Here is a 57,671-nt window from a genome sequence, read left to right on the forward strand (position 1 = left end):
TCCTTTATTTGAACTTTAATTCATCTTTTTCATTAAAAGAATAAGAAACTACATAATTCGAAAAATAGTGGTCTATTGCAACAGCTGTTGTAACACCGCCCAAACATTGTCCCTTACGATTTGATGTCCCTTCGGGGTAGGGTGTATCCCGTCTTCCAAATTCAGCTCAGGAATACCTGCAACCCCATCCAACAAAAAAGGAATCAAAGCGATTTGATTTGCTTCGGCCAACTTGGGAAAGGTTTTGCGAAACTCCGTAGTATATTCTGGGCCCATATTGGGTGGAATTTGCATGCCTGCCAGTACAATTTGGGTATCAGCATTCTTTTTTCTTACTAAATCAATCATTGCTTGCAAATTCTTGTGGGTTTCAGATATGGGAATACCGCGAAGTCCATCGTTCGCACCTAGTTCCAACACAAAAACATCGACCTTTTGGTTCAATACCCAATTCAAACGGTTACGTCCGCCAGAAGTGGTCTCCCCACTTAGCCCTGAATTGATTACGGTATAATCGAGACCTAACGAATCCAAACGGTTTTGGATAAGCGCTGGAAAAGCCTCTTCCAGTTCCAAACCGTAACCTGCGGTAAGACTATCCCCAAAGAATAAAATCACTTTTTCGGAGGTTTCTTCGGCAGCGACATTTTCTGTATTACTATTGCCATCTGATACATCTGAGGCTTTTTTGGGGGCATCACGACAGGAAATTAGGTATAAAATCAGAAAAAAATAACGAAACTTTAAGAGGTCTTGCATAGGTTACGGGCCTTAAAATCAAAATCATTTGCCTATTTTCCTAGTTTGAGAAAAAAGGAAGCAAAAGTGTTATGCCAAAGATATTAAACGTTGAGCACCTAGGGAAGACCTATACGAGTGGCTCCAAACAATTAACGGTATTGGATGACATCAATTTCAGTATTGAAGCAGGAGAGACCTTTGCAATCGTAGGACCTTCAGGGAGTGGAAAGACAACTCTATTGGGTCTCTGCGCTGGACTTGATTATCCCGATACCGGTGTAGTGGAACTGAGTGGTGCCAATTTAGCAAATTTGAACGAGGATGAGCGTGCCCGATTGCGCAACGAAAAGGTGGGTTTTATCTTTCAGAATTTTCAGTTGCTCCCCACCCTGACAGCTCTCGAAAACGTAATTGTCCCTTTGGAGCTTCAGGGAGCAAAAAATCCTGCAATAATCGGTAGGGAACTATTGAGTAAGGTTGGTCTGGGTGGCCGTCTCCAGCATTATCCTTCCCAACTTTCTGGTGGAGAGCAGCAACGCGTGGCTCTGGCCCGTGCTTTTTCAAATAGCCCATCTATTTTATTTGCTGATGAACCTACGGGCAATCTCGACCAAGATACAGGCGACCGTGTCGTCCAACTATTGTTCGAACTTAATCAGGAGGCGGGCACCACTTTGGTCATTGTCTCCCACGATTTGGAATTGGCACAAAAATGCAATCGTTTATTGCGATTACGAGGTGGGAAAGTGGTATCGAATGAAGTATTGATTGAATCGTGATAAATTCTCCAACAAAGCAATCCGGAGCCGGATGGAAATGGCTTGGCGAGACAGCAAGGCTAGTGGCGGTCGTCTCCTACTGTTTATGGCTTCCATTATTTTGGGCATAGCTGCGGTAGTTTCCATCCAGTCTTTTAGCCAGAACCTGGAAGAAAATATTGCCATTCAATCCAAGACCTTGATGGGTGCCGATTTTGTCATTGATAGTAACCAACCCCCTAATGAAAAGGTATTGGCCATTATCGATTCCCTCGGAGGGGCTGATGGACGTTCCGTAGGGTTTCCTTCAATGGCGGTTTTTCCAAAAAGCGGAGATGCCAAATTGGTTGGAGTACGCGGTATTGAAGGTGGATATCCATTCTACGGCGAACTGGAAACCAAGCCAGAAACTGCAGCGCAGACCTACCAAAAGTCCGGCGGTGCTCTGGTAGATGCAACACTCATGTTGCAACATGGAGTGCAAACAGGTGATTCTATCAAATTAGGCAATACAGTGTTTCCTATTATGGGCACTTTGATTTCCGCTCCCGGAACATCGGGAATAGGGGCTTCTGTGGCTCCACCTGTAATTATTCCCTACGATGCAGTGGAAGGTACAGGACTCATACAAGTGGGAAGTCGAATCGGATATGACTATTATTTTGTCGCCGAACCTGAGCAAGATCTGGCAGCATTGGATGAGAAGGTTGACCCTCAACTCGATGTTGAAAACGCGGACCTCGATACGCACATCAGTACCGCTAAACGGCTTGGCAGAAGTTATGATAATTTCGGGAAGTTTCTTAACCTTATTGCTTTTATAGCGCTGCTGTTGGGTTGTGTAGGCGTTGCCAGTTCAGTACATATCTATATCAAGGAGAAATTACGTTCGGTAGCCCTATTGAAATGCATAGGAGCTACCCGAAGACAAAGTTTTTTAATCTATCTACTACAGATTGCAGGTATGGGTCTACTCGGAGGCATTCTTGGAGTGTTGAGTGGATTGCTCCTACAGCAATCCTTTCCTTTGCTGTTGGAAGGATTCTTGCCGTTTGAAGTTCAGATTTCCCTAGTACCCAATGCGCTTTGGTCAGGACTGATATTGGGTGTATTGTTATCAGTATTATTTGCCTTAATGCCTTTATTGAACACATGGTTTGTTTCACCTTTACAGGTGTTGCGGGTCGAGGAGAGCGGATATCAAAAATCACGAAAAGCCCAGTTGTGGGTAGTATTGGGTATTGTTCTATTTATTTTTTCCTTCTCCTTTTGGTTATTGGGAAGTATTCGCTATGCCCTCTATTTCGTTCTCGGCATCTTGGTGGTCTTTGCGCTTTTGGGAGGTGTAGCCACTTTTTTTATGCGAGCCATCAAGAAATATTTTCCAACGTCTTGGGGGTTTACTTCGCGACAGAGTCTCTTGAATCTCTACCGTCCCAATAACCAGACCACGGTCTTAATTTTGGCCATAGGTGTGGGCACCTTTTTAATAAGTACGCTCTATTTCACCAAAGATATTTTATTGGCTCAGGTTTCCTTGGAAGCTTCGGAGGACACCCCAAATCTTATTTTGATGGATGTCCAAACTGATGAAAAACTTGCTGCGGCCAATAGCATCGAAGCGTCGGGATTTGATGTATTGAACAATATTCCCATCATCACCATGCGGATGAATCAAATCAAAAATCGGCCTGTACGTGAACTTATTCTTGATTCCACTGCGACCCAAAATCGATGGGTTTTGTTCCATGAATTTAGAGTTACCTATCGCGATTCCTTGGTGGCCTCAGAACGAACAGTAGAAGGCACCTGGCCACTTGAACGCAAAGGCAACGGTATGATTCCTATTTCGATGTCTAACAATGTTGCAGCCGATGCCCAGGTCAAAGTTGGAGACACACTTGTGTTTAATGTGCAGGGTGTATTAATGGAAACCAAAGTGGCCCATCTTCGTGAGGTGGATTGGGCTCGAATGCAGATTAACTTTTCGATTCTGTTCCCTTCTGGAGTATTAGAAGAAGCGCCTCAGTTCCATGTGTTGACCACCAAAGCCCCAGATGCGGCCAAATCGGCCGCATTGCAACGTGACCTCGTTCGAAAATTTCCAACAGTGTCCATTATCGATTTACGACAGATACTTCTGGTTATAGAAGAGATTCTGAACAAAATAGCTTGGGCAATCAACTTTATGGCTTTCTTCAGTATTCTTACTGGGATCATTGTGCTCATTGGATCGGTACGAACGAGCAAATACCAAAGGATAAAGGAAAATGTGTTGTTACGCACCTTAGGGGCCAAAAGCAAACAAATTCTTCGCATTACAGCACTTGAATATCTCTATTTAGGGCTATTGGGCGGAAGTATCGGTATTATATTGTCATTATTAGGCAGTCTCTTGTTGGCACGATTTGTTTTTGAAGTTAGCTTTGTGCCTTCCGCAGTTCCTTTTCTAGTTGTTTTACCGAGTATTATGGCTTTGGTACTTTTGATTGGTTTGTTAAACAGTAAAAGTGTGCTGCAAAGTCCTCCATTGGAAGTGCTTAGGAAAGAAGGGGGCTAATTAGAGAAACGATGAAGTAAGGCTCATTTCTGACCTGAGAATCTTGAGGTAAGAAATCTCGTGAAGCATGTAAGTTTTGTTATGGGGTTACTTTTTCATGGTTAATTTAACATCAGAAATGTGAATGTTCAAAAAAAGGTTATAACACCATTTACAAAGGAAGAATATTCGAATAAGAAATGAATTCGTTCCTCACAATAGCGTGATATACATCATATGATCCGTATTACTACATTGTACCTAATTTAGAAAGCATTGAATCGACAAAACGAAAATACCGTACCCTTAAAAAAAGGGAATTATTTAGCTCCTCATTTCAGTATATCAAGCTTCGATGATTTATTAGTCGGTATCACTACATATGATGCTCCAATAGAGACCGGTGTGTGGCATTTTCATGAAATACCCATGATTAGTTTTGTGCTTTATGGTAGCAATACTGAATATCGTAAAGGAGGGTCCATTAGAAGGAATTCCGGTAGCGCAAATTACTACCACGCACATGAATTGCATAAAAACGTTTATGACCAATTTCCTTCAAAACACATAAGTTTGGAATTGGATCTGAACTATTTGAAGAAGCTTGAATATACTGAAGCGGACATACAGTTGGCTGTTGAGAAAAGTCAAGATTCTATTTTTACATTTATTAGATTAATGAATGAGGCACAGACAAATGATGTCCAATCAAAAAACACAGTGGAAATGTTATTCCTATCATTTATGGAAAACGCTCTTGTTTCTAAAGATAATGCCCAATTCCCTCCTTGGATGAGTTTAGTTCGAGAAATATTGAATGATCGTTGGAATGAGAATATTTCCCTTAAAGAATTATCAAACAAAGTACATGTTCATCCGACCACGATCTCAAAACACTTTCGCAAATTTTTTGGATGTACTCTTGGAGAATATACTAGAAAACTTAAAGTGGAGCATTCGATCAACTTCTTACATTCTTCCAATTATTCCCTCACGGAAATAGCATATATCTGTGGGTTTTCCGATCAAAGTCATTTTATCAGGACATTTAAATCAATGACAGGATATTTGCCTAAAAAATACTGCTCTGTATAAGAGGCAAATTTGGTTCTATTTTAATTAAGGATTACATCATTTCTTTGGTATTAATTTTATTAGATAGATGATGAAAAGAATACTTAGAACAATTATTTGTTTAGCAGTTGTTATTACTGGTTGCAAGCAAGCAACAAAAAACAATCACAAACTTGAAACTAAGTATTCGATTCAAAAAGATACCCAGGAATGGGTTGGCTTGATGATCGAAGGTTATCGAAACTTTAATACCGATCGAAGTACTAAAGCGGCCGATCAAATTTTTGAGGCTACTGAACTTATGCCAATTAAAAATTTGGAAAACTATTTGGTGAGTGCCATGGTTTATGCGCCTAAAGGTGAACGAGAAAAAGCATTTCTATCTATTGAAAGAGCTATTGAAGAAGGTTTTAAAAATTCTGACATACTTAGCTCTATTTCTGAATATTCATCATTACATAATGATCCTAGATGGGATGCGTTAATTTCAAAAGTGAACAAGAAACAAGAAGAATATGAAAAAACCATTCAGAACCCTGAACTGTTAGAAATGTTGAAATACCTTTGGGCACAGGATCAGGAAGTACTAGCTCAATATGAAAAAAATGTAGAATCCCTTGATAGTACAGCAACGGACGGGGACTATAGCCGGCTTTTTATACCTGTTGAAAATCGATGGGAAATAAACAAAAATAAACTAGATAGTATTATTAGTATCCATGGTTGGCCTGGAAACAAATTAGTGGGTGAAGAGGGTTCAAAAGTTGCATGGGGCATCCCTCAACATCACCCCGATATTTTCTTCAAAACAAAATGCTTGCTTTTAATAAAGGAAGCCACGGAAAAAGGTGATGTTGATCCGATTCATTACGCACAATTAAAAGACCGGATAGCAAGGGAAACTTGGCAAAAGCAGAAATATGGTACAAGCATGGGTGAAAGTGCTCCTTATCCTATCGAAGATCCTGCCAGTGTCAACAAAAAACGATCTCAGTTAGGGCTTTTAGAACCAATAGAAGTTTATGCAATTTACCATGGATTTGAATACACTCCACCTTCTCAAGAGGCAATCCAATCATCACATGAGAAAGCACAAGTGAATTACAAAAAATTTGAAAATTTTATAGATTTAAAAAAGATTGATTCTGCCAACACTTGTATTGCAAAAGCTATTTCTGCTTATGGAGACATAAATAATGAACAACTTTATGATGCTTCTATGCTGCTTGCCCAATTAAATAACAAACGTTCACAACATATCTGTTTGAGTATCCTAAAAGTTTTGATTTGGCGAAAGTGGGACAAAAGAGTTGAAATTTTAGAACAGGATGAATTTGATCGATTACATAGTCAAAACGAATGGGAAGAAATTAAAAGGCTAGTTAAAATGAGTATATAAAAACCATGTAAAACAACGGCTGTACATCCATCGCTAGATGTTGTTCCCCAGAAAATCTATCGAGAAATTCACCAACTTCACCATGGGGTAATAAATCAACATGGTTCTCCGATGCACGGCTGAATGGCACATTTCATCTCCTTCCTGTACTTTGTACCGCAGCCTTTTCCGAAACTGCTCCAAGCCCACAACAGTATTATAGCCAAAACCGTTGACGGCTATTTTTTGATAGTTCCCTAAAACCAAGGTTTTCTGAGACTTCGCCTTTTCCTTTATCAGTACTATTAACCAGCTGTTTTAAAGGACTAAAAAGCTTTACATAATCTTGGATTTTATTAATATTTACTTTTCAATATTAGACTTAACCCCCTAATTTTTTAAAATTATATTCACCAAATTTGAGTTGCGTTAACCGTTGTACAAACGCCTTAAAAGTGCAATCTGAATCAACTATATTAAATTATCATGCATATCGTTTATAGCCTCAACTACTGTACTACCATACCCTTTGATTATTTCAAATTCTTTATTGTCGACTAGAGAAGCACTATATGATTCGCCAAACTGATTAATTTTTAGAAACTTTAACTGATTTGTATTTAGTTCCATGATTTGTATGTTTTGATTTATCAAATGATTTAGTTCTTAGAATCCTATCCAAGGATTGAACAATAGAGGATACTATTTTTTAAGTTGCAGATTCTAGTGTTTGAATTTGATCGTAAGCTCTTCCGTCTTTCCTCCTCTCAAAACTTGTAACACAAATTCTTTCTTTTTATAGAAATCCGATTCTTTTACAATGGCACTATCCACATTTTCAAAAGCTTCTTTGGTCAATGGAAACCCATTGACCGATAGTATAATGTCTCCTCCCAAAATCAATTGTTCTTCTCCTATGGTACTAGTTTCAAAACCCCCTTTGATTCCCGCAAAGTATGCAGGCGAAAATCGAACTATAGATTCGACAAGCAGACCCCCATTTATAGGAGCATTTAACATCCAAGCCAGTTCTTTATCTAGGATAAGACCACTAATTCCGGTCCATCTTCTATTGCCATTAACGACCAGTTTTTTGGCCAAGTTTGAAGTAGCCGCAAAGCCCAGACCTTGAAAACCTCCGGATTCTGTGATGATGTAACTTGAAATTCCGATTACCTCTCCCTGTAAGTTGAACATAGGTCCACCGGAGTTTCCTTGATTGATGGAGGCATCTGTTTGAAAGTATTCGTTGATGACAAATCCCGAAGTTCTTGTTTTTTGCTTTTGTCTGCCACTAATGTAGCCTGCGGAAAGGGAGTGTTCCAAACCATAAGGGGCACCGAGGATAATAATCTGCTCTCCCACCAAAACCTTGTCCGAGTCACCTATCTCTGCCACTTCATAGTCTTTGGGCATCCATGATAATTTCAACAATGCGATGTCCGCTACGGGTGCCGACCTAATTACTTTAGCAGGGATCTCTTCCCCATTTGTAAATTTAACGGTGACTTTTTCTGCATCATTAACGACATGTGCGGCAGTCAAAATTTCGCCCTTTTTGGAAATTAGGACACCTGAGCCGATACCATCATCGATTACCTTTTGATATTTTTCATTAAGTACTTTGGATTCGGTCAGAATGGTTACAACCGACGTATTTACTTGTTTGTAAAGCGATGCTATATCTTGCCCATTAGCGCTGCCCATTGTAAGAAACAATACGATATAATGGATAGGCTTTTTTGCTGTACTAAATGAGTTCATTTTATTCATTCTATTGTTGTCTTAAAATTTATAAGCTAGCGAGAGCCCTAAGTTGAATGTGATGATCTTGGGTTGGTAATTTGAAGTGATGCTCCTATTATCGACCGTTGTATCGACATCGGAGATTGTGACAAAACCACCGCTAAAAGTAAAAGTCGGCATGAGACAAAAGCTTTTTCCTAAGTCACGCTTAAATCCAATCCCAAATTCGTAACCTAGCCCGAAACCTGTCTCACTAGAGCGATTCACTCCTGTATTGGTATTCTCATCAGTATCCGTTATTGAAAACTCTGGATTGGAAACCAGCATAGGACCCAATCCGATACGTGGATAGAGACTGAATTTTCTTCCAATATTTAATTTGTATTCAATTCCAGCAAGAAGAGAATGGATTTTCCATGCATCGGAATTACCATTCAAAATTATCCCTTGATTCGTTGCTTCCAAGCTTTTAACCAATTCGTGAATATCCGTGTCAAAATTCTGATAACGAAAAGTCAAGGTAAAAATCACCCTTTCGCTTAGAACACTCCCCATATAGAAATCCAACTTGCTTCCGCTTTCTGCAAAACCAGCATCGGAATTAGTGATATCACCAGCCGCAAAATCTCCAATTGGAAAACTTTTCCCATAGGAAATTCCAAAATAATACTTGCTTTCTTGGGCTATAACTAGGGCTGTGGTCATGGAAAAAACAATCAGAAAAATGTATTTGTTCATGCTAAAGTTAGTTTTGAAAACTTGTTACGGTAAAACTTAAATCTGGAACGGGTTTTAAGATTTAGCTCTGCTCCACTCTAGATCTGCGGATATGAAGCGTGCAGTTACCTCAAGAAGAAGTTTGTCACTTTCTACCTGACATTCTACATCCAACAATCTTCCTCTTTTTTTGGAATATATCTTTCCTACCCATTTCCCTTCTTTATACTCCAAGTTGAGTACTTCGATTTCCATGTTTCGCTCTCCCTCCGAATTTATCGGGTTACCTAGGTATACATTACCTTCTTTGTAAATTTCTACTTTTGTTTCCTCTGCTGTAATCCAAACAGCAACTATTTCATCTTGTTGATCTTGCTTATCTTGTGCAAATAGGTTGGTGGATAGGACAAAAAAGGCAATTGTGATAAAGTGATTCATATTTTTTCTCATGATTATATTTTTTGATTACGGGGCGAAACTATTTCGACTATGGGTCAGTAGCAAAAAAGATTTACGAAACGCCTGTATAAATCAACCAAATGGATGTTGAGGGCTACAAAGCCTTTCAATCACCAAAACGAACAATTCGCGTTATGAAATCATCATTTCATTCATTTGATTATGAAATAATAGAGGGTGATGCTAATATTGTGCTTATGAGCAAAGCATTATCCAAAACAGAGCGATTTCTCAAAGTTGGGCCATACATTCTTTGGTTTGGGATGCATATCGTCATCAGCTTGGTATTGAGTTATCAGAGAAGTTTTACGGATACCATATACTATCTGGTCACATATGTTGTTTTTGGCTCTTTGATTATTTGGATTTTTGGATTTAAACTATTTCCTGAATACTTGTCAAGAGAAGGGAACATCAATCGAAGACTGGGGTTGTTGATTACTACCAATATCATTCTGTTTATAATCGGAATTTATGCGCACTCAATCATGGGTGAAGTGCTTGGGTTAGCAAAAATCAGTGACCAATATGCACCCAAATCAGTCAGGATAGCTTTATGGATTTTAATGGTTTTACTGGGGATAATTTATATGGCCAGTATTCGCGTTGCACATGTCTATTATCTGAGTGCAGTTCAGAAGATCGAGCACAAAGCGGAAAAGGCCGAGGCCGAACTGAAATTGTTAAAAAGTCAGATAAGCCCCCACTTTCTGTTCAATACGTTAAATAATATTTACGGTCTTGCCTATCTGAGAGATGAAAGGGCCGCTGAAATGATTTCAAAGCTATCCAAGCTGTTGCGTTATTTACTGTATGACTGTGATCGGCCCAAAGTACTCTTGACCAAAGAAAAGGAACTTATAGAACACTATTTGAGCATACAGTTGCTTAAACATGAAGATTCCCGCAATGTGGATTTCTATCATGCAGGAATTACGGATAACAATAAAATTGCGCCTATGATTCTTATCAATTTTATTGAAAATTGTTTTAAACACTCCGATTGGGAAACCAATCCCCAAGGTTGGATCAAGATCAGTTTGGAAGTGGAAAAAAACGAACTTAGTTTTAGAACAGAAAATACCTTTAAGGAAGAAGCCGGGGAAATTACGATGCATCGTAGAGGAATCGGACTTACGGGTTCACTAAAACTTCTAGAGGCCAATTACCCGCGGAAACACGAAATTGATATAACCAGGGAAAATAACGTGTATCAACTAGACCTAAAGATTACATTATGAAAATGAAATGTCTAATTGTCGATGATGAACATATTGCCCGAAAGATTCTTTCGGATTATGTTGGTAAAGTCCCTGAGTTGGAATTGGTGGCTTCCTGTAGTTCTGCACTGCAAGCGCTCAACCATATTAAAAAGGATAGTATAGATGTTTTGTTTCTCGATATACAAATGCCAGATCTTACAGGTCTTGACTTTCTGAAAATCCTACCAAACAGGCCAGCTACCATACTTACTACTGCATATTCCGAGTATGCAGTTCAGAGTTACGAACTGGATGTTATAGACTATTTATTAAAACCAATAGATTTCGACCGGTTTTATAAAGCGGTCACCAAAGCTATTTCACTCAAAGATTCAAAAGTCGATTATCCCTTAACTACATCACCAGCTCAGCCTACGGACAAACTATTTATTAAAGCAGATAGTAAAATCATCAGCGTCGCATTTCAGGACATTATTGTCATTAATGGTCAAGGTCCCTATGTACAGCTAATTACCGTTCATGATCGTAAAATTATGACGTTGCAGTCAATGAGTAAATTAGAAGAACTGCTTCCTGCCAATTTTCACAGGATACATCGTTCTCACATTGTCAATATCAATCATATAGACAGTATTTATGGTAATATGGTAAGATTAAAAGATCATACGGCCGTAGTGAGTAAAAACAAACGAGACGAATTCCTTAAGCTAATTGATCAGCTCAATTTATTGGGGGACTGATTTTGGGATTACTTAAAAAGATAGGTGTACCATTAAAAGAACGTTTTTCAGGACTCTGCTGATTTTTCCAAACGGTTTTATCTTAGGGGCGTTTAGAGGGACTGTAACATTTTATATCTGAATTGGTCCCAAAAGTTCAAATGATTATAGATATAATAGGAATATAACTACTAGCACCTATATTTCTTAAATTTGATGTATATAGTAACTTGTTATTATATAACATTGTTACAAACAATTAAATTCTCTACCATGATCCTACAAATTATAAAATTGAAATCCAATCTTCCCGAAGATGAATTATTAAAAAGAGCAAAGGAAAGAGAACCTCAATTTCAAGCCATCCCAGGGCTCATTCAAAAATACTATGTAAAGACTGATCAGTCTGGTGAATATGGAGGAATTTATGTTTGGGATTCTCCAGAATCACTGAAATCTTATCGACAATCTGATTTAGCCAAAAGTATTCCGGAAGCATATGAAATTAATGAAGTTCCGAATATTGAAATTATGGATATTCTTTTTCAATTAAGAAAATGAAAAAAATCGGAATTTAATGGCAGAATGCAACGGAATTCGACAATCGGAATGTGAAAATGAGAGCGTGAAAATCGGAATGAAAAAATAAAAACGGTTTGTAACAACGTGTATAATTAATTGCTGCGGATTTTCACTTCGGAAAATCACACGCATTAATTATCTTAGGCAACAGCAGAATGTTTCCAACGAACCATCCCGCAACTAATCATACACAAACCGTTAGATGGTCTTTCGACTAGTTATACTAATTTCTAAGGCTATAGTGCCTGTATGGAATCTAGCTTCTTTTTTGAAAGTTCATAGGTTTTTTTTAGACTTTCACTATTCCTAAAATGTTCTCCATAATTATATGCTTTTTCAATAGACTTTACTGTTTTGTCATAAAGTTTATTGTTGTAGTAAACAATATGTTCAAACTCGGCAAAATAGATGTCATTTTTAGCATTTGCACCATATTTTTTTGCTTTTTCTAAATACTCTAATGCTCCTTCTTTATCTCCTTTCCAGGCAAGCACTGCAGACATAAACTCATAACCTTTAGGAAGATTCGGAATCAATTCGGTACTTTTTTTATAACATTCAAATGCCTCATCCAATTCATCATTATAATAATATGCCATACCTAAGGACCAAATAGCAGCAGCGCTATCAGGATACATATCCACTACTTTTTGAAAATACTTTTTTGCTTTATCATAATCTTCTTCAACTAAAAGAGAATACTCCGCTTGCATTATATCTCGTTCTGATTTTAGATTCGATTTTTTAGATAGTTCAAACGCTTTAGTTACCTTTTCTTTATATTTTTCTGGGTCTTGTTCATAAAACCCTCCCATTAAAACCCCACTTGGATAATTGGGATCTAGCTCCTTGACTTTTGCGGCTTTCTTTTCAAACTCGCTCTTATCCCCATAGAAATAGAAGTTTGCTGACAAATCATTAAAAAGTTGATGTACTTCGGGAACTTTTGAATCTACTGCGAGGGTGAATCCATGTGTATTCAAATCTTTTGGAGCGTATTTTTCAACAAACTCGTCTTCAATTTCTCGATCTGTTTTCTGGGCTTGACAACTCAATAAATTGGCTGCTGTTAACAATACAACCATATACTTTTTACTTCTCATATCTAACATTTTAGTTTTTAATTTTACTCAATAAGTCCTTCATTTTTATTGCATGTGCCTCTGAGACCATTAGTCGCCGTTCATCAGTCCAATTTTCAGGATTAGTCTTTACAAAATCTATTGCTGTTTTAAGGGTTTTAAGTGCTTCTTTATATTGTTTTCTCTTTGTTAATAAATCGATTTTGAGATTATAAAACCACGATACTTTTCTTAAATCTATGGCTCTACTAATCAGCTTTAGCGCAGTTTCCAATTCTGTATTTAAAAAGTAGTAATAGTCGGCGCCTACAGCAAGTAAATCTGGATCCTCGACATTACCTGACAAGTATTCTTCTTTGACCATTTTCATCAGACGCTTATCGGTTTGTGTCTTGATTTCGAAAGTCACACGGGTATTTTCCCAAGAAATATTCAATTCTGCATTGGCGGCTACTAAATCAATATCAATTGTAAATGATTCGTAATACCTGTTAGATATATTTGCTTTCGTTTTAAAACGAATTACATCTTTGGTTTTGTCATAACCTTCCAATCCATAAATAGTTGGATCGCTATTTAGAATTATTGTCCATTCTTGTTTGTCTGGAATGGTGAACAATGAATACTGTCCCGCTGGTAATACTGTATCGTCTATTACTACAGCATCATCAAATTTGATTTTTGTGCCATTACCTGCACCCGTTCGCCATAGTTTTCCATAAGGTATAAGTTCACCAAAAATGGTACGCCCCCTGGCTATGGGGCGTTCGTATGCTATTGAAATTGTTGTAATTCCAACTTTTTGTTCAATACTTCCCTTTGGACTGAGTGACGGGAATTCCGTTTGGGCTACCAACCCGACCGCAGATAGTGTTAGCAATAGTAAAAGATAAACCTTCATAATTCTCAATTTGTTTATTGTTAAAATATTTCGTTATTAATGATGTAAACTAGAAGGTACAGACGCTCAAGAGCCCTGATAATTGAACTTCATTTAGCTTTAGTCTTTGAAATCGTTTTGATTTTTCAGATAACCCTTTGTGTTTTTTTGGATTACTATTATTCTATGTTTGAAATAAATTCAAACGCATGTTTTATATCGGTCGCTTGAAGCAACACTTCTTTTGTGTTTTCATCCTCTCCACCAGAAGAGACCAAACCGACAATTTTTCCTTGATTATCCACTACGGGCGCTCCGCTTAAGCCTCCTAAGCTTTTGGGGCCACTTATTTGTATTAGGTTATGAAAATTTCCTTCAGTAGCATCGAATTTGTATTCATAAGCGCGTTGTGATCCAACTGTATCTTTATAAGTCCACCCGACTGCGTATAAAAGTTCTCCTTTCTTTAGTGGTTTCTTCCTTAAGGATAATGGGGTATGGTTGGTTTTGTTTTCTTTCACCGAGAAAACTAACCAATCTTCATAAGTATCCCAGTTGGTATCCATATAGTTCCAAGTAAGGGAGTCTTTTTTATTTGTATTCAATAACTTGTCGGTAATAATATGTTTTGTGCTATCATTCTTCGGGTGCATTTTCCACTGCTTCAAACCTCCTTCAAAGTCAACAAATTTCATTTCATCGGTCTTGGCTATCATCAAAATATGCTTTGCTGTAATAGCATAGCTTTTACCATCAAATGCCACTAGAAAACCATTTGACGCATTTGAATTATCAAATGATGAATCTTGATAAGAAACACTATTGATAAGGCCAATTGGAGTTTCCTTTAAGCTTTTAGTTGTTGAACAACTTATAACTACCAACGTAATTATTACAACTACTAACGCATTCTTAAATTTTAAAATCTCTGTAAATGTCATTTTGATGTATTGGGTTGCTAATTAAGATATATCAAGTACTTACTTAGTTCTTCTGAAGATTGATTCCTATTTGTTTACTGAAAGAATATTCTCTTTAGTAAACCCATTATTGAACTTAATCTGGGTTAGTGTTTGTGTTATGCTCGGTGATTGAACATATGCACCTTTTGTATCAGGCAAAAAGTAGTTTCGGTTTACTGCTATTTTTTGACCTTCTATAGCCTCATATTCATATTCGGCCAAAATTACAGGTGCGTTAATACCAAGAAAAGGAAGTGAGAAATAAAACCGGTCTATTAGCTGTGTTTCCTGATTTACGTAAAGAATGTAAACATCATTCTTTTCTTTTCCGGTTACTTCAGCGTCATAGGTGATTTCTAGCTTTGTGTAGTCAATACCATTATAAATTTCTTTGCCTAAATATTTTGCAATAGTCCCAGGGTCATTCAATTTATAAGACATAACAAACCAAAAATAATTGGCACGTCTCACGAATTGACCAACCGAAATAGTTTGTTCATTGGCAACAGTTTTCCCATTAAGCGTTATGGTTGTATTTTCACCATCAAAAAGATGTGTCACAATTCCTTCATCATTTGGCATAGTATTTATTTCGTGCCGTGTATAGTGACCAAATGAGATTTCAGCATCAAATATGTAGCGTTCTGTAGAGATATCAGCTTTACCTTGCGGAACGGTATACTCATAATGGTATTCCACATCATTTTTACTGCGCAGATGATTCCATCCACCATGCGCAGCTTCCACAGCGGCGAGTATATCTTTAGGGTTTGTAAAGTCAATTTGAGGGTTCTCAACTTGCTTTTCTGCTACCACTTGCTTATCAGCTTGTTTACAGCCGATTAGGGTTGTTGAAATTAGTAAGGCTATCAAAAAGGACTTTCGCTGTGTCATTGATTACTGATTGTTTTGAAGCTGAAAAATAGAACAATTCAGTTCTCGGTTTTATTGGAGTGGCTATGCACTGCATAAGTGTAGCTGGAAAGTTGACAACTGTAGACGAACTTAAAAAAGCCCTGTCTTCCGTAAAGCCTCTAAAAAATCTTGTTTATAGGTTCTACCAATTGGAAGGATATTACCTTTTACGAAAACTTGATTTCCAGAAACTTTTTCTATCTGATCCAGATTAATGATATAAGAACGGTGCGCTCTGTTAAAGTTAAACTGACGTAGCTTTTCAGACCAATTTTGAAGACTGTCTAACACTAGTACTTCTCTTTCCACAGTGACTACATTTACATAATCTACCTCCGCCTTTAAAAAGAGAATATCTTCTATATTGGTTTTATAAATAGCCTTGTCCGCGTATAGAAAGATTTGATTTTTAGTATCCTTTTCTTGTTCTGTTAATAGCGAACGCACTCTGGAAAGCGACTTATAAAAGCGTTCATAAGAAAAAGGTTTTACCAGATAATCCGTTACCCTTCTTCAAAAGCTTCAATGGCATAATTTGGATAGGCCGTTGTAACGATAACCATTGGAGGGTTTTGCAAAGTTTTTAAAAAAGATAGTCCGTTATGCAAAAGAAAGTCTCCTTTATCGCATTTTCGGGTGTTACCTCAACTAGTTTCATAATTATTCCTTTATTGTTTTTATCATTTTTGCGGTAGGAATAATAGGTATATCCCAAGCCTCTTTAATCTTACCATCAATAATGCACCATACTACAATAGCGTCAATTTCCATTTGATTTCCTTTTAATATCATGGTGTCTTTAACATGTGTAATGACTAATTCATTACCCATAGGGATTATGGATAAGGGATGTACCTTAAAGGAACCACTAGTGCGACCAGCCAATATTTCGAAAAAATCCTTCAGTCCTAAGAGGCCTAAATAGTCTCCTTCTACTTCGGGCAATTCAGGGTTGTAATAATGCCAAACAAAGTCCTCGGAAAAGTCTTCGGCACTTGCTGGTAAGTTGGTAAGATCAAGTCTTTTTAAAACCTCAATATTTGGATGTTCTTTGTTCATGATTCTAATTTTTTGCTAGTTGTTTTTTAGAGCGAATCACTTTTAAGGTCAATGCGCCATAAGTAATTGCCAGTATAACAACAGAGACAACTATTCCTACATAGGGTATTGTGGTAAGCAGACGCATTAAGAGGACAAATCCTAAGGCAATGAATGTAGTACTCCAAAAGCCCCAATTCATATCCTTTTTATACTTTAAATAGTAGGCCAGTAATAATCCAGCAATTAATTGACCGAAAAGCAAACTAAATATAAATATAGCCGCTGTGAATAGACCTAACGGAATGCCAATAATCATGAGCAGCGCCACAATAATTAATAAAGGAATACCTACTAGGTAAACCAATCCAAAGCCAAAACTTTTAAGCCAGTTTTTCTCTAAGCCTTCAACAGTTTTTGAAAAAGCGTGTTTAAAGAGTGCATGAAAAACAAGAATTCCCAGGAGTGCTGTTAAGATATATTTCACCCAGGATAATAATGATTTTGTGCCAAAGGTTGTTAAAGATAGTTGCGTAGCATCTTCCTTGAGATCTTCATTGAATTGTGCTTGCGTATTAACCAGCGCATCATTAAAATCAATTTCGCCCTTGCCATGATAGTACTGAACTTCTTTATAGAATTTAGCGTTAGGTCCGATGATAATTTCATCTGATGTAATTTTTGAAGTCTCTTTTATTGTTCCATTTATAAAAACGTCGGCGCCTTTAATGTCGAGCTTTCCAATCACCTCGCCATTTATTTCAATGCTACCGGCAAAACATTTAAGGTTCCCATGTACTTTAGCATTCTCAGTAAGGATGACTTCCCCACCAAAAATGACTAAATCGTCACCTACTTCAGAGTCAATAGTAGTCCTTCCTACCGCTATACGAACGTCATCTGCTATATAACTGTTGAGAAATAATTCTCCTCCAGCTGCCGTCAGGTCTCCGTTAATACTATCATTAACGATGAGTTTTCCTCCGGCGATGACCAAGTCTCCTTGTACCACAGCATTCACTATGATAGTTTCTCCGGCGCGATAGGCATCATCCTGTTGTACCTTATCAATTAAGATCTCACCTTCATGTTCTGTTTGGCCAAAAGAGACCATAGAGCAAAGTAATATAAACAAAATAGCTATAGTTTTCATTAGTGCTGTTTTTTTAGATTCTAGCACTAAATATACTGACCGTCAATTACTTGAAAAATGACGTGAATCATTAAAGGCTTCTTTTTTCCAGTTGATCTTGGGAATTGAATTCACTTGTTTAACTTATAAGGTGGACAATACACGCTCAAAGGGAGTATTCACAATATTGGAATCGTTACAACACTGTATATGGAGCATTATGATTGAGAATTCAGCCCATTTTTAAAGATTCATAAAACGAGCGTTTGTTAGGACCATATATACATGTAAATAATCCCACCTATCTTTAAACTTTCCCAACGTCCACCGGAAGGCCAACATTAAGAACTTAAATTACTAAGAAAATGTCCCTAGATTCGGGACCTGGTGAGTTTATACAAAAAAACACACACGCACTTAATGAATTGGTCAAATGAATGCAAATCGATTCAATTGATATTGTTTTCAGGAAATTTTTGAGTCCGTTTTTAAACTTTGTTGTACTAATGTTGTACTAAAACTAAAAAAGCCGACTCCTAAAAGTCGGCTTAAGCCTTGCAGTGCGGGCGGAGAGACTCGAACTCTCACACCTCGCGGCACTAGATCCTAAGTCTAGCGTGTCTACCAATTCCACCACGCCCGCAAAAGGAGTGCAAATATAATTCAATTTTCGGATTTGCAAATACTCTCTTTTTAAAAACTTGTTTTTTGTACTTTTAGTGCCCTTTTAAAACTTTACATGGAACAGATCAACGATTACATTAACACTCATAAAGATCGATTTATTTCTGAATTGATTGAACTACTTAAAATACCTTCAATTAGTGCGGATCCCGCTTTTTCCCAAGACGTTTTGGAAACCGCCAGGGCTGTTGAGAAATCCTTTAAAGCTGCTGGATGCGATAAAACAGAAATCTGTGAAACCAAAGGTTATCCTGTTGTTTATGCGGAAAAAATAATAGACCCTAGCCTGCCCACGGTGCTCGTTTACGGACATTATGATGTTCAACCACCGGATCCAATCGAGTTATGGACATCACCTCCATTTGAACCCGTTATCAAAAAAACTGATTTGCACCCCGAAGGTGCGATTTTTGCAAGAGGTGCCTGTGACGATAAGGGGCAAATGTACATGCATGTCAAAGCTGTTGAATTCATGATAAAAAATGATGCTTTACCGTGTAACGTAAAACTCATGATTGAAGGTGAAGAAGAAGTTGGAAGCGATAGTTTGGCGGATTTCCTTACTGAACACAAAGAAAAATTATCAAATGACATTATTCTTATCTCCGACACAGGAATGATAGCAAATGATGTCCCTTCAATAACAACCGGATTAAGAGGATTGAGCTATGTAGAAGTCGAAGTTACAGGCCCCAATCGTGATCTACATTCCGGAATATATGGTGGAGCTGTACCCAATCCCATCAACGTTTTAAACAAAATGATTGCCTCATTACATGATGAAAACAACCATATTACCATTCCTGGTTTTTATGATAGGGTTGAGGAAGTTTCAGCAGCAGAGCGCGCAGAAATGGCAAAAGCACCATTTAATTTGGATGATTATAAAAAGGCTTTGGATATAGACGATGTCCAAGGTGAAAAAGGATTTACAACTTCGGAAAGATATTCCATTCGCCCTACTTTAGATGTTAATGGAATCTGGGGTGGATATACTGGCGAAGGAGCAAAGACTGTGATTGCCAGCAAGGCCTATGCAAAAATATCCATGCGCTTGGTTCCTGATCAGGACCCTGATGAAATCACCGAGTTGTTCACCACACATTTTGAATCTATTGCTCCAAAAGGTGTAAAAGTAAAAGTAACACCACATCATGGCGGACTTCCTTATGTAACCAATATGGATAGCTTAGGGTATCAAGCGGCAGCTAAAGCTTACGAAACTACCTTTGATAAAACACCTGTACCAGAAAGAACAGGTGGAAGTATTCCTATCGTTGCCCTTTTTGAACAAGTTTTAGAAAGTAAGACCATTTTAATGGGCTTTGGGCTGGATAGTGATGCCATTCATTCCCCTAATGAACACTTTGGAGTTTGGAATTATCTGAAGGGTATTGAGACCATTCCATACTTTTATAAATATTATACAGAACTGTCCACATAATAACCTAAAAAAATCCACTCAAATTGAGTGGATTTTTTCAATCAACCAACAATCAAGGCAATTGTGAATACCCATTTCGGGTTTTCCACAAAAAGTATTTCTCGAACAAAACCTTTGAAAAGTCGTAGAATACATTTGGAATCATGATGGCGAAATTACGAGGTTTAAATAGACGGTCACTCACAATAATGACCTCTTTTTTGCCTGCATCCATAACGCAGATTCCTGGAATTTTGCCCCAAGCTTTTTTTCGCAATTTAGACCTACCCTTAACTACCCGAGTGATGTTCTCCGCAACAATCTTTCCAGTTTCATCCGATGGGTATCCGGTTTTTGGCCCCGAAAAAGGCACCTTACCTGGTTTGAAAGGCAAATCTACCTGAACGGCAATCCCAGCCGCCCAAACATTGGGCCAATCAAGATGTCTATAATCTTCACCAACTTGCAAATAACCATTGCTAGTTGGATTGAGTACCGGTGAGTTAACTACAAAATCGACCCCAACAAAAGGAGGCATCAGCATAGTGAAAGAACTGGGCAATACTTCTCCGGATGTCAACGTAACGCTATCTTCAGTTACTTCAACAACACCTACTTCTGTCCTATACTGGATATTGAACATTTTCATGAAAGATTTTAACATGGTTTCACCTCCCGGCATACCATCAATGCCGAAATGACCAAGATACGTTTCAGGAGTAATCCAGTATAAGTCCACTTTTTTTCTGATTTTTTTCTCGCGGAGCCATTTTTCAATGTTAAAGAGAAATTCATAGGCCGCTCCCATACATCCTGCATTTTGGGTGGCTCCAATCACCACGGGCCCAGGATTCTTCATAAACTCTTCCAAGGCTTTTTTGGTTTTCATAGCACTTTTGGGCGTACCAATGTAGTGCGCGTGTTCCTTTACCCCAGGTGCCACCTCATAATCTACCTTTGGCCCTGTTGCAATGACCAAATGATCATAAGTGAAATCACCTTTCATAGTTTTGACGATGTTGTTATCTGGATCAACACTTAAGGCCTCGGTCTGAACAAACTCAACACCCTTCTTCCAAAATATTTCATCCTTTTTGAACGAGATATCCTTAACCTGTCTCCGACCAAAGGGCACCCAAATAAGTGACGGGATAAACAAAAAAAGTGGTGACTTATCAATGACGATAACCTTGTGATTCTTCTTTCCTTTTCGTTTTATTTCCAATGCGGCGGTCATTCCAGCAAAATTTCCACCAATTACTACTGTGGTTGTCATGTCTTCTTGTTTTATGACATTAAGTTACGCCAAACTTCAACCAAAAAAAGTAACCTAAGTTACACTAAATCAATAATTTAAAAGTTTTCAAATATTCATCCGTAAAGTTGTTTTACGTATTGTCAAATCCCACAAAAGAATAAAGTATTGGTCTTTTAATCCAACATGTTTCAGTCTATAAATAAACGTTAAAATGATGATTTTGAAGGTTTTGGTGTAACAAATGCACTCACACCACGTTCTAATAGTCAATCAGAACCAAACGAACACTATCATGTTACAACGCTTTTTTATTTTCTGCTCAGGAGCAGATACCCAGATTTTAGAAACTTGTTCCAACGGGGAACGTAACAAATATGCTGGCATAGGCGCTACTGTTTTCTTTACTGCTGTAATGGCATTTATTGCCAGTGGATATGCTCTTTATACTGTTTTTGATAATGTATTTGCTTCCATTTTCTTTGGATTGATTTGGGGTCTGTTGATTTTCAATTTAGACCGCTATATTGTTTCAACCATAAAAAAACGCGATAATTTCAAAAGTGAATTGCTACAGGCAGCCCCAAGGATTATTCTCGCTATCATTATCGCCATTGTAATTTCCAAACCTCTTGAAATGAAGATTTTTGAAAAGGAAATCAACCAAGTGCTTTTGGAAGAAAAAAATACAATGACATTGGCCAATCAAGAACAGATAGCTTTACAGTACAATCCTAAAATTGAAAGTTTAAACCAGGAAGTCTCAAGATTAAAAAATGAAGTTGCTCTTAAAGAAGCAGAAACCAATGCCCTTTATGATACTTATATCTCCGAAGCAGAAGGCACCGCCGGAACTAAGCTTTTAGGTAAAGGACCCGTCTATAAGGAAAAGCGAGAAAAACATGATGCCTATTTGGCTGAGTTAAGACAATTAAAAGAGGGCAATGCAAAGAAGATAAGCGTAATAGAAACTCAAATTGCAAATCTAGGTTCAGATTATACTACAGCAGTAACGAATTCGCAGCCCATAATAGATGGTTTTGATGGACTTATGGCTCGCATCAATGCATTGGGCAAATTACCTTGGTTACCTTCCTTTTTTATTTTCCTATTGTTTCTAGCTATTGAAACGGCCCCTATCATCGCCAAACTTCTGGCACCAAAAGGCGAATATGATTATAAGTTTGAAGAGCAAGAAAGTGTAGTTGCTACCTGGGTAACCCAAAAAGTAGCGCAACGCAAACTGTTGTTTTCCACTGATGGGGAGCTCAACCAAAAAATTTATGAGGATATCAAAAACGAGGAAGAGTTGTATCGTTACAAAAAAGAAAAAGCCGAAGAATTGCTCAAACTTCAGGCTGACTCATTTCATAAAGTGCAGATAAAGGGGTTGTAGTTAGTTTTGAGACTGAACTTTCTTAATTTGTTCATCCCCAATCTACGTCTCTCAATTTGCCATTGAATCTTAAGTTGAAATCCGTTAACTTCACTTATCGTAGGATAATATAAATCATTCGATAAAACGGATTCATATCCTTTTAGTTGGCGGTAATTTGAGCAATATGAGAACATTTAAACTTGGAATTGGAATATTCTTACTCTTTTTGATCACTTGCTTCAGTTGTTCCAAGAGGAATCAAGAACCGAAAATTTTTGATAAATTATCCTATTATCAACCAGAAGGATTTAAGGACTCTCTAGTTGTCGGAACATTTCAGGTCTTTGAAAATAGTGATGAGCAGAAAGGGAAGAAAATCAACCTTTTTGTGGCCGTAACACCGGCAATTGTCAGAGATAGCCAGATGGAGCCTATATTTATTATAGAAGGTGGACCCGGTGCACCTGCTAGCAATCAGAGCTATTTTTATACAGAAATTGACCAAAGTTACAGACGTTATCATGACATAGTATATGTTGATGCTCGAGGAACAGGTAAGTCGAACCCTCTGCATTGCGATGAAATCCAAACCAATTATTCTCCGCAAGAATATTTTGATCATCCTTTTCCACAGGCAAAACTTGAAGCCTGTATTCAGAAATATCAAGATTCAGTAGATTTTAATTTCTATCAGTCAAAGTATATGGTTGATGATCTAGAGGCTGTTCGTCAATGGTTGGGATATGACAAAATCAATTTAATGGGTACTTCTTTTGGTGGAAAGGTTTCGTTGATGTTTATGGATCGTTATCCAAATTCTATTCATCGTGTGGCCTTACACGCCCCTGATGCCCCTCATTTCGAATACGTTTCGAAACGTGGCAGCTATAGTCAGCGAGCTTTAAATGAACTCTTTAAGTTATGTGAGGCCGACAGTCTGTGCTTCTCAAACTATCCATATTTCAGGAATGAATTCCAAGTGGTTATGGACAGGATTAAGACCACTAAGGTTGTTCAAAGCATACAATGGAATGGGAAAGAACAGAGGGTAGCATTAACATGGCCCCCAATTGCATATAAAATTTCAAAAATGCTTTACAGCGATGACCAGTATATTCAAATACCCTATTTGGTTCATGAGGCCTTTACAGGAAATTATACGCCACTACTTGAAGTGATGGATATTACCAATACCGATACAAATTACTTTTTTGCTGATGGGTTATGGTTCTCCAACATTTGTGCGGAGGATTTACCAGTGGCTTTGCGAAATTACGATGAAAGTGAAAAAGAATCATTCTTAGGTGATTATGTGTTTGCAACAAGAAAATACGCTTGTGATCATTGGCCAGTGCAACATTCAAAATCATCAGACCTTATTGCGGTTGTTTCTGATATTCCCACTCTCCTGATTTCAGGTCACTTTGATCCTACCCTTCCTCCAGAGACAGGTACTGAAATTGTAAAACACCTTTCAAACAGTCAACACATTATCATTCCATATATGGCACATATGCTAGGAGATCTCTCTGATATCGAATGTTACGACCGCTATATTCTTGCCTATTTTGAAGGAAAAGAAGACCAATTAGACACTGAATGTTTTAATGAGATGAAGCCAGGGCCATTTAAACTGCCGCCAACAACGTATAAAATCCATTGAAACGGTTTTATACTAGACCGATAAGTGCCCTTCAATTTTGATTCAAAGCATAGGTTAACTTCTTTTCCTTCGACACTGCACCTTTCCTTCGACAGGTTCAGGATGACAGCTCAGTGCTGGCAAGCTCAGGACGGCAATAGAACGGTGAAATCAGATATTAATTTTGGAGTATGCTTTTAAAGCAACGGTAAGGCTGTCTTTCCAATGCGGAATCTCCAAACCAAAAGTATTTTTGATCTTGGACTTATCCAGAACACTAAACTTTGGGCGTTCAGCGGGCATAGGATACTCCGTGGAAAGAATTGGTTTTAAATCAACGTTGATTTTGTAGTTATCAAAAATAGCCTTGGCAAAATCGTACCAACTAGCAACACCTTCATTGCTATAATTGTAAACTCCGTATTCTATGCTGTGCGCTTTTACGATATGAAGAACTACATTGGCTAAATCCAGAGCATAGGTTGGAGTCCCAACTTGATCATAGACTACAGAAAGTTCATCTCTTTCACTTCCTAACTTTAGCATGGTCTTCATAAAGTTGTGCCCAAATTCTGAGTACAACCAGGATGTTCTAATAATAAAATGCTCTTCAACATTGTTAATAATTGCGCGTTCTCCTTTATACTTGGTATCACCATAGAACCCAATGGGCCTAGCAATATCTTCTTCTAAATATGGGGTGTTCAGGAATCCATCAAAAACAAAATCTGTAGAGATATGGATTAAAACAGTTTTACTTTCATTACAGTTCATGGCCAAATTACGAGCTCCCGTAACATTTACCCTGTACGCCAAATCATTCTCAGCTTCCGCCTTGTCTACATTTGTAAATGCTGCACAATTAATACAATAAGCATAGTCTGAAGAAACAAGCTCCTGTCGTACCTCATCAAAATCCGTGATATCCAATTCTGAAGAGGATTTAAATACAAAATCCAAATCTTTTGTATGTCCATCAGAAACTAGTGATTTAAAGGTACTTCCCAATTGTCCAGATGCGCCGGTAACCAATATTTTCATAGTATGCTTGTAAAATTAATGGGGGACTGCCTCTTTAAAGACAGGTAAAAATTTATCTTTTTCAGAAATGATCAAATCCTCACTTGCTAAAATCCAATCAATATTGAATGTAGGGTCGTTATATATTATCCCTCCTTCTGATGCTGCATTATAAAAATTATCGCATTTATAGGAAAACTTCGCTGTATCGCTTAAAGTTACAAAACCATGGGCACATCCCCTTGGGATAAACATTTGTTTTTTATTGTTTGACGAAAGTAATGTCGACACCACTTGTCCAAAGGTTTTGGACTCAGGTCTTATATCAACAGCTACATCTAAAACTTCTCCATCCAAGACGCGAACCAATTTAGCTTGAGCATGTTCTCCTTTTTGAAAATGCAACCCTCTAAGCACTCCTTTTGAAGAAAAGGATTCGTTGTCTTGTACAAAAAATGGTTTTGCACCAGTTAATACTTCAAATTTTTCTTGGTTGTAGCTTTCAAAAAAATACCCTCTTTTGTCCTCGAACACTTTGGGCTCAATAATAAAACAACCTTCTATTTCCGTTTTATAAACTTCCATACTTTATGTCAAAGCTTCTAATAATCGTTTGCTATAACCACTCTTTAAAAATGGTTCTGTCAATTTTTTAAATTGACTTTTGGTTATGAATCCCATTTTGTAAGCAGAAGATTCAATGGCACCTATTTTAAGGCCTTGTCTTTCTTCTATGACCTGAACAAATTGTGAAGCTTGCATCAATGATTGAAAAGTTCCTGTATCTAACCAAGCCGTACCTCTATCCATAATACTTACTTTAAGCTTACCTCTTTTTAAGTATTCTTGGTTAATGTCTGTTATCTCCAACTCTCCCCTCTTACTTGGTTGAATATTTTTTGCTATTTCTACCACATCATTATCATAAAAATAAATTCCTGGTACCGCGTAATTGGATTTTGGCTTTGTTGGTTTTTCCTCAATCGAGATTACCTTGCCATCTTCATCAAATTCAACCACTCCATATCTCTCTGGGTCGGTAACATGATAGGCATAGATGATTCCTCCATCTGGATTGTTGTTTGATTGTAATAATTCTTCTAATCCCGTTCCATAGAAGATGTTGTCTCCAAGTATCAAGGCTACCTTGTCATCTCCAATAAATTTTTCACCAATGATAAAAGCTTCTGCCAAACCATTGGGGTGTTCTTGTACCGCATATTCAAACTTGCATCCGTATTTTCTGCCGTCGCCCAACAAGCGCTGGAACATGGGCAAATCATGTGGGGTTGAGATAATCAATATTTCCCAGATTCCCGATTCAATCAACGTTGAAAGTGGGTAATAGATCATGGGTTTGTCGTAGACGGGCATCAGTTGCTTACTCACCGCTAAAGTAATGGGGTGCAAGCGTGTTCCCGATCCTCCTGCTAAAATTATTCCTTTCATGTGTCTAATTTTAAGCCAAACTTTTGGTTTTGTTATGGATGAACTTGTTCAAATACCAATCGATGGTTTTGTCAATACCGCTCTCAAAATTCTCATCAGCTTGCCAGCCTAAATCATTTTCAATTTTTGAAGCATCAATCGCATACCTAAAATCGTGCCCTGCCCTATCTTTCACATAGGTAATCAAATCTTTATAGGAACCTTCAGATTTTGGATGTTTTTTATCTAAAATTTCGCAAACAGTTTGTGCGATGTACAAGTTGTTTCTTTCATTCCTTCCACCAATGTTATAGGTCTCCCCCGATACTCCCTTATCATATGCCAGTGCAATTCCCCTACAATGGTCTAAAACGTAAAGCCAGTCACGAATATTGGAACCATCACCATAAATAGGGATTTGTTCTCCCGCCAATGCTTTTCGTATTATGGTAGGAATTAACTTTTCATCATGCTGTTTTGGTCCATAATTGTTGGAACAATTGGTGGTTACCACATTCATACCATAGGTATGATGATAGCTTCGCACAATAAAATCAGATGATGCTTTTGAAGCACTGTATGGACTGTTGGGTGCATAGGGCGTAGTCTCCATAAACAGACCTTCTTTTCCTAATGTGCCATAGACCTCATCTGTTGATACATGGTGGAATCTTGAGTTTTTATAAGCTTCTTTATATACTCCCGGGCCAACCATCCAATACTTTTTGGCTACATCTATCAAATTAAATGTACCCAAGATATTGGTCTGCATAAATGCATCTGGATTGGTAATGGAATTATCAACATGCGATTCCGCAGCAAAATGGATAACCCCTTGAATAGTATACTTCTCAAATATCTTGTCTATGAGTTTTCTATCACAAATGTCTCCTTTGATAAACGTATAGCGCTCATGCTTCTCAACTTCATTCAAGTTTTCTAAATCTCCTGCATAAGTGAGTGCATCAATATTAATCAGGTGAACATCCGTATTTGCTTCTAAAAAATAGGGGACAAAGTTGGATCCTATAAATCCTGCTCCTCCCGTAACTAAAATATTTGTCATGCAGATTATGCTTTCGTATTACTTATTTTGTAAATATAATCCTACTTTTTATGGTCGTTCAATTATTGTTGTGAATGGCTGGTTTTTGTTGGTGGAATACTTTAATATATGTTTTAAAGCAAAACAAACCAATTTATTAAACTCCATATTTTCATTCTGACAGTAAATACTGAATAAACATAAAATCTTTTTCCTACTTTCGTATTAGGCCTTTTTGTTTTAAATGGAAAACCAAGTTACGGAAAAACCTTATATCCTTGCGGTTGATGACGAACAGCTAAATTTAGAGCTGCTTCGATTTATTTTAGAACGAAATAACTACCAATTTGAAGGCACCAGCGATGATGACTATTTTTTTCAACTTCTTGAAAAAAGAAAACCAGACCTTATTCTTCTTGATGTTATTATGCCTCGTATTGAAGGGTTTGAACTCTGTGAGAAAATCAAGAGTTTTAGAAAATACAAAGACATACCAATTATTTTTCTTACCGGTAAGGTAAACGTGAAAGATAAGGTGAAAGGTTTTGAAGTAGGCGGGGTGGATTATGTTACCAAACCATTTAATGAGCAAGAATTGATTGCCAGAATACAGACTCATGTTGAGTTGATTCGAGCTAAAAACCAAATTGAAAAACAGGCCCAAAACCTGAAACAATCCAATGATCTTAAGGACCGAATGTTTTCCATTATCGGACATGATCTGCGTTCTCCTTTGAGTGCTGCTAAATTGAAAATGGATTTCATTATGAGGGGAATCATTGACCCCAAGGATGACAAGTTTTTGGACGAAACAGTTTATGATCTTCTAAAAACAATGGATGAAGCCTTGAATCTACTTCAAAATTTATTGGGTTGGGCAAAATCCGAAAGTGATCAAATTCAAGTGATTCCTGAAAAACTCAATATAAACGAATTGGTAGAACAGACATTTCGCTTATTAAAATTGGGGAGTGATCATAAAAAAATTGAAATGCAGAATAACGTTCCGATCGATGTTTTTGCCTATGCCGATAACAACATGATCAAGACCGTACTACGAAATATACTTTCCAATGCTATAAAATTCACCCCTGTTGAAGGTATCATTAAAATCAATTCTAAGCTTAGAAAAAATAAGCTTGTTATAGAAATCGAGGATAATGGTAATGGTATTCCCAAAGAGGATATCAAAAAAATCTTGAATCCTAACGAACACTTTAGCAAACTGGGAACCGAAAAAGAACCAGGTACTGGATTGGGTCTTGTGCTTTGTCAAAATTTTGTCCAAAAAAATGGAGGCACTTTAAAAATTCGAAGTGAGGTTGGAAAAGGAAGCACCTTTTATTTTGATTTACCTCTTTTTACAGAAGAGGACTAAGCAACCGCTTCTGTCTGTACATCCCTTTTAGCACGCTCCCAATTAACGGATTGATTTCCTTTGATGTATCTTCCAAAACCAAGGAAGACCGAAAGGTTCATGATAAAGAAATAGTACGGTATAAAAAGTACTTTTAAGCGAATTTGTCTGTTTTCTAGAAACCACCCCAACAAAGCTGCTGTATAAAACAATACTTGTCCCCAAAACAGTACACTGAAAAGGCCTAGGGAAAATAGTCCTTCATTTTGAGCCAAAACAAAATTGGCAGGAATTATTAAAAAAAGTAAAAGTGGGGTCAACGTCCAACGCAATACACGATGCGAAATGTATTGAAACGAGAGTGTTCCATATTTAAAGAAGTTTAGCAAAGCTCTTAATCTAACCACAGATTGAATTCCTCCTGCCGAAATTCTTACTTTTCGTTTTAATTCTTCTTTTACATTGGCAGATGCAGTTTCAATGGCATAAGCCTCAGGGTTATATTGTATTGTATAACCTGACATGGCAACCCGCAGTGAAATCATAAAATCATCCAACAGGGTGTCCTTCTCTACTTCTTGCCATAGTGCTGTTCTGATTGCAAAAAGTTCACCGGCAGCTCCAACAACCGAGTAGAGTTCTGCATCCCATTTTTTAAGCTGTGACTCGTATTTCCAATACATTCCTTCTCCAGCGCCAGCAGCACTATCTGCGTCTTTGGAATAAATTCGCTTTTCACCCGAAACACAACCTACTGTTGGGTTTCTGAACAAGCGTACAATTTCTCTAATAGAATCTTTGCCAAGATCGGTATTGGCATCAGAAAAGATAACAATTGGTGTTTTTACAAACGCCATACCGCGATTCATAGCTGCAATTTTCCCAGCCCTTTCATCTTTATGATGTACTTCTACTCCATCATACTTTTTTAATAAATCTGGGGTGCCGTCATCAGATCCATCTGTAACCCAAATTTGAGTCACTTTATCTTGTGGGTAGTTTAAACTTTTTGAGTTTTTTACTTTTTGCTCCAAATAATCTTTTTCATTAAAGGCGCTTACAAAAAGAGTTACTTCTGGCTCATAATCTTCATTGCCCTCAAAATTTTTAGACAAACCAAGGATTCTTCTAATCTTGATAATTAAAAATAATAGTATTCCATACCCTAAGTAAGAGTAAAAAATAATGAAAAGTGAAACCCAAAAAAATATCTTTAAAAACTCCATTGCTATTTTTTTTAATTCATGAATGAATCATACGGCTACAAGATTCTTTTTTGCTGTTCTTTCCCATTCTCCCGTATCATGGTTATATGTTTTAACCACTCTTGCGGGATTTCCAACAGCAACTGAATACGCTGGAATATCTTTGGTGACCACACTCCCGCCTGCAATGATGCAATGCTTTCCTATAGTCACACCAGCCACAATTACACTATTTGCTCCTATCCAAGTTTCTTCTTCAACAATAATGGTAGCCGTAGATACTCCTTGTGCATGTATAGGTAGTGATACGTCTTCATAATTATGGTTAAGACCAGAAAGCACAACATTTTGAGCTAATCTCACATCATTTCCAATCGTAACTGGACCAATAATGGTATTGCCAAGACCAATTCGTGTTCTGTTTCCAATTTTTACGGCTCCAACCCCATTGTTAATGGTTGAAAAATCTTCTATGGTAGAATTTGCTCCTAGTTCAAAACTGTTCCAGGGCAGAACATCCACCCGTGTTCTTCTTCGAATTGTCGCGCCTCTACCTTTTTTATGATAAAAAGGGTTGACAAACCATTTCACCCACAAACGAGGTCTTGCCTGATTTTTAGGAACTAGCAGCCAATGCACAAATTTTTTAATGCCCTCACTATTCTTTATTTTATCTTTTAAACCCATATTCTTGGTTTTATGCTGATTTTTTAATGGCATCATAAATAGCCCTAACATTGTTCTCCCAAGTATGACTTTTTGCAAATTCAATCCGTTTTCTTGCCAGTTCAGGAGTATTTTCCGCTAAAGCTTTTTCAGCTAGTTGAATATATTCTTCCTTATTGCTTCCCAGATAAACATGTTTTTTGAACATTTCCATGGCTTTGGTTCTTGTTGCCAATGTAGGTTTGCCCATTGCTAAATATTCATCAATCTTACGCGGGTAATTACCAATGGTCCAATCATTCACTAGTTGTGGGTTCATAGCTATATCAAAACCTTTAACATATGCTGGAAGCTCTGACCCATCCTTGCTTCCCAAGAAAAATACATTGTCCAATTCATGTAATTTTGATGATTGAAAATCTTCGTCTTCAGGCCCAACCAAAACTATACTCCAATCCTTCTTGGTATTGGCCATATGTTCCAAAAGTTCTATATCCAAACGCATGCTGGTTAAATATCCAACGTAACCAATGATAGGTTTGGGAATGGCATCAAATTCCTTTGGGATTTGAATGGTATCTTTTTCGTCATTGAACAAGGAAACGTCACAACCTTGGCCCACCATAAAACTATTTGGGTTGAACTTAGATCCGTATTCCGCATAAAGTGTGGAATTATTTACAACTGTATCCGCTTGTTGAATAATTTGTGGCTCGATCCGCTCCCCATGTTTTCTCCAGTATGGGACTCGAATCAAATAATCCCTCATGTAATAGGTATATGTTTTAGGTGATAGAAATTCCTTAAGATGTAATCCCAAAAACATGGAACTATCATTAAAAAGCAAAACATCCTTAAATTTTAATTGATGCATTGCCTCTTGAATATCACTAGAAAAAATCTTCGAATTCCTTCTATTTAGTTTCTTGAATATGGAGTGAAAGGGAATCCAATTGATAGACTCGGTCATGGATTTTGGGTATAAATTCCAAAGATTGTCCTTAATACGAACCAATCCTGTTTCTTCCCCATTTTTGATTCGAATTCTTTTTTGAACTCTTTCAGTGTTTTTTCCTCGCCTTAAAGTGGCCCTGTCCAATGGTGGATTTACATAAAGTACCCTGTTGTGCTTGGCAAATTCTGCAGCAATGTTTTTACAGTTACTGCCAATTTCAATATCCCAAGCTTGTATACCTACAACTATAATATCTTGACCTTTAATCATACTAGCTATTTTTTATTTCGCTGTGGACATCTTCATATAGTTCCAATACATTTCGTGCCATAGTTTCCCATGAAAAGTGTTTTGCTCTTTTAATTCCCTTTTCAGCCAAAACCTGGGCCAATATTTTATCTTCGACTAGGGTCTTCATGGCAGTAGTTATCTCCAATGTATTAAAGGGATCTACCATTAAAGCAGTATCCTCACCGGCCACTTCGGGCATTGATGAAGTAGTTGATGTGATTACTGGCACCCCACATGCCATCCCCTCAAGAATTGGTATTCCAAAACTTTCTCGTAACGACGGATATAAGAATATTGTACATTGGTTTATGATAGCCGGCAAATCTGTATTTGGAACATATCCCGTCAAATGGATCAGTGGTCTTATTTCTTCACTATCAATGGATGCTAAAAGTTTTTGAAGCTCTCTTTCGTCATAATCCAACATAACTAATTTGTATCGGTTGGGATACTCTTTATTAAAATCTGAAAATGCCTTCAACACACCTTTGGTATTTTTCTTTGGGTCTGTATTTCCAAGAAAGAAAAAGAAATTGTCCGGCAACGCATAGGCATCTTTTATGGTCCTTAAACTATTTTGATCGGTCAACTTTTTAAAATGTGAGCCAACACCATTGTATATGGCAGTTAATCTATTATCCTTAAATCCAAAGTGATTGTTTATTCGTTCTTTTTCATAGTTGGAAACGGTGATAACCTTTTTGCTTTTTTTAATCACTGGGGGCACAAAATACCTCCTGTACATATTACCCAATTTCTGATACCAGGTGCCTTCTTTTTTAAAAATACTTATGCTTTCTAAATAAATAATATCATGTAAAGTGGTAATCAAAGGAACTTTGGAAAACAACGGTCCTGTATTGCTTGTGCAGTGCAGAACATCACAACCTTCTTTATAGGCAGCTTTGGGCAATGCAATTTGTTCCCATCCCGGATAACCCCATTTAGATTCTAGTTGTACTATTTTAAAATTAGGTGCATTGGGAATACAGGTGTCATCAAAATCTGGTTTTACAAAGACTACATATTCATTCTTATGGTCAATTTTCTGAAGGCTTTTAATAAGCTCCAGAGCAACCATGTCCATACCATGCTTCTTTTTCCTGAAAAGGCGTTGTCCTTCTATTCCTATTTTCATTTGCTGTTATTGACTTTTAACTGTACCGTGCTGGGTATGAATAAATTTTTTATTGGCCCCTTTTAATTTGAAAAGAGATAAGAACATAAGTAAAAACGCCTTAGGCAAAGTGAGCACAGCGCGTAATGTTTTTGAGCTATAAAACTTTTTAGGAATAGCGAAAAAGAACGCCAATATGGTTAGCAATAAACTTGCATACCAAAAGATAGCCGGTACACCTGAAAGGTTTGCTAGAGAAAAAAAGTTTATAGCAAAATATACAAAGGAAATAACCACTACCAACCCAAGCAATAATACTCTTGGAGGAGATACCATCTGATATACTTTATCAAAAAAATCTATATTTCCTTTTGTAAATAATTCTTTTAATCCAGGAACAAAATATCTTCCAAAATATATAAATTGAGCTGAAAGCCAGCGCTTGCGCTGGTTAGAAAACACTTCTGATTTTTGAACTTTTTCATCCAATACCAAAGCGTTATTTAAATATTCAATCTTGGTTCTGTTCTTTAATAGTTTTAGCTCCAATTCTTTATCAAAACCACCAACAGCATTAACATTGGCCATGGTATTTTTAAAGAAATAGTAATCAAATGCCATCCCCGAACCAATCAATGCGGACGACAGTCCTAGAACGCGATGTCCTTTCCTAAAAATATGATTGTTTATTTCCTCACTAATGGCATCCAGTATTGCAAAGGACGTATTGGTGTTTTTTGCAATTCGATGTCCTTGCACCACCTTATATCCCTGATTAAATGCGTTGTTGACCTTTTCAATAAAATGGTCTTCCATAATATTGTCCGCATCTAGTATCAAAGCAACATCATAACCATCTCCAATAACTTTCATCGCTTGGTTAAGTGCTTTGGATTTTGTGCTTTTTTCGAAAGAAACTTCAATTACTTTTACTGCTAATTTCTGGAGCTCTGCTAACGTCTCTTCTTGAAAAGAGTCCGCTATAATAATTACTTCAAAAAAATCTTCAGAATAGCTTTGTTTTAATGCCTGTTTGGCAACCTCAACAATAACACTGTCCTCCTTATAACCAGGAATCAATACCGCAAACTTTCTTTGCTTATGGAATATTTCATTCCGTTTTTTTGCCTTAAAGAGGCCCGCAAAAGAAAAAATGAATACGTAGATGGATGCAAATCCAAAGTAACCTATCAAAAGGAATTCAAGGCCATGTATTAAAATTTTGATTACATCCATCTAAATATTCTTCTTAGCTATCGTTACCCCTCTATTAGTTCTTTAATGGATTTCTCCTTTATGAGATTGTCAAAATATTCAATGGTCTTTCCAAGACCCGTTCGTAAATCAACACTAGGTTTCCAATCTTTTAATTTTTCTTGAGCCAATGAGATATCTGGCTTTCGCTGTGTAGGATCATCTGCTGGTAATGGCAGGTGGATTATTCTAGACTTTGACCCAGTTAAATCGATGATATTTTCCGCAAGCTCCAACATGGTAAATTCTCCAGGGTTCCCAATGTTTATAGGACCTATAAATTCATCTTCTGTCGCCATCATCTTAACCATTCCATCCACTAGATCACTCACGTATTGAAAGCTTCTGGTTTGTAGACCATCGCCAAATATGGTGATGTCCTTACCTTGTAGTGCCTGCATAATAAAGTTGGAAACCACTCTACCATCATCCGGTTCCATTCGAGGTCCATAGGTGTTGAAGATTCTAATAATCTTCACCAAAACGTCGTTAGAATTGTGGTAATTGACAAAAAGCGATTCTGCACATCGTTTGCCCTCATCGTAACATGAACGAATTCCTATAGGGTTTACATGCCCCCAATAATCTTCTGGCTGCGGATGTATTTCTGGATCCCCATATACTTCACTAGTTGAGGCTTGAAGAATTTTTGCATTTATTCTTTTGGCCAATCCCAACATATTGATTGCTCCCAAAACAGATGTTTTGATTGTTTTTATGGGGTTGTGTTGATAATGCACTGGTGAAGCTGGACAAGCCAAATTATAGATTTCGTCCACCTCCAAAAAATAAGGTAAGGTTACATCATGACGGATTATTTCAAAATATGGGTTATCCATCAAATGAACTATTTTACTTTTTCTTCCGGTGAAGTAGTTGTCCATACTCACCACTTCATTTCCCTCGTTCAAGAGTCTTTCGCATAAATGAGAGCCTACAAATCCTGCACCTCCTGTTACCAATATTCGTTTCATAGTACTCTTATTAAATGTTAGCGGTTTCCACTTCAGTATTTTTAACAACATCTCTACCTATGCTGTAATAGGTAAATCCTTGCTCGCCCATTTCCTCTGGATCATAAATATTACGTCCATCAAAAATGGCTTTGTTGTTCATTAATTTCTCAAGAATTCTAAAATTGGGCATTCTAAATTCTGACCATTCTGTCACCACTATCAAAGCATCTGCATCAATAATGGCATCATATTCATCTTTTGCATATTCAATCTTATCTCCTAAAATTCGCTTAGTTTCTTCCATAGCAACAGGATCATAAGCTCTCACGGTGGCGCCAAGTGCTTTCAATTGCTCAATGATCACTAATGATGGCGCTTCACGCATGTCATCTGTTTTTGGCTTAAATGCCAATCCCCAAAGTCCAAATTGTTTGCCTTTTAAGTTTTTTCCAAAATGACTTTTGATTTTTTCAACTAAAACAGATTTCTGTCTATAGTTAACACTTTCTACTGCTTTCAATACTTCTAATGAGTGACCGTATTCGTCCGCTGTTCGTACCAGGGCCTGAACATCTTTTGGAAAGCAACTGCCTCCGTACCCTGTGCCAGGATAAATGAACTTGTTCCCAATTCTGGAATCGGAACCTATACCTTTTCTAACTAAATCCACATTGGCTCCAACCAGTTCGCACAGGTTGGCAATGTCATTCATAAAGCTGATCTTGGTTGCCAGCATTGAGTTTGCAGCATATTTTGTCATCTCTGAAGAGAAAATATCCATAAACAATAATGGATGTCCATTCATTAAGAAAGGCTTATAGAGTCTTTTCATCACCTTTTCAGCGCGCTTGCTTTCTATACCAACAACTATACGGTCTGGTTTTAAGAAATCCTCAACTGCACTTCCTTCTTTTAAAAACTCTGGGTTTGAAGCAACATCAAAAGGAATGCGAACATTTCTGTTTGCCAATTCTTCTTCAACTGCAGCTTTCACCTTATAAGAAGTTCCAACAGGAACTGTACTTTTAGTAATAATTACTTTATAATCTTCCATATGCTGGCCTATTTCTCTTGCAACGCCCAGCACATATTTTAAATCTGCACTACCGTCTTCATCTGGAGGTGTACCAACTGCTATGAAAATAGCATCACTATTTTTAATCCCTTTTTCCAAACTTGTGGTAAAGGAAATTCTTCCTTTATCTATATTGCGCTCTAAAATTAGATCTAGACCGGGTTCATAGATGGGAACTTCACCATTGCGTAGTTTTTCAATTTTTTTCTCATCAATGTCCACACAGACAACGTTGATTCCTGTTTCTGCGAAGCAAGTACCTGTTACCAAGCCTACATAACCTGTACCTATTACTGTTATATTCATAATTTAAAGTGTATTAAAAGGTTGATTTTCTATTCTATTTATTATCTCACATACCAATCTAAATCCTGTGTTCCTCCAGAATTGGCCCAATTGACAAATCTTGGGTATTCTATGCTTATTGGAATGGATTCTGCAGGTGGAACAAAATCATCAAAAATGTTCAACACCCATGGTAAGTTTGCACTAGTTTTATAGTATCTATTTTGAGCAGGATTACTGTCATCATTAGCAGTGCCTAAGAAATCTGCTTTACTTGTTGGAGCAAAATCCGGTAAATGAATTTCTTTTGCTCTATTCCCATCAGAAATTAAAAATGGATTGAACGGTACCAATCCAAGTTGTTCATAGGTAACTGGAGTATTTAAATCAATCACCAATTCAATAGTATCTCCTTGCATTTCTATGGTATTACCTGCCACAAATATTACAGATTCATTGGCTGCAGTGCCAGCTTCGGTACCATTGGCATTTAGGTTCATAAAGGCAGCATTTACTACTTGACCTTGCACACTTTCCACCAATGATGGGGAAATTGGCAACACCAATCCAAAACCATTTTTTAATGCTCCACCAATATTATCAATGGTAAATGTGCCTTCTATTCTTGCTACTTGATTTGAAGCATTGGTGATAAGGTTGTAACTGTATGAAACGACTAAATCATTAAAGTCATAATCTCCTTGACTTGGCCATAGATCTTCAAATGCCAATACTCCAGAAAGGTTGGCACTTGGTGAAAAATTGTTGAATGCCAAATTGGTATCAAAAGGAAAATCGTCAAGTTCATCATTTATGCCATCTCCGTCTTCATCGTTCGCTGGAATTAAAGCAACTACATTGGTCAATTCAATAGATTCTACAGGATTGGCCCTTGCATAGAAAACAGCATCATTAAAATCATCATCAGAATTTTGATCTCTTCTTAAATCTTCAAAAGCCAAAAAGTTGATTTCTCGCGCACTGTCGTATAATTGCACAACATGCGTGTTTAAACTGGATGATTCTGGATTAAAGCTTGGCTCCGAATAAAAAATATTGTTTCCATCTCCTACTCCAGATCCGTTCCAACCATTTGCCACAACAAACCAAGACACAACAGTGTTTGGAGGAAAACGCCCTAAGTAAACACGATCTCCTGGAACCAGTCCTCCTGAAGAACCTACCATGGAAACATTTGGAAAAATAATATTGTGAGCTACAATCTCATCAACTGAGGCAGGCTCATCTCCTACGGAATAGGAATAATACCCCAAAGCATTTCTGTACCCTGCTCCTTCCGAGACAAAAGTGACCCAAATATCTGCAAGATCAGTAAGCACCATACTGGTCTCACTGCTATTTGATAAAAATTGTGGATTTGCATTGGGCACTCTACTTCTTTCTGGGAGCGATGCATTGACGTCATCCAATAAGTTTTGTTCTATAACATCGGGAAGTTCCAATTCTGCCGGCACTCCTTGACTATCAAAACCACCTAAATAAGTGTATGGAACCTTACCTGTTAGATTGGAGATTCCTTTGTCCGTCTGCAATAAGGTTCTTCCTTTTCCAGAAGTAGAACGGATGTACAATGGTCTGTAATCGTAAGAAACAACTCCATTTTGAACTGCCAGCCTAATATCTTTGGTAAGCCCTAAATAATCAGATATTAAAAGAACACTATCTGCTTGTGCCTGTAAGAGAAATTTTTCTTCAAAATGGCCATTGGCATCAAAAGTGGCACGACCAAAAGAAACACTGTCCTGTGTTCCTGTTTTACTGTAAAGTGAAAACACCGCCTTGTTTAAGAAAACGGGAACATCTAAAGCAATACTCACCTCCTTGTTCGTGGCGTAATTAAAGTTAGTTGAAACGCTGAAATCCCCTAATGGATTATCATCGTTATCATCATCTATTACAACTGGATCTTCTGTTGGTGGACCCAAGTCACTTTCGCTTACACAACCTGCATAAACAAAAAGAACCAAGAGAAGAACTGCAGTTTTTAAAACTTTAAACATTATTGTAGGTTTAATATATTTTGTAAATATTATCCTACATTATAATAAAGAAAAGTATTTGTTGTAAAGCACTGGATTCGTGTTGTCAATTGGTGACAACTATGTATCTAGTTCACGCTAAAAGTCTTATATGATACTAACTAACGGTAGTTTTGTTTGTCAAATTCCATGAAATAGCCCTCCAAAACGCTCTCAAATGTTCAAACTCTCTTTTTATTATAAACATCAGTGTGTTTTTAGGTATTGAAACAAAGCACTGAAACAATAAACTGATAAACAGTTGAAATGGCTTAAAGTTTCTTCTTGCAAAGAGGATTCTGTTTCTTGAAATGTAATAGGTTTTCAAAGGACTGAACTTTCCTGTTGAAACCGATTCTTTATGAAGAATGTGAGATTTTGGTTGGTAGTAAATTTTATAGCCTGCTCTTTTTACCATTTCTGCCCAGTCATGTTCCTCGTAGTACAAGAAATAGATTTCTGTCATCATTCCCACTTTTTCAACCACAGTTTTGGGAACCATCATTGCAGCTCCATGAATGGATTGTGTTTCACCAGCTCTATCAAAATCCCCATCATCTTTTTGATGGTATCCTATACTGTTATTACGAATGGTCCAATGACTCATTGGTGTGTAGCCTGCATATTGTATTAAAGTAGGATCCCAGTGAAATTTAATTTTTGGACTCACCATTCCAATGGTTCTGTCTTCTTGAAGTGTTTCTACAAGTGGTTCAATAAAATCTTTAGGGACTATGGTATCGTTATTTATGAATAGTAAATAGTCTCCTTTAGCCTTTTTAACTCCAAGATTATTGCCTCCGGCAAAACCTAGGTTTTCCTTACTTTTAATAAGGTTTACTTCTGGATATTTCTCTTTAATACTATCTGGATTATCGTTAGGAGAAGCATTGTCCACCACAATTACTTCATAATTTGGATATGTTAGCCCTCTAATAGATTGTAACAAATCCAAAGTCACTTCAGATTCATTGTAGTTAATGGTTATTATAGATACAAGTGGTTTCATGTTCGTTTTGTGTATTACTTATGATGCTGCTTCTAATTCAAATTTGGCTTCTTTTTCCTCCATAATCTTCTTGTCCAATTTTGGGGCAATGAACATAAATACCATCCCTGCATACATCAATATACATGTTGGAAATTGCCCAAAAATTCCATTTCCGTAGGAAGCTGCCATTATCCCGAACATACCACACACCAAAGCAGCAATTTGTCCTTTTAGCCAGCCGTCCCGTATTTTGTACATTACATTATATGCCCCGGTAATCAATACAAAAAAGAGTATGAAAAGATGTAGGTAAAGACCAACAATACCCGTATCTGCCCAAACAGCGACAAACCAACTATCCGTTGCTGTATTGGCCAAAAAGGTGTTTGGAGAAAAGCGTTTTCCCCAGTTTCCTGTGGAACCTATTCCTCCACCAAATGGTCTGGAATCTAAATATCCTTTTAATTTTGCCTGATTTTCCAATCGTACTTGCAATGATGCATCATTGGGGTCAAAAGCGGTTCGCATTCTACGTATTTGGTCATTATCATTTCCTATAGTGGTGTATTTAAAGAAAACAAAAATGCTTATTCCTGCCAGTATTCCAAGTACAATACTTGGCATGTGTTTTCTAATAATTATGAACATCATTCCTCCTGCTGCCGGGACGGCAATTGCTCCACGGGTTCCAGAAATCATCATTCCCAAAAGCCCTGCTAGACAAACAACAGCACAAAAAATCTGAAATTTTCTATTCTTTGCAAATAAGGCCAATACGCCAAAAACAACACCGGCATGGCCTTGTGCGGCACCGAACTGGCCCGCATCTGAATAAAAAGAGAAGATTCTAAGTTTTCCAAAAAGTATATGGGTTACATCACCACCGCCATCTAACCATGCTTGTTCAAAAGGGTCAACCCCAAAGATTAATTGTTGCATTCCTTTCATTGTTGCCAAAAGAGACAAGACGCCCCAAATAACAAAGAACAACTGAAGGTCTTTTGGTTTATTGAATAGGATAAACACCAAAGGAATAAATAACCACATATAGAGCGATAGCCCCCTCATAGCATAGAACCATGCTGCAATGCTCACTGCTTCTGGATTTACTATTTGAAATATGGCATAGCCAAACCAAACAGATGCCAAAATAGTAAGTTGAGAACTCGCCCTGTTCCATGGCACTTTTACTCTGAAGGCCTTAAAGAATAATGCTAAATACATGAGCACCATTACTCCATCCATAAGTAATCCCCATGTCATTGGAATATATCTACCAATACCCAATACAAAAAAATTGAAGACAAGAACCGTTACTACACCTATTCTGGGATTTACAAAAAGAGCTCCCAAATACACAACCGCAAAGGGTATTATCATTACCCCGATACCTGCTACCAATCCTTTGGTCGCAGTGAGATGGGCCGTTGTCAATACAACCGACAAAAGCATTAAAATTGGTAGAGGCTTTTTTAGATAATCTGATCCTTGTGTGGTTTCAAAGGTGTTCATTAGCCCAAATGTGTTTTAAGGTTTTTTAGGAACAGAACACTTTCAGAAACTATTTGCCTACTTTGAATTTGAATCTCCCTTTTCAGATAATAGAAACCTAGAAATATTCCCATTACAGTAAATAGCACCGTTCCCATTGCAACAGCCACCAAACTTTTAAACACAAAAACTGCTAGTACATTCAGAATAATATTCGCAAATGTCATGACCAAAACCTTATAAAGATTCAATTTTGGTTTATTGATGCTATCCAACAAGACTCCTGTAAAACGGTCTATGGGCAATAGCATAATGTAAACTGTAAATACTCTGAAGATTAACGTTAGCAAAGGCAGTGAGTCGATGTATTCGTTTCCTCCCAAGAATAGGACCATATACTCGGCAAAGACAAAACTTACCAGTGCCACCGGAAAAAACAACAATGTGATAATACCAACATAGGAGTAAAAAATCTTTTTAACTCCCCCTAAATCGCCTTCTATTGATTTTTTAGACATTCTAGGATAGGCGGTCATTGCAAAGCTATGCAATGGTATTCCCAAAAGGTCTGTCAATTTTAGTGGTATGGCATACATGGCAATACCTGCTGAGCCTAAAAATGGGCTCATCCCAATGATAAAAGTATCTGAGCTCTTCAATAAACTGGAACTTATTAGGGTTCCCATAGAATATTTACCAAAATTTACCAGTTCTTTTTCAACGTTTCTTTTAGCATGTTTTAAATAGGTAAGTCCATCCCAATTTTTAGCAGAACACCAAATACCGGAAACAGCGTTAACTGCAATATTTACCCAAACTATTTCTAAAAGACCAAGTTTGAGCCACCATTGGTTTAAAATGAGAAAAAGGCAGAATAGTCCAACATTGGATAATCTTACCACCATCATTCGTCTAAAATTCTGATCTGCTTGAAACAAAGACATGGCATTGTTCCAGCTTAAATTGGAAAGGGCCAAAAATGGATAGTAAAACAAGAACAATCGATATCCGTTGTTAATTTCTAGATTGAAAATAAGCAGAGCCACATGGGCTCCCCAACAGAGAAATGTTAATATTCCTAGGAGCTTAAGATTTATTTTAAATGTGGAACCCAGAATATTTTTTTGCTTTTGATCATCTGCCCCTGACAATAACCGCACTGAAGATGTACGAGTAAGTCCAAACCGTAAAAGGTCCACAAAAGTGGCCAAGGTTATAAACAAGACCCATTCTCCAAATAGTTCTTTGCTCAATTGCCTTGTCAATAGCATAAAACTCACTAATCCTAAAAAGGCAACACTTACGTTTGCCATTAATGATGACAGGTTCTTTTCCTTGCTGATGTTTTTGAGTCTTCCCAACATTAGGCTACTGATTCTTTGGTGAAAAATCTAAACTGGACTATTTTTTTTATCCAACTTCTAATCAATGATCTTTCCTTAGGGAGATCGCCTACTACTGTTTCCATTTCCAACACCTTTACTCCATTCAGAATAATTGAAGGTTCAGGTCCTGTTGTGGCTTCCTTGAATAAATTCAATGCATTCTTGTCAGCTTCACCCCAAGCTCTATTGGCCCTGGTTACCAAAAAGGTATAATCCATAGTTGATGCCAGTTTTACGGGGAACGGGTTTTTTATAATGCTTGGGATTTCAAGGATTACAAAGTCAAAAATGTTGAAATCTGAAATTGTATTGTCGACATCAAACTCTTGAACATTTGAAATTTTATAAAGCTTGTCGCTTATTGTATAGATAATTTTATGATAGTAATCTCCGGTCAATCCAAGGTCTTGTTCATCATAGGTAACATGGAGTATTTTATAGTCCAACTCACATAATTTGGAAATCAAATGTCTACAAATGAAGGTTTTACCTTCATTTTCTTGGGTAGAAAACAACATGTTGATTACCGGTTCATTTTCTTTTTCCTTTTTGTATTGATTTAGGATTACGTTCCTTGAAATTGCATTTACTGCTTTGTTCTTCAAGTAATCGTAATCCAATTTTTTATTCTTTTCACTTATCACAGGGAAAATAGAGGACACATTTAACTCAATTTTATCCTCCGTTCTTTTTGCTGTGTTAAGGTTTCCATCCAAAAGCTCAAGAACAAGTATTGTAGCAGCTACCAAAACAAAGCCTACCATACCTGCAACAATAACCAAGAGCATACGCTTACTTGGTTTTGGGCTAATAGGAAAAAATGGGACTTCGGTTAATTTTATATTGGATTTTAGCTCTACATTTTGTTGACGAAGTTTGGCCAGCCCAAGACTGTGAAGCAAGCTTAAATACTCCCGCTCAGCAATGTCAATTTTACGCTCTAATCTTTTCATTGTTGCTCCAAGCGGAGAAAACTCTTGGTATAATTCTTTAAACTCCATACGCTTTTGCTCCATCACCTTCAGCTGTGCATTATAACCTTCATACTCTATTGTATTCTGCAGCCAGTCTGAAAGCACACTTGTAGATGCAATGCTCTTGGGATCATAATCTGTGGTGTACAGGGTATCAATATGGGAGGCTAGCTTGTTCTCCAATGCGCTTATTCGCTGCATTTTCTTAGAAACTTCTTTAGCATCTTTTTCAAGTTGGGTAGAATCTTTTTCCAATCCCAATGTTTTCATGGAGACCTCAAAATTCAAGGTTGATAGTTCCTTTCTAAGTCCCATGATGCTTTGACTGGAAATTCGTTTTCTCTCATGGGTTTTTAGCTTGGATTCCAATACTGTTAAAACAGCCTTGGCTGCGTGAAACTTTCTTTGGACTTCAAAATATTTAATTTCAAATTCTTCCTTCTCCGCAGCTAAATGTTTGGTCTGTTCATAATAGTTGATAATGTTATTGGTCCTATTAAAGTTTAAAAGTTCATCCTCTGCCCCTCTTAGGCTTAAAGTGGATTTTCCCAACTGGCCTTCAAAATATTTAACTACCGCATCAGATTGGTTCACTTTAATATCTGCATTCAACTGCACAAAAACTTCGCAGAGAATCAATAAAGTGTTTTGACATATTGCCGGGTCTTCAGACTCAAAATCAATATCCACAAAATCACTGTTGGAAATCCGTCTTATACCCACTTTCCCCGAAATCTTCTCTATACTATAATCTGGATGATCCAAATTGATCATTTTGTAAATGAAATTGGTATGGTTGGATTCTTTAAGTGCTATGAAGTTTTCATACGTTTTCTCTACATCACCTCTCACCACCAATTGTTTAACCTCTTCTGGAACAGCTTCCATTAGGTTTTGATATTTCTCTCTAGAAATAATTTTAATATCCGCACTATCCAAAGCCATATGTTGCGTAAACAACTTTAGACCAACAATTTCCATTGTGGTTCGTGCTTTTATTAAATTAAGAAGGTTATCATAGGCTGTATTGGTCGCCCTAAAATCGATTTTGGTATTTTCCAGTTCTATATTTGAGCCTGTAGCAATACCGGTATAAATTCGAGCCTTGGAATTATAAACCTTAGGTTCACCTTTAGTCATGAAAAACACCAAAGAAGCTAGAATTATGGGCATTGCTACCAATAATCCTATATGTCTTAGTAAAAGACGAACAAAAAATAACAGGTTAAACTTCATTTTTTAAATATTCAAATCTGCTCCTATAATGCTTTCCAAAGCCATTATTGAAGAAATAAATTCTGAACGCTGTAGTTCAAAGTTCATCGTTGCTTGGTTCATCATTTGCTGCAAACGGGTATATTCTGTAACGTTGATCACTCCGTTTGCAAAATCTTTTTCGGCCCTTATGGATTGGACTCTGAAGTTGTCCACAATAGACCCTGAGATAAAAAAGAGTCGATGGGCTTTGAGCAAATCATTGTATAACTCAACAACCTTTTGTTCCAACTCCATTTCGGCAACTTCGGTTTCAAATCGTGCTTTTTTAGCTTCGCCCTTAGCACTTTTTATTCTTGCACTCCTGTTCACTATTGCAGATAATGGCAATCGTAAAGAAACACCAACATTGTATCTACTTTGCTCAGTGGAAAATAGGGTCTGACTCCCTGGGTCTCCTGCAATTTGTTGGTTGCTCAGGTTATCAAAAATTCCGTAGCTATACCCTGCTTCTAAATTGATGTACTCCAACCAAGCTCTTTGCTCTGCAGAAACGACACCATCTCTATATTGCTGCTCGGAAACAGTGACTTTCACGAAAGGAGAATAAACCTTGGCCATATGGACAAGTGTATCTATTGGAGGTAGTTTCTTGCTGATGTCATTCTCCTTTAGTCCTTTGTCTATGAAATCATTGATAGATTGACCCGCTACTGTTTGTAGTATTAAAAAAACCAATAAAGAGCCCCAAAATTTCTTCATTATACATTCTCTTTTTGAAAAACCGCCTTGAACGTTCTAAGTACTATCCACATGTCAATCAAAAAAGCATATTTACTATTAGCGTATTCTACATATTTTACATCCAAGCTTTTGCGCTCTTCTGGAGACATTTTGGAACTTCTTCCACGAGCTTCTACTTGCCAGAGTCCTGTTATTCCCGCTGGTCCGTTAAACCTATCTGTCCATTCATCTGTAGTCAGCACTTCAGCTTCATACAATGGCAGAGGTCTATTGCCTACAACCGACATATCTCCTTTTAGAACATTGATCAATTGTGGCAATTCATCAATACTCAACTTTCTTATGATCTTACCCACTTTGGTTATTCTGGGGTCGTTATCAAACTTTACAAAAGCACTCTTAGCGCTTTCTTTCCGAATGTTGTTATGAAGATTTTCATCCACTTCATCATCATCTCCAAAAAGGACAGTCCCTTTCGGTTTATCAGATGTCTGCCCAGTACTTTCTTCATTGGATTTTTCTACATCTTCATGCACATATTGATTTAAATGCTGAAATTCCTTTAGACGCTTATCAGCATCTGGATACATGGAGCGTAGTTTGTAGAAGTCAAAAATTTTATACCCTGTCCCCACTCTTTTTGAAATGTAGTAGACTTTGCCTTTGGATTCTAACCTGATAGCGATAATAAACAATATCAGAAACGGAGAACCTAACAATAATGCAAGTCCAGCCACGGTGATATCAAAAGTTCGTTTCCAAAAACCGATCCTATATTTTTTATCCGATCCTTTTGGAGGGCCGATTTTCTCCTTTTTTAAATTGACTTTAAGTTCCTTTAAAAATTGAACTCTATCCAAGATATTTGTTATGGAAAGTGGTTGCACATAGAAATCATCTATACCGCTTTTCACAGCCTCTGACAAGTCATTTTTGTTTCTATCCTTAGCCACTAAAATGAATGGAATGGAACTATTGTCAGTGAACTTTTCTTTCAAAGTTTTATGAAACTCTATACCAGATTGTCCAGGAATTTGTTTTTCGCACAGAATGGCATCTACATTTTCATTTTCTTCCAACCATTTTATTGCCAACAATGAATTCTTCGAAATATGGAAATCTACTTTTTGGCCGCAGTCCAGAAATTGGTCCACCACTTTTTGATTTGTTCCCACATAGAGAAGACAAAGTTTCTTATCCGATATTACTTCCATAATTATTAAGCCCGTATAAGCAGTTTTTCTACTCTAATTAACAGTTCTTCTGGATTAAATGGTTTTACCAAATAATCATCTGCACCCAATTTTAAACATTGAATGCGATCCGCGCTACTGTCCCTGCAGCTCAGCACAATTATTGGAATGTTTGCAAAATATCCGCTTTCTTTAACCTTTTGGATAAGTTCAAAACCGTCCATGTTTGGCATTTCCAAATCTGTAATGATCAAATCTGGAATATTCCCTTCTTGCATCCACGACAATGCGGACAAACCATCTTCCATTGTAGTAACATTGTAAGATTGTCCTAAAAACTGCGATACCAATTCGCTTAGCGATTGTTTATCATCTACTACTAAAATTTTCATTGTATTTCCTTTTTAAGTTTTGTAGTACTTAACATTATTGAAAAGTAGGATAAATATTACTTAATGATAATTCTATGTTGTAAAACCAAGGTAGTATGTTGTAAGCGGCAGTTTATTGATAGTAACATTTTACCAAGCAATGCTCAGTTAGGTTCCAAAAAAAAGTTGCTGTTTTTAAGGCTTTTAGGCACACAAGCCCATGACCAAATTATATTGGTTAAGTATGAAGAGAGAAATTAAAAACGAAGAAGTGATTTAGAAGGCCAAAACGTGAAACAGTACTCTGAAACCTATTGTATAACTTCCTCTGTAATTAATTCTTTATAAGTTTCTTCCATTGATTTTTTAGCAGGCATAAACCTTTCATTGCAAAATGGAAATGGCTTTGCAGGTTCTCTTTTTGGAGGCAAAGCGGTATAGACATCAATGGGGATATATTTGAATTTTCCAACACTATAAAGTTTAATGGCCAACATGCCATCATCACATCCAGATACCGCCCTTAGATCCGTTTCATATCCAATAGGAAGAATGGAATCTCTCCGTATGGCCATGCAAACTGCCCTTATGTGTTTAATTTTAGTGGTGAAATCCTGAGATAGCCTCCATCTGAAATAAATGTTTTTCAGTTTGTTCCGAAACTTCATTTTGGAAGAAAGTTGAAAATCATCTTCGTAACTTTTTGAAACAGAATAGCAAAGCACAAGGTCTTTGTCAACAAAAAAAGGAAGAGCCATTTTATCTATATAGTATGGATCATATATAGAATCTGGATCCATGGTACATACAATTTGCCCTTTGGCCTCTTCCAATCCTCTTTGTCTTGCATAGGTTATTCCCTGCTGTTTTTCACTAACAACTTTAGCACCCAATTGTTCAAGAATTGACAAACTTTCATCATCAGCATTATTTTCTACAAAAATGACTTCGTAGGGAATAATTGTCTTAAGATTGGCCAAAGAATATATATGTGCGACCAAAGTTTCCTTTGCTCTGTAAATTGGTACAATTAAGCTTACCGTTGGTTTTTTAACAGCAGCCAACAGCTCAAAATACGCAGTTAGCTTATTAAAATCATCATCGTTCAAGCTTTTTGGTGTTGCTCCAAAGTAAGGTTTGTAAGCTGTTACTTTCATCTTTTGAACTCTTTTTAGCTGTGTGGATTAGACACGGTCAGAACTGAGAATGTAATTGGTCTTTGTAGTATTCATGATTTCTGAAATACTCTGGTTCTGCCTTCCTATTAAAGAGATAACCTTATTCTGCTTTCCAGATTTCTGATAGAGCTTTTCAAAGAAGTGGGCAGCTGCTGAATCCAACATGGTTACTTTTTCTAAACTAACCACAATATTTTCATTGCGTTCCAAGATGGAATCAAAATATGAATTCAACGCACTTACATGTTGTATAGATACTTTTCCCAATATTTCAAAGATTCCCCGACTCTCCCTTATTTCTAATGACATAGGCTAAAAGATTTAATTATTAAATTCCAATCTGTTCAACATTTTCACAAAGCGTCTATTATATTAACGTAAAATGATATATAAATTGTAGTATTTTTCTTTCTTTTATAAAAGATTCAATCGCTGCATCAACTCCGGTCTATTAGATCTACTAATTGGAATAACACTTCTTTCTATTAAAACACTATTGTCTTGTATGTCGATTATTTGAGTGAAATTTATTATGAACGAACGATGGATTTGAAGAAACCTGCACTCTGGTAATTTTTCTTTTATTTTCTTCAGTGTCGAGTGCACTCTGTACCTTTTAATCTGTGTTTGTATCTCTATATAGTCTCCTTTTGCTTCTATTAGCAAGATATCCTTGAACTTTAGCTTTATCAATCGTCGGTCTATATTAATATAAAGATCTTCATCTTCGTTCTGGACTGTATTTATTTCTGTTTGTTCCTGTGATATTTCACCAAATGTATTTTCCAATTTGGAGGCACATTTTTGAAAACGCTCAGAAGAAATTGGCTTAACCAGATAATCAACTATAAATTCATATTGATAAGCCTCTATGGCAAAGTCTTTGTCAGACGTGGTCAACACAATTTTTGGAGGATTGCTCACTGTTTCTATAAAATCAATCCCAGAGAGCTTGGGCATATGAATATCCAAAAAAATTAAATCTACCTGGGTGTGTTTAATAAACTTAAGCGCTTCCAATGCATTTGGAAACTCCGCTACCAACTCCATGTCCGGAATGGTTTTACAAAGTTCTTCCACAATGGCTCTTGCACTTGCCTCATCATCCACAATAATACACCTCATCTTAAGCTATCTTTAAAATAAATTCCTCAATGGATTTTAAAATCTCATAAAACTCATCTTTGAGCTTTGTATCTCCATACTTTAGGTCTTCTTCATATTTAATCGCAAGCTTATACCCGCTATTAAGTCCTAGAATACCAAGTTTGTGTTTTATCTTATGTACAATCTTTGCAGATTCTTCGAAGTTATCTTGCTCTAGATTTTCTACATATTCGTTTTTCTCCTTTGGAAACTCCGTCTGGATAATCGTTAAGAATTTCTTTTCAAATTCCTCATTCCCTCCTGAAATTTCCTTTATATAATCAAGATTTGGTTTCTCTGTCATTATGGTCATTTTTTATTGTAAAAAAGAAAGTGGTACCCATGCCTTCTCCAGATGAGAGCCAGATATCACCTTTATAATAATTTATAATTTTCTTTACCAGTGCAAGACCTATTCCTGTGGCTCCTGAGTTATTTTCAAGTTTTTTAAACATGTCAAAAATACCTGCTTGCAAGTGTTTGGGAATTCCCTTCCCATTATCCGTTACACTAAATAGCCAACCATCCTTTTCTTCTTTTACATCTACAATCACTTGTCCATATCTTCTATCTTCCGTGGCGGTAATTGCATTGGTAATTAAATTCTTGAACAATTGCTCTATTCGGTATTTGCCCGTATATAGTTTAGGTAGTTTTTTACCTTTTTTTATCTTGACATTTTCCGGAACAAATACAGTTTGTCCTATTTCATCAATTAACAAATTAAGGTCTATCATTACAGCACTTTCTTGGATAGAGTCTATTGTTGAATGCCGCAGAATACCATCAATTAAACCATCCATTTTAGATAGGTTTTGAAAAATGAGCTGTACATTTTCTTCGTTTTTTTCTTTAAACCCATCTTGTCCGTCCTCGAATACCCAACTCACCAAAGAATGCACGTTTCGTATTGGCGATTTTAAATCGTGTGAAACCATATGGGCATAATTATTCAATGACTCATTCTGCTGTTCCAGATTTTTCAAGAGCATATCTTTTTCCGCCGTTATCTCTACAAGTTTATGCGCCTGCTTTTCTATATCCTCAACTAATTTTTGTGGATTAAAATCCAGTACACCATTTATGCGATCACTTGTTTTGTGCTGCATTGAGGCAACGGCCTTACTTAACGCATCCAATACTTTTCGTTGACTTTCTGCTTCTTGATGCAACCTTTGATTGGCCTGGTACAATTCTTCTGAGCTCAAAGATGTTGCTCTCTGAATCATTTTTAGTTTTTCATCAAAGTCTGAATATGATCTGCTAATGGAATTAAAGAACGCCTCTATTTCTGGGTGCTCTATGAACTCCTTAGGGAAAAATTTCTTTATTTGTCTTTTAAGCAGAGAATGCATTTATTCGCTCAGTAATGTTAGAGTCATGGTTTGGTTGTGCAATTGGCACTCGTTTTTTCCTGCAAATGGCGCCATCTCCCCATAGGAGTAAAACCCTGTAATTTTTGCCTGGTCTCCTATAATTTCGGCCACCTCTTCAATTTCATCTTCGGTTCGTTGGTCCAACACTAACTTCCGACCTACGCAACTTACCAATATGGCCAATTCTGGTTTATTCTTCCTATCCCTCATGGCCAACACTGCAGCATTAGAAGCACCTTCAGCAATATCATCTACAGTGGACATCATTAATTGCACTTTAGCATTCATTGGCACATCACCAGCCAAAATCATTGAATTTTCTGCTTCGTCTATATTAAGAATAGTGCGCACCAATGGTTCGGATTCATCATTCTGTTGAACAGTCAATGGATACAAGAGGGCTGCTTTTGGTAGCTCATCGGCCTTATCTCCTAAATACATTTTATATAGATCCAGTGCTGGTTTTCCATCAATCTCAAAAAGTACATTTCCTTCAGATTTGGTAATAGTTCTCTCTGGGCCAAATGGTGTCCATCCTCCAAAATTTGCATAAGAAACTTCAAAGTCTCCGCCATAAAAACCGATGGCCACTACTTCACCTTGCTTTGGATTTTCATTGTAAGAAGTCAATGTTTTTTCAAACCGGGCCCCATCACCACATAATCCTCCGGTAATGGAGGCATTAAACCCTTCTACAGATTCCAAACCTTCAATTAAACCGCTTCCATTTACAAAACTTCCATCGGAAACAATGAACATGTGCTTAAGCTGTTCTTGGTCAAATCTATTTGAAATAGCCAAACCCAATTTTTCAATATCCCCATGGTTTGAAACGTTTTCACTTACTATATTAAAGCGGGTTTTTTCAAACTCTATAGCTGTTAATGTTATGCTTTCTTCATATACATTAGTTTCCATAATCTCTCCGGAAGTGGACCCAAAAACAAGATGCCCTTTGGGATAGAGTTCCTTTACTTCATTGAACAAATCTTTGGATTCCAATAAATATCTATCTCCAAAAATTAGTACCAATGGCTCTTTTAAAGGTTCATTTTGAGCAAACTCCCATACCCCCCCTTTTAATCGTTTTGCTTGATTTATCTTCATTATTTTCTGTTTTTAAGAATCTTTCTTAAGTGAAAAGTAGAATGTTGTTCCTACTCCTATTTGACTTTCTAACCAGACTTTGCCCTCATATCTATCAATAATCTTTTTAACTATTGAAAGTCCAATTCCCGTTGAACGTTCATTGTTTCCAATAGATTGAAAAATCTGGAAGATTTTTTCATGGTACTCCTTTGGTATTCCCACTCCATTATCTTTTACGCTAAACTCCCAATGTGTGGAGCGCTCTTTATAATCTATCTCTACCAATCCATCTGGCTTATCAATATTTACAACTGCATTGCTCAAAAAGTTCTGGAACAATTGATGGATTTTGGTTTTATCGGCCTTTATAAGTGGTAATTTCTTTTTGGTTTTTATTGTAACATTCTCAGGGATATAAATGATTTCCTTAATTTCATGAATTACCTCATTTACGTTGACTTCCGTATTATCTAAAACATCATTATTAACTGTGGAATATTTTAAAATTCCGCTAATTAATTTGTCCATTCCCTCAATTTTCTCCTGCATCATCTTCAAATTATAAAGACCATTTTCATCCAAAGAATCTTTATAATCATCATAAAGCCAAGTGGCCAAAGCACTTACACTTCTTAACGGTGATTTTAAATCATGAGAAACTATATGTGCATATTCTTGTAAGCCTTTATTACTTGTTTCAAGTTCCCTTAAAAGGTTTTCTTTTTGAAGTTCTAGGTGTTTCTGAGAAGTAATATCCAAATGAATTCCTATGGATCCTATCACATTTCCGGCATCATCAAATCTTGGAGCGCCACTGACCAACCAAAATCGCTTTTCTCCATTGGCAATTTTTACGGCTACCTCATAAGAATCCGAAATTCCTTCTTCTTCCTTCTGGTGTTGTTGCTTTAGATCATCTGTTTCATCACTAATAATGGGAATGGCTTCATAAACATTTTTTCCGATTAACTCATTGGCAGAATACCCTACCATATCGCTAAAACTTTGGTTGATCATTAAAATATTGCCATCGCTGCCAACCTCAACAAGACCAAGGTTCATGTTAGCAATAATGCTTCCGTACTTTTCTTTTTGAATTTCCAAATTCTTTCGGTAGTTCTTTCGTAAAGTCACATCACTATAACTCCATAGATGACCTTGGTACTCTCCATTGCTGAACAAAGGAATATAGTCTCGCTCAAATGTTCTGCCATCCAGAAGTTCCATTTCATCTGCCGTAACCACTTCTTTTTGATCAATAACATGGTCTATCCTTCCTAAAGCCACATCTGGTTCTAAGAACATGTTTTTATACTTGTGTGTAGATTGTTCGCTATTTATTCCTATAAGTGCATCTGGAGAAACAGCAATCCCAAAAAGGTCGCAAAATTTTTGATTGGCCAAGACAATCTTTCTTTCTTGATCTTCTAACAAAATACCTGTCTGAAGGTTCTTGATCAAGTCCGTCATCCGTTCTTCTGATGCCCTTAGTTTTTCTTCAGAAATTTTTTCTTGAGTAATGTCCTCTATCATTGCCACATTATATTCCACATCCCCTTTTCCATCTAAGAGTGAACTCATGGATGTTTTTCCATATAGGGTATCACCATTCTTTTTGCGAAATTTGCGAATTATAGAGAATTTCTTTGTGTCATTTTCTAGACTCTTTTGCAAGAGGTTATCATACAAATTGCTATCCTCTAAAGAGGAAATCTCATCCAACGATAATTTTTTAAGCTCAACTTCTGAGTACCCTAACAACTCAATAAAGGACTTATTGGCCTTTATTATTTTATCCTTCACAATCAACAAAATTCCCAAGGAGGAATTCTCCACAATGATGTCTTGCTGCTTTTTTTGTTTCTCTAAAAGTTGTTTTACCTCAATCTCCTGTGTAATATCCCTTATCACTCCTTGTGCAGCTATGGGACTTCCACTTTCATTATAAATGAGACTTGCATTTATATTTACATACTTCTCTTCTTGATTTTTTGTGATAATTTTTGCGGAATAGTTTTTTAGAACTCCTACTTGCAGTAAAGTTTGAAACGATTCTGCAGTGTATTCCAAATAATCTGGATGTACTATATCTGAAAGACAGATTTTTTCCTTTGTATGATCATACCCCAAAAACTCTTTTGCAGAGGTATTCATATTGATAACGTTAGACATCAAATCCATGACCACATAAGGATCAATAATGTTAACGAAAGCATTGTCTATAGCAGTTCCACCATCATTTAATAAGGTCTCTAGGCGTCCGTTTGCTTCTTTAAGGTGCAAAGAGGCATCATAGAGTTCCTTTGCTTTGTTTTCCAGCAAACTCTCCGCTGTCTTACGGGCCTTTTTCTCCCGTAACAAAGCTCTTTTTAATATGGGAATTTCGTTACTATCCATTTTGGAGGATAGTAAACTTGACTTCTGTTCCGTTTTCATTCAATAGTTTATATTCTACTTTTGCCAACTTTCCAAAGTGTTCAAACGTCTTTACTATAAGCCCGTGCGCTAAAGCATAGAGCCCTCTTGAAGAGCTATAGATCATTTCAAGTGAATTGTCCGTTTTTGAAAGTATTTTAAATTGAGGAAGTTCCGCATCGGGGTAGAGTTTCTTTACATGTATGTGAATATGATCTTCAATACAGTGAAGAAGGCCAATAGGTGTTCTATAACTTGAAACTACTTCTGGATGGGCATCTACAAGCCCCACAAACAAATGATGCCCAAAGGAATACAATAAATCTTCTTGGGAAACACTCTTTTTTTCGCTGAGTTCAGAAATTAAACTCACCATCTCGTTAAAGTCATAAGTGCCTACAGAAGTATATGCACCTCCAGAAGGAAGGTCACAGTTTTCCAATAAGGAATCAACAGTCTCTAGTCCATAAATAGACTCGACCATTTCCATAAACTCAGTAAAAACAATTCCTTTCATAATAAAGAATATTATGATTTAAAAGTAGGAATTGTACTACCTATTTAAAAAAAGAATGTTGTGAAATAAAGAATTTTGTTAGGCTTTAACTAGCTCGCTAACCTCCCAATAGTCAAAAACTTTCTTTAGTTTAGACTCGTAATCTTCATATTTTAAGGGCTTTATGATATATCCAGCGATTCCAATCTCAAAGCATTTTAATAAATCAACGCGATTTTCCGATGTGGTCAAAATAATGGTAGGCAGATACTTAAGTCTATCATCCGCCTTTAAAATAGAAAGGAATTCAATACCACTCATTCGTGGCATATTTAAATCTAGAAGGATAATATCAGGCAAGTTTCCTCCTTTCAAGAATTCCATAGCTTCTTCTCCATTTTTAGCTTCGGTAATCTTATGTTTGGACTGAAACTTAGAAATAGCTCGTTGCAATTTCATAGTTTCTATCATATCATCTTCTATAAACAGAACATTCATGACGCTTTGGATTTAGTATACAAAAGTCTTAAAACACTTTAAGAAAAGGACTACAATTTAGTTAAACAAAAAAGAACTATCGACGAATGGTAGAAATGTTTCGGTTAAATATCAATAAATTTTATTAGGTTACCTCTAAAGTGAATCCAGTTGCTCTTTTAGTTTCTTAGTTAAACCAGAAACCACTAAATCATAAGAATGATTCACTAATTCTCTGGTTAGGTTTGGCGGAAGGTTTTCCAAAAACAGTGTATTCCAATGCTTTTTGCTCATATGATAGCCAGGTGTAATATCTCCATCATACTCCTCTCTTAATACTATTGCTCGCTCTGGGTCACACTTTAGGTTACATTGAGGTGGCATTCTTTCCAAGGGCAACAAAGCAAACATTTTACCCATTACCTTAAATACCAAAGTGTGCTCATCAAAAGGGAATTCTTCTGTCACACCTTTTTTATCAACGCAAAAATTTCTTAGCTCTTCAACGTTCATTTTTATATTCCGTTGGAATCATAAACTATTACCTTTTCCCAAAGATGCTTGCATTCTTCAATAAAAATTAAATGGGCTTCTTCTTTTTGATATCCCTCTTGTGCTTCCGCAGACTCAAACGTTACTATTAATGAATAGGTGAATGACCCATCAACAACATCCCTGCTAGATTTTGGCGGTGTACCTATAAAATTGGTTTTTGCATATTTGGAGTTCTTAAGAAAGGTTTTCAAAGAAGTTTCAAATTTTGTTTTGTCCGCACTATTATCAGGGTTTTTAAACCAAAAATATACGGTATGCGCAAAGGTCGAATCAAAGGTTTTCATAGTGTCTTTAGTTTGTGCAAAACTAGTGGCAGTTACAAAGCCAATCAATAGTAAAATTAAAATTCCCGTTTTCATAATTATTTATTCTTCCAAAATATTTTTTTCTCTATTCGTAATTTCCAATGCTGAGTAATCTAGAGTCCATCCTATGGTCTCAACAATTTTCTCAACTAGCAATACAGCTTGCAAAGCTTCTTTCCTTGCCGTGACCATTAAACCACTTTCTGGTATTTTTTGTTTGATATGATCTTTAGCCTCCAAGTTCAGCTTAGTTAAATCATCTGGTGAAAAGCTATTGAAGAGTCCATTTTTAATATCATAAAACTGAAGGTCAGGTTCAATGGATAAAATTTCTGGTTCTGGAAAGTCTGCGAGTATAATCCGCTTATTTTCATTATCTGCCTTTAAATTCAATTTCTTTAGGTCGTATCCAATATGTGCTTTTGCCTTTACAACAATCAAGGCCTTTTTCTTACTGCTTAGAAGACTCATAAAGCCTTCTTTAATGTTTTCATAGTGGTAAATCTCTGCAAAATCCCCTTCTACAGAAATCAATTTACATACGCTTTGGATTTTGTCCAATAAGACCGTGGACTGCTGTTTGGTGAGTTCTTTATTTTTTTTTCTTCGAAACAAGGAGAATAGCCAATACATTAGTATTGCCCCTAGAATAAGACCCAAAAAAGCTTCTAAAATACTATCCATGCTTCTTTCCTATTTCTCCCAAATGGGTAAATTTAAATCCTTTTTCATATTTGAGGCCATAGCCAAAAAATCTATCCATAGCTGCGTGGGAAAAAATTATGATTCCCATAAGTTCAAAAATCTGCAGGTTCAAATAACTAATCCCAATTAAATATAGCAAAATGGCAATACCTCTATGATGTAATACATTATAAGCAAACGCTCCTACTCTATTACCTGCCAAATACCCTAGCATTCCAATATCTGGCACTAACAACAATACAAAAAACCACCACCAAGACAAATCCATTTTCATAAAAAGAAAGAACCCAAAGATCAATAGCATCAATTCTTCCAATTTCAGGATACTTTTCATCAATTTTCAATTTTATATAGCACTGGCCTACTTGGACTGGCATCATTTTCAAAAGGAGCAACATGGAGGTTTAAAAAATAGCAACCATCTTCTATCTCATTCCCCACATAGATAAACTCTGTAATTGTCGCATTTAATCTTGGTTTACCATTCATCCTCCAAAAGGCATTATGTGCCAAAAGAGCACCTCCGTCTTTTTCCTTGTCCACAG

Annotated in this window: 57 protein-coding genes and 1 tRNA gene (1 of these 58 running past the window's edge); 11 read left to right on the plus strand and 47 right to left on the minus strand. The window is 36.9% G+C overall.

The annotated features are described in order from the left end of the window. Positions 1-72: 72 nt before the first annotated feature. Positions 73-759: an arylesterase gene (locus tag SJY44_RS00005; protein WP_396590740.1), complete on the minus strand. Its 687-nt coding sequence runs from the start codon at positions 757-759 to the stop codon at positions 73-75. 71 nt (positions 760-830) lie between these two features. Between SJY44_RS00005 and SJY44_RS00010 the strand changes: the two genes are divergently transcribed. From SJY44_RS00010 to SJY44_RS00025, 4 genes are all read left to right on the plus strand, one after another. Further along, the gene (locus tag SJY44_RS00010; protein WP_396590741.1) at positions 831-1,520 is read left to right on the plus strand and encodes an ABC transporter ATP-binding protein; all 690 of its coding nucleotides are present in this window, start codon (positions 831-833) and stop codon (positions 1,518-1,520) included. Positions 1,521-1,557: 37 nt separating this feature from the next. Then, entirely contained in the window at positions 1,558-4,059 is a 2,502-nt protein-coding gene (locus SJY44_RS00015) for an ABC transporter permease (protein WP_396592104.1), read from the plus strand. Positions 4,060-4,314: 255 nt separating this feature from the next. Beyond that, positions 4,315-5,133 carry a helix-turn-helix domain-containing protein gene (locus SJY44_RS00020; RefSeq protein WP_396590742.1) on the plus strand — a complete coding sequence of 273 codons (819 nt, stop codon included), beginning with the start codon at positions 4,315-4,317 and terminating at the stop codon, positions 5,131-5,133. A 70-nt stretch (positions 5,134-5,203) separates the two neighbouring features. Beyond that, a complete protein-coding gene (locus SJY44_RS00025) occupies positions 5,204-6,511 on the plus strand; it encodes a DUF6624 domain-containing protein (RefSeq protein WP_396590743.1) in 1,308 nt (435 codons plus the stop codon). 450 nt (positions 6,512-6,961) lie between these two features. Here SJY44_RS00025 and SJY44_RS00030 read toward each other — a convergent pair whose 3' ends face one another. From SJY44_RS00030 to SJY44_RS00045, 4 genes are all read right to left on the minus strand, one after another. Beyond that, positions 6,962-7,120 carry a hypothetical protein gene (locus SJY44_RS00030; RefSeq protein ID WP_396590744.1) on the minus strand — a complete coding sequence of 53 codons (159 nt, stop codon included), beginning with the start codon at positions 7,118-7,120 and terminating at the stop codon, positions 6,962-6,964. 93 nt (positions 7,121-7,213) lie between these two features. After that, positions 7,214-8,263, minus strand: coding sequence for a S1C family serine protease (locus SJY44_RS00035; RefSeq protein ID WP_396590745.1), 1,050 nt, complete (start codon positions 8,261-8,263; stop codon positions 7,214-7,216). 12 nt (positions 8,264-8,275) lie between these two features. Further along, entirely contained in the window at positions 8,276-8,974 is a 699-nt protein-coding gene (locus SJY44_RS00040; RefSeq protein WP_396590746.1) for an outer membrane beta-barrel protein, read from the minus strand. Positions 8,975-9,028: 54 nt separating this feature from the next. Next, positions 9,029-9,403, minus strand: a complete 375-nt coding sequence (locus SJY44_RS00045; RefSeq protein ID WP_396590747.1) for a hypothetical protein — start codon at positions 9,401-9,403, stop codon at positions 9,029-9,031. A 143-nt stretch (positions 9,404-9,546) separates the two neighbouring features. Between SJY44_RS00045 and SJY44_RS00050 the strand changes: the two genes are divergently transcribed. From SJY44_RS00050 to SJY44_RS00060, 3 genes are all read left to right on the plus strand, one after another. Further along, complete coding sequence (locus SJY44_RS00050) at positions 9,547-10,653, plus strand: sensor histidine kinase (RefSeq protein ID WP_396590748.1); 1,107 nt, start codon at positions 9,547-9,549, stop codon at positions 10,651-10,653. Next, positions 10,650-11,375: a LytR/AlgR family response regulator transcription factor gene (locus SJY44_RS00055; RefSeq protein ID WP_396590749.1), complete on the plus strand. Its 726-nt coding sequence runs from the start codon at positions 10,650-10,652 to the stop codon at positions 11,373-11,375. Before SJY44_RS00050 ends, SJY44_RS00055 begins: the two co-directional genes overlap by 4 nt. A 252-nt stretch (positions 11,376-11,627) precedes the next feature. Beyond that, positions 11,628-11,915: a YdhR family protein gene (locus SJY44_RS00060; protein WP_396590750.1), complete on the plus strand. Its 288-nt coding sequence runs from the start codon at positions 11,628-11,630 to the stop codon at positions 11,913-11,915. 257 nt (positions 11,916-12,172) lie between these two features. Here the strand turns inward: SJY44_RS00060 and SJY44_RS00065 are convergent, their stop codons facing one another. The 8 genes from SJY44_RS00065 to SJY44_RS00100 all read right to left on the minus strand — a co-directional run bounded on the left by SJY44_RS00065 (position 12,173) and on the right by SJY44_RS00100 (position 18,588). Then, positions 12,173-13,039, minus strand: coding sequence for a tetratricopeptide repeat protein (locus tag SJY44_RS00065; protein WP_396590751.1), 867 nt, complete (start codon positions 13,037-13,039; stop codon positions 12,173-12,175). Between the two features lie 10 nt (positions 13,040-13,049). Then, complete coding sequence (locus SJY44_RS00070; protein WP_396590752.1) at positions 13,050-13,919, minus strand: DUF2911 domain-containing protein; 870 nt, start codon at positions 13,917-13,919, stop codon at positions 13,050-13,052. Positions 13,920-14,077: 158 nt separating this feature from the next. Continuing rightward, complete coding sequence (locus SJY44_RS00075) at positions 14,078-14,839, minus strand: trypsin-like peptidase domain-containing protein (RefSeq protein ID WP_396590753.1); 762 nt, start codon at positions 14,837-14,839, stop codon at positions 14,078-14,080. Between the two features lie 66 nt (positions 14,840-14,905). Then, entirely contained in the window at positions 14,906-15,754 is an 849-nt protein-coding gene (locus SJY44_RS00080) for a DUF6503 family protein (RefSeq protein ID WP_396590754.1), read from the minus strand. A gap of 111 nt (positions 15,755-15,865) precedes the next feature. After that, positions 15,866-16,222 (minus strand): LytR/AlgR family response regulator transcription factor, encoded by a 357-nt coding sequence (locus SJY44_RS00085; RefSeq protein WP_396590755.1) that lies wholly within the window; start codon positions 16,220-16,222, stop codon positions 15,866-15,868. Between the two features lie 213 nt (positions 16,223-16,435). Continuing rightward, positions 16,436-16,834: a nuclear transport factor 2 family protein gene (locus SJY44_RS00090; protein WP_396590756.1), complete on the minus strand. Its 399-nt coding sequence runs from the start codon at positions 16,832-16,834 to the stop codon at positions 16,436-16,438. 4 nt (positions 16,835-16,838) lie between these two features. Next, positions 16,839-17,966, minus strand: coding sequence for a hypothetical protein (locus SJY44_RS00095; RefSeq protein WP_396590757.1), 1,128 nt, complete (start codon positions 17,964-17,966; stop codon positions 16,839-16,841). Positions 17,967-18,506: 540 nt separating this feature from the next. Continuing rightward, a tRNA-Leu gene (locus SJY44_RS00100) sits at positions 18,507-18,588 on the minus strand. 96 nt (positions 18,589-18,684) lie between these two features. On the opposite strand from SJY44_RS00100, the gene SJY44_RS00105 reads away from it, so the two are divergent. Beyond that, entirely contained in the window at positions 18,685-20,073 is a 1,389-nt protein-coding gene (locus SJY44_RS00105; protein ID WP_396590758.1) for a dipeptidase, read from the plus strand. Positions 20,074-20,125: 52 nt separating this feature from the next. Here the strand turns inward: SJY44_RS00105 and SJY44_RS00110 are convergent, their stop codons facing one another. Then, entirely contained in the window at positions 20,126-21,328 is a 1,203-nt protein-coding gene (locus SJY44_RS00110; protein WP_396590759.1) for an NAD(P)/FAD-dependent oxidoreductase, read from the minus strand. A gap of 274 nt (positions 21,329-21,602) precedes the next feature. Here SJY44_RS00110 and SJY44_RS00115 point away from each other — a divergent pair, with 274 nt between their 5' ends. Together SJY44_RS00115 and SJY44_RS00120 are read left to right on the plus strand one after the other, a co-directional pair. Further along, positions 21,603-22,703 carry a DUF4407 domain-containing protein gene (locus SJY44_RS00115; RefSeq protein WP_396590760.1) on the plus strand — a complete coding sequence of 367 codons (1,101 nt, stop codon included), beginning with the start codon at positions 21,603-21,605 and terminating at the stop codon, positions 22,701-22,703. Between the two features lie 166 nt (positions 22,704-22,869). After that, positions 22,870-24,348: an alpha/beta fold hydrolase gene (locus SJY44_RS00120; protein WP_396590761.1), complete on the plus strand. Its 1,479-nt coding sequence runs from the start codon at positions 22,870-22,872 to the stop codon at positions 24,346-24,348. A 150-nt stretch (positions 24,349-24,498) separates the two neighbouring features. Here SJY44_RS00120 and rfbD read toward each other — a convergent pair whose 3' ends face one another. From rfbD to rfbB, 4 genes are read right to left on the minus strand one after another with little or no spacing between them, the layout of a single operon-like run. Then, positions 24,499-25,368 carry a dTDP-4-dehydrorhamnose reductase gene (rfbD, locus tag SJY44_RS00125; RefSeq protein ID WP_396590762.1) on the minus strand — a complete coding sequence of 290 codons (870 nt, stop codon included), beginning with the start codon at positions 25,366-25,368 and terminating at the stop codon, positions 24,499-24,501. A gap of 15 nt (positions 25,369-25,383) precedes the next feature. Next, positions 25,384-25,932 (minus strand): dTDP-4-dehydrorhamnose 3,5-epimerase, encoded by a 549-nt coding sequence (gene rfbC / locus SJY44_RS00130; RefSeq protein WP_298929728.1) that lies wholly within the window; start codon positions 25,930-25,932, stop codon positions 25,384-25,386. A 3-nt stretch (positions 25,933-25,935) separates the two neighbouring features. Then, the gene (gene rfbA, locus SJY44_RS00135; protein WP_298929731.1) at positions 25,936-26,796 is read right to left on the minus strand and encodes a glucose-1-phosphate thymidylyltransferase RfbA; all 861 of its coding nucleotides are present in this window, start codon (positions 26,794-26,796) and stop codon (positions 25,936-25,938) included. A 10-nt stretch (positions 26,797-26,806) separates the two neighbouring features. Then, on the minus strand, positions 26,807-27,841 hold the full coding sequence (gene rfbB / locus SJY44_RS00140) for a dTDP-glucose 4,6-dehydratase (RefSeq protein WP_396590763.1): 1,035 nt from the start codon (positions 27,839-27,841) through the stop codon (positions 26,807-26,809). Positions 27,842-28,064: 223 nt separating this feature from the next. Between rfbB and SJY44_RS00145 the strand changes: the two genes are divergently transcribed. Next, positions 28,065-29,198 carry a response regulator gene (locus tag SJY44_RS00145; protein WP_396590764.1) on the plus strand — a complete coding sequence of 378 codons (1,134 nt, stop codon included), beginning with the start codon at positions 28,065-28,067 and terminating at the stop codon, positions 29,196-29,198. On the opposite strand, the gene SJY44_RS00150 is transcribed toward SJY44_RS00145, so the two are convergent. From SJY44_RS00150 to SJY44_RS00290, 29 genes are all read right to left on the minus strand, one after another. Beyond that, the gene (locus SJY44_RS00150; RefSeq protein ID WP_396590765.1) at positions 29,195-30,292 is read right to left on the minus strand and encodes a glycosyltransferase family 2 protein; all 1,098 of its coding nucleotides are present in this window, start codon (positions 30,290-30,292) and stop codon (positions 29,195-29,197) included. The genes SJY44_RS00145 and SJY44_RS00150 overlap by 4 nt on opposite strands. Positions 30,293-30,430: 138 nt before the next feature. Beyond that, a complete protein-coding gene (locus SJY44_RS00155; RefSeq protein WP_396590766.1) occupies positions 30,431-31,069 on the minus strand; it encodes an acyltransferase in 639 nt (212 codons plus the stop codon). A gap of 10 nt (positions 31,070-31,079) precedes the next feature. Then, complete coding sequence (locus SJY44_RS00160; protein ID WP_396590767.1) at positions 31,080-32,273, minus strand: glycosyltransferase; 1,194 nt, start codon at positions 32,271-32,273, stop codon at positions 31,080-31,082. A 1-nt stretch (position 32,274) separates the two neighbouring features. Next, positions 32,275-33,432, minus strand: coding sequence for a glycosyltransferase family 4 protein (locus SJY44_RS00165; RefSeq protein ID WP_396590768.1), 1,158 nt, complete (start codon positions 33,430-33,432; stop codon positions 32,275-32,277). 6 nt (positions 33,433-33,438) lie between these two features. Then, a complete protein-coding gene (locus SJY44_RS00170; RefSeq protein ID WP_396590769.1) occupies positions 33,439-34,647 on the minus strand; it encodes a glycosyltransferase in 1,209 nt (402 codons plus the stop codon). Positions 34,648-34,670: 23 nt separating this feature from the next. After that, the gene (locus SJY44_RS00175) at positions 34,671-35,639 is read right to left on the minus strand and encodes a UDP-glucuronic acid decarboxylase family protein (protein WP_396590770.1); all 969 of its coding nucleotides are present in this window, start codon (positions 35,637-35,639) and stop codon (positions 34,671-34,673) included. 10 nt (positions 35,640-35,649) lie between these two features. Next, complete coding sequence (locus SJY44_RS00180; protein WP_396590771.1) at positions 35,650-37,002, minus strand: UDP-glucose dehydrogenase family protein; 1,353 nt, start codon at positions 37,000-37,002, stop codon at positions 35,650-35,652. Positions 37,003-37,043: 41 nt separating this feature from the next. After that, positions 37,044-39,002, minus strand: a complete 1,959-nt coding sequence (locus SJY44_RS00185; protein ID WP_396590772.1) for an LruC domain-containing protein — start codon at positions 39,000-39,002, stop codon at positions 37,044-37,046. A 136-nt stretch (positions 39,003-39,138) separates the two neighbouring features. Next, entirely contained in the window at positions 39,139-40,029 is an 891-nt protein-coding gene (locus tag SJY44_RS00190; protein WP_396590773.1) for a glycosyltransferase family 2 protein, read from the minus strand. Positions 40,030-40,047: 18 nt separating this feature from the next. Further along, a complete protein-coding gene (locus tag SJY44_RS00195; protein ID WP_396590774.1) occupies positions 40,048-41,523 on the minus strand; it encodes an O-antigen ligase family protein in 1,476 nt (491 codons plus the stop codon). Next, positions 41,523-42,866: an oligosaccharide flippase family protein gene (locus SJY44_RS00200; RefSeq protein WP_396590775.1), complete on the minus strand. Its 1,344-nt coding sequence runs from the start codon at positions 42,864-42,866 to the stop codon at positions 41,523-41,525. The genes SJY44_RS00195 and SJY44_RS00200 overlap by 1 nt, the downstream gene beginning before the upstream one ends. Continuing rightward, positions 42,866-45,097, minus strand: a complete 2,232-nt coding sequence (locus SJY44_RS00205) for a GumC family protein (protein WP_396590776.1) — start codon at positions 45,095-45,097, stop codon at positions 42,866-42,868. Before SJY44_RS00205 ends, SJY44_RS00200 begins: the two co-directional genes overlap by 1 nt. 3 nt (positions 45,098-45,100) lie before the next feature. Further along, positions 45,101-45,838 (minus strand): TolC family protein, encoded by a 738-nt coding sequence (locus SJY44_RS00210; RefSeq protein WP_396590777.1) that lies wholly within the window; start codon positions 45,836-45,838, stop codon positions 45,101-45,103. Then, positions 45,838-47,034: a sugar transferase gene (locus SJY44_RS00215; protein WP_396590778.1), complete on the minus strand. Its 1,197-nt coding sequence runs from the start codon at positions 47,032-47,034 to the stop codon at positions 45,838-45,840. The genes SJY44_RS00210 and SJY44_RS00215 overlap by 1 nt, the downstream gene beginning before the upstream one ends. A 5-nt stretch (positions 47,035-47,039) precedes the next feature. Beyond that, on the minus strand, positions 47,040-47,405 hold the full coding sequence (locus SJY44_RS00220; RefSeq protein WP_298929773.1) for a response regulator transcription factor: 366 nt from the start codon (positions 47,403-47,405) through the stop codon (positions 47,040-47,042). 290 nt (positions 47,406-47,695) lie between these two features. Next, entirely contained in the window at positions 47,696-48,541 is an 846-nt protein-coding gene (locus SJY44_RS00225; RefSeq protein WP_396590779.1) for a glycosyltransferase family 2 protein, read from the minus strand. Positions 48,542-48,568: 27 nt separating this feature from the next. After that, positions 48,569-48,871 carry an STAS domain-containing protein gene (locus tag SJY44_RS00230; protein ID WP_298929778.1) on the minus strand — a complete coding sequence of 101 codons (303 nt, stop codon included), beginning with the start codon at positions 48,869-48,871 and terminating at the stop codon, positions 48,569-48,571. Between the two features lie 105 nt (positions 48,872-48,976). Next, the gene (locus tag SJY44_RS00235; protein ID WP_298929782.1) at positions 48,977-49,687 is read right to left on the minus strand and encodes a LytTR family DNA-binding domain-containing protein; all 711 of its coding nucleotides are present in this window, start codon (positions 49,685-49,687) and stop codon (positions 48,977-48,979) included. A gap of 1 nt (position 49,688) precedes the next feature. Then, the gene (locus SJY44_RS00240) at positions 49,689-50,012 is read right to left on the minus strand and encodes an Hpt domain-containing protein (RefSeq protein WP_396590780.1); all 324 of its coding nucleotides are present in this window, start codon (positions 50,010-50,012) and stop codon (positions 49,689-49,691) included. Then, positions 49,990-51,063, minus strand: a complete 1,074-nt coding sequence (locus SJY44_RS00245; protein WP_396590781.1) for an ATP-binding protein — start codon at positions 51,061-51,063, stop codon at positions 49,990-49,992. The genes SJY44_RS00240 and SJY44_RS00245 overlap by 23 nt, the downstream gene beginning before the upstream one ends. Continuing rightward, the gene (locus tag SJY44_RS00250) at positions 51,064-52,191 is read right to left on the minus strand and encodes an FIST N-terminal domain-containing protein (protein WP_298929790.1); all 1,128 of its coding nucleotides are present in this window, start codon (positions 52,189-52,191) and stop codon (positions 51,064-51,066) included. A 12-nt stretch (positions 52,192-52,203) separates the two neighbouring features. Further along, a complete protein-coding gene (locus SJY44_RS00255; RefSeq protein WP_396590782.1) occupies positions 52,204-54,609 on the minus strand; it encodes a PAS domain S-box protein in 2,406 nt (801 codons plus the stop codon). Then, entirely contained in the window at positions 54,563-55,105 is a 543-nt protein-coding gene (locus SJY44_RS00260) for a heme NO-binding domain-containing protein (RefSeq protein WP_396590783.1), read from the minus strand. Before SJY44_RS00260 ends, SJY44_RS00255 begins: the two co-directional genes overlap by 47 nt. 78 nt (positions 55,106-55,183) lie before the next feature. Then, positions 55,184-55,582: a response regulator gene (locus SJY44_RS00265; protein ID WP_163421285.1), complete on the minus strand. Its 399-nt coding sequence runs from the start codon at positions 55,580-55,582 to the stop codon at positions 55,184-55,186. A 135-nt stretch (positions 55,583-55,717) separates the two neighbouring features. Next, complete coding sequence (locus SJY44_RS00270) at positions 55,718-56,074, minus strand: MmcQ/YjbR family DNA-binding protein (protein WP_396590784.1); 357 nt, start codon at positions 56,072-56,074, stop codon at positions 55,718-55,720. A gap of 2 nt (positions 56,075-56,076) precedes the next feature. Continuing rightward, positions 56,077-56,400, minus strand: coding sequence for a Dabb family protein (locus SJY44_RS00275; RefSeq protein ID WP_298929803.1), 324 nt, complete (start codon positions 56,398-56,400; stop codon positions 56,077-56,079). Between the two features lie 81 nt (positions 56,401-56,481). Further along, positions 56,482-57,105: a DUF4230 domain-containing protein gene (locus SJY44_RS00280; RefSeq protein WP_298929806.1), complete on the minus strand. Its 624-nt coding sequence runs from the start codon at positions 57,103-57,105 to the stop codon at positions 56,482-56,484. Then, positions 57,098-57,460, minus strand: coding sequence for a DUF4260 domain-containing protein (locus SJY44_RS00285; protein WP_396590785.1), 363 nt, complete (start codon positions 57,458-57,460; stop codon positions 57,098-57,100). Before SJY44_RS00285 ends, SJY44_RS00280 begins: the two co-directional genes overlap by 8 nt. Then, positions 57,460-57,671: the final stretch of a cyclase family protein gene (locus SJY44_RS00290; protein ID WP_396590786.1), read on the minus strand. It continues 538 nt past the right edge of the window; only the last 212 of its 750 coding nucleotides appear in the window; its start codon lies beyond the right edge, outside the window — the gene reads right to left on this strand; its stop codon occupies positions 57,460-57,462. The genes SJY44_RS00285 and SJY44_RS00290 overlap by 1 nt, the downstream gene beginning before the upstream one ends.

Origin of the sequence: Allomuricauda sp. R78024 (assembly GCF_044596045.1) — a bacterium.
GTDB lineage: Bacteria > Bacteroidota > Bacteroidia > Flavobacteriales > Flavobacteriaceae > Flagellimonas.

Coding starts and splice junctions, on each gene's coding strand:
- SJY44_RS00005 (WP_396590740.1), bottom strand. CDS start 759: ATGCAAGACCTCTTAAAGTTTCGTTATTTTTTTCTGATTTTATACCTA.
- SJY44_RS00010 (WP_396590741.1), top strand. CDS start 831: ATGCCAAAGATATTAAACGTTGAGCACCTAGGGAAGACCTATACGAGT.
- SJY44_RS00015 (WP_396592104.1), top strand. CDS start 1,558: ATGGCTTGGCGAGACAGCAAGGCTAGTGGCGGTCGTCTCCTACTGTTT.
- SJY44_RS00025 (WP_396590743.1), top strand. CDS start 5,204: ATGAAAAGAATACTTAGAACAATTATTTGTTTAGCAGTTGTTATTACT.
- SJY44_RS00030 (WP_396590744.1), bottom strand. CDS start 7,120: ATGGAACTAAATACAAATCAGTTAAAGTTTCTAAAAATTAATCAGTTT.
- SJY44_RS00035 (WP_396590745.1), bottom strand. CDS start 8,263: ATGAATAAAATGAACTCATTTAGTACAGCAAAAAAGCCTATCCATTAT.
- SJY44_RS00040 (WP_396590746.1), bottom strand. CDS start 8,974: ATGAACAAATACATTTTTCTGATTGTTTTTTCCATGACCACAGCCCTA.
- SJY44_RS00045 (WP_396590747.1), bottom strand. CDS start 9,403: ATGAGAAAAAATATGAATCACTTTATCACAATTGCCTTTTTTGTCCTA.
- SJY44_RS00050 (WP_396590748.1), top strand. CDS start 9,547: ATGAAATCATCATTTCATTCATTTGATTATGAAATAATAGAGGGTGAT.
- SJY44_RS00055 (WP_396590749.1), top strand. CDS start 10,650: ATGAAAATGAAATGTCTAATTGTCGATGATGAACATATTGCCCGAAAG.
- SJY44_RS00060 (WP_396590750.1), top strand. CDS start 11,628: ATGATCCTACAAATTATAAAATTGAAATCCAATCTTCCCGAAGATGAA.
- SJY44_RS00065 (WP_396590751.1), bottom strand. CDS start 13,039: ATGAGAAGTAAAAAGTATATGGTTGTATTGTTAACAGCAGCCAATTTA.
- SJY44_RS00070 (WP_396590752.1), bottom strand. CDS start 13,919: ATGAAGGTTTATCTTTTACTATTGCTAACACTATCTGCGGTCGGGTTG.
- SJY44_RS00075 (WP_396590753.1), bottom strand. CDS start 14,839: ATGACATTTACAGAGATTTTAAAATTTAAGAATGCGTTAGTAGTTGTA.
- SJY44_RS00080 (WP_396590754.1), bottom strand. CDS start 15,754: ATGACACAGCGAAAGTCCTTTTTGATAGCCTTACTAATTTCAACAACC.
- SJY44_RS00090 (WP_396590756.1), bottom strand. CDS start 16,834: ATGAACAAAGAACATCCAAATATTGAGGTTTTAAAAAGACTTGATCTT.
- SJY44_RS00095 (WP_396590757.1), bottom strand. CDS start 17,966: ATGAAAACTATAGCTATTTTGTTTATATTACTTTGCTCTATGGTCTCT.
- SJY44_RS00105 (WP_396590758.1), top strand. CDS start 18,685: ATGGAACAGATCAACGATTACATTAACACTCATAAAGATCGATTTATT.
- SJY44_RS00110 (WP_396590759.1), bottom strand. CDS start 21,328: ATGACAACCACAGTAGTAATTGGTGGAAATTTTGCTGGAATGACCGCC.
- SJY44_RS00115 (WP_396590760.1), top strand. CDS start 21,603: ATGTTACAACGCTTTTTTATTTTCTGCTCAGGAGCAGATACCCAGATT.
- SJY44_RS00120 (WP_396590761.1), top strand. CDS start 22,870: ATGAGAACATTTAAACTTGGAATTGGAATATTCTTACTCTTTTTGATC.
- rfbD (WP_396590762.1), bottom strand. CDS start 25,368: ATGAAAATATTGGTTACCGGCGCATCTGGACAATTGGGAAGTACCTTT.
- rfbC (WP_298929728.1), bottom strand. CDS start 25,932: ATGGAAGTTTATAAAACGGAAATAGAAGGTTGTTTTATTATTGAGCCC.
- rfbA (WP_298929731.1), bottom strand. CDS start 26,796: ATGAAAGGAATAATTTTAGCAGGAGGATCGGGAACACGCTTGCACCCC.
- rfbB (WP_396590763.1), bottom strand. CDS start 27,841: ATGACAAATATTTTAGTTACGGGAGGAGCAGGATTTATAGGATCCAAC.
- SJY44_RS00145 (WP_396590764.1), top strand. CDS start 28,065: ATGGAAAACCAAGTTACGGAAAAACCTTATATCCTTGCGGTTGATGAC.
- SJY44_RS00155 (WP_396590766.1), bottom strand. CDS start 31,069: ATGGGTTTAAAAGATAAAATAAAGAATAGTGAGGGCATTAAAAAATTT.
- SJY44_RS00160 (WP_396590767.1), bottom strand. CDS start 32,273: ATGATTAAAGGTCAAGATATTATAGTTGTAGGTATACAAGCTTGGGAT.
- SJY44_RS00165 (WP_396590768.1), bottom strand. CDS start 33,432: ATGAAAATAGGAATAGAAGGACAACGCCTTTTCAGGAAAAAGAAGCAT.
- SJY44_RS00170 (WP_396590769.1), bottom strand. CDS start 34,647: ATGGATGTAATCAAAATTTTAATACATGGCCTTGAATTCCTTTTGATA.
- SJY44_RS00175 (WP_396590770.1), bottom strand. CDS start 35,639: ATGAAACGAATATTGGTAACAGGAGGTGCAGGATTTGTAGGCTCTCAT.
- SJY44_RS00180 (WP_396590771.1), bottom strand. CDS start 37,002: ATGAATATAACAGTAATAGGTACAGGTTATGTAGGCTTGGTAACAGGT.
- SJY44_RS00185 (WP_396590772.1), bottom strand. CDS start 39,002: ATGTTTAAAGTTTTAAAAACTGCAGTTCTTCTCTTGGTTCTTTTTGTT.
- SJY44_RS00190 (WP_396590773.1), bottom strand. CDS start 40,029: ATGAAACCACTTGTATCTATAATAACCATTAACTACAATGAATCTGAA.
- SJY44_RS00195 (WP_396590774.1), bottom strand. CDS start 41,523: ATGAACACCTTTGAAACCACACAAGGATCAGATTATCTAAAAAAGCCT.
- SJY44_RS00200 (WP_396590775.1), bottom strand. CDS start 42,866: ATGTTGGGAAGACTCAAAAACATCAGCAAGGAAAAGAACCTGTCATCA.
- SJY44_RS00205 (WP_396590776.1), bottom strand. CDS start 45,097: ATGAAGTTTAACCTGTTATTTTTTGTTCGTCTTTTACTAAGACATATA.
- SJY44_RS00210 (WP_396590777.1), bottom strand. CDS start 45,838: ATGAAGAAATTTTGGGGCTCTTTATTGGTTTTTTTAATACTACAAACA.
- SJY44_RS00215 (WP_396590778.1), bottom strand. CDS start 47,034: ATGGAAGTAATATCGGATAAGAAACTTTGTCTTCTCTATGTGGGAACA.
- SJY44_RS00220 (WP_298929773.1), bottom strand. CDS start 47,405: ATGAAAATTTTAGTAGTAGATGATAAACAATCGCTAAGCGAATTGGTA.
- SJY44_RS00225 (WP_396590779.1), bottom strand. CDS start 48,541: ATGAAAGTAACAGCTTACAAACCTTACTTTGGAGCAACACCAAAAAGC.
- SJY44_RS00230 (WP_298929778.1), bottom strand. CDS start 48,871: ATGTCATTAGAAATAAGGGAGAGTCGGGGAATCTTTGAAATATTGGGA.
- SJY44_RS00235 (WP_298929782.1), bottom strand. CDS start 49,687: ATGAGGTGTATTATTGTGGATGATGAGGCAAGTGCAAGAGCCATTGTG.
- SJY44_RS00240 (WP_396590780.1), bottom strand. CDS start 50,012: ATGACAGAGAAACCAAATCTTGATTATATAAAGGAAATTTCAGGAGGG.
- SJY44_RS00245 (WP_396590781.1), bottom strand. CDS start 51,063: ATGCATTCTCTGCTTAAAAGACAAATAAAGAAATTTTTCCCTAAGGAG.
- SJY44_RS00250 (WP_298929790.1), bottom strand. CDS start 52,191: ATGAAGATAAATCAAGCAAAACGATTAAAAGGGGGGGTATGGGAGTTT.
- SJY44_RS00255 (WP_396590782.1), bottom strand. CDS start 54,609: ATGAAAACGGAACAGAAGTCAAGTTTACTATCCTCCAAAATGGATAGT.
- SJY44_RS00260 (WP_396590783.1), bottom strand. CDS start 55,105: ATGAAAGGAATTGTTTTTACTGAGTTTATGGAAATGGTCGAGTCTATT.
- SJY44_RS00265 (WP_163421285.1), bottom strand. CDS start 55,582: ATGAATGTTCTGTTTATAGAAGATGATATGATAGAAACTATGAAATTG.
- SJY44_RS00270 (WP_396590784.1), bottom strand. CDS start 56,074: ATGAACGTTGAAGAGCTAAGAAATTTTTGCGTTGATAAAAAAGGTGTG.
- SJY44_RS00275 (WP_298929803.1), bottom strand. CDS start 56,400: ATGAAAACCTTTGATTCGACCTTTGCGCATACCGTATATTTTTGGTTT.
- SJY44_RS00280 (WP_298929806.1), bottom strand. CDS start 57,105: ATGGATAGTATTTTAGAAGCTTTTTTGGGTCTTATTCTAGGGGCAATA.
- SJY44_RS00285 (WP_396590785.1), bottom strand. CDS start 57,460: ATGAAAAGTATCCTGAAATTGGAAGAATTGATGCTATTGATCTTTGGG.